We start from the raw sequence: 57671 nt of genomic DNA, 5'->3' as shown, positions 1-57671 counted from the left end.
TTGCGTCCGCGACGACGACTTCGAGGACTGGGCGGCCGCCGTTCCGCAGTCGGCCCGCGACCACCAGGTCGAGGGCACCCCGACGGTGTTCCTCAACGGCGAGCTGCTGCCGAACTCCTCGTGGACGCCGGAAGGGATTCAGGCGGCGGTGGCGACCGTCGCGGCCGGTGGCAGCGTCGCCACCCCGGCTCCGGACGCCAGCGCGACCCCGCCGGCGGCCGAGACGCCGAACCCTTCGGCCACTCAGTGATCTGGAGCACACCGCGATGACGACCCGGTTCGGCCGGTCCGGTACGGTTCGCCTGTGATCGCGACGCCGGCCGTGGTGCCCACCTTCATCCCCAGCCCGAGCAGCAACTCGATCGACGTCCTCGGGTTCGAGCTGAGGGCCTACGCACTGTGCATCATGGCCGGCATCGTCGTGGCGATCTGGCTCACCAACCGGCGCTGGCTGGCCCGCGGCGGCGAGGCCGGCGTCGTCGCCGACATCGCCGTGTGGGCGGTGCCGTTCGGCATCATCGGCGGCCGCATCTACCACGTCATCACCGACAACCAGCTGTACTTCCGCGAGGGCCGCGACCCCTGGCAGGCGCTGCGGATCTGGGAGGGCGGCCTGGGCATCTGGGGCGCCATCGCCATGGGTGCCCTCGGCGTCTGGATCGCCTGCCGCCGCCGCGGCGTCCCGTTCGCGGCCATGGCCGACGCGGCCGCGCCGGGCATCCTGTTCGCCCAGGCACTCGGGCGGATGGGAAACTGGTTCAACCAGGAGCTGTTCGGCAAGCCGACGGACCTGCCGTGGGGGCTGGAGATCGCTCCCGTGCACCGGCCCGACGGCTACGCCGACGTCGCGACCTTCCACCCCACGTTCCTCTACGAGGCGCTGTGGGCGGTCGCGGTGGCGTTCGTGCTGCTGTGGCTCGACAAGCGGTACACCATCGGGTTCGGCCGGCTGTTCGCGCTGTACGTGGCCGGCTACACGCTGGGCCGCGGGTTCTGGGAGTACCTGCGCATCGACCCCGCCAACCACATCTTCGGCGTCCGGGTGAACCTGTGGGTGTCCGGGCTGATCTTCGTGGCGGCGATGGCCTACTTCTTCTGGTCGCTCAAGCGCCACCCCGGCCGCGAGGACCCCGAGGCGTTGCGCGGCTACTACGACCAGCCCGACCCGTTCGACGACAAGGGCAAGGCCGAGGACGAGACGCCGATCACGCTCCCGGACGACGAGCCGGACGACGAGAAGAAGCCCACGGCCGAGGACCCGAAGCCGGCGGAGAAGAAGGAGCCGGCCGAGGAGGCGTCCGCGGAGGAGCCGGCCGAGAAGCCGAAGCCGGCCGACGAGCCGAAGCCGGCCGAGGAGAAGGCCGCTGACGAGAAGCCGGCGTCGGCGGTGAAGAAGACGAGCGCCGCCACCGTTACGGCCCCGGCTACGACGACGGCCACCACCACGAAGAAGGCCGCCACCGCCAAGAAGGCTCCGGCCACGAAGGCGACGCCTGCCAAGAAGGCGCCGGTCAAGAAGGCCCCGGTCAAGAAGACGCCGGTCAAGGACGCCGCGGCCAAGAAGACGGCGGCCAAGTCCACCGCCGCGAAGAAGGCCACGGCCGCCAAGAAGACCGCGGCGAAGAAGGCCCCGACGGAGGCGCCGCCCGCCGACTCGACGAGCACCCCCGCCAGCGGCAGCTGACGCCCGGGCGAGGCCCACCCAAGCTTCGCTTGGTCTCCGACACTCCGACACTCGAACCGGGTGTTGAACGGGCGTCGCGTGGCTGGTCCCGGTTCTACAGGTGTAGACGCGGCGTCTGTCCAGCCGCGTTCGGTGGCTCGGCGCAGCGATCTCACGTCGATCTCGGCCGCGGCGACTGTGCGCCCTGGCGCGTCACTGGGTGGCGTCGCTGTCGTCAGGGGAACAGTGATCCGCCCCACTCGACGCAGCGGATCCACACGGTGGGTTGGGGATCGCGTAACGGTTCGCCGTTGTCCCGCAGTTCGCCGCTTTGCGGCAGTGGGCCGTCCAACATGCGGTCTCCGGCGAACGTGGCAGATCCTGATGAGAACCATGACCATGGCGCTGTCTGTGCTGCCAGAGCACCAACAAGAGCGCCATCGCCAAGGTTTCAGCCGCCAGAGGATCATTCAGGAGCGAGCCCGGCGAACTGTGCACCGCCGTGCGGCACGTTACGAAACGGCCACGAACACCCCGCCACGCCAGGGGATGACGCCGTTCGCCGGTACGTGGACGTCAATGTACTTGTACGGTCCGACAGTCCGCTGACCTGACGATCTGCGGCGACGACCGGGCGTCAGTGGAGAATCCGATGATCAACAGCGGGTTCTCGCCTGTGTGTTTCACCCCGGTCGTCGATATCATGGAGAGACGCGACAACACACGACGGCCGAAGTGTTGTAATGTCCACGAAACTTCACGCACGGGCCAGAGTCGTCCCTGCACCCGCCGCCAGTCTCACGACGACGGGAGTGCCATGCGCCTCACGCCTCACCCCCAGGGCTTTCCCAGCCAAGGTCTCTACGACCCGCGGTTCGAACACGACGCCTGCGGCGTGGCCTTCGTGGCCACGCTCGACGGCGTGGCCAGCCGCGCGATCATCGATCGCGGGCTGACCGCCCTGAGCAATCTCGACCACCGGGGAGCTTCGGGCGCCGAGCCCGACTCCGGCGACGGCGCCGGCATCCTCATCCAGATCCCGGACGCGTTCTGCCGGGCGGTCGCCGGTGTCGAGCTGCCCGCCGCCGGGCACTACGCCACGGGCCTGGCCTTCATCCCCGACGACGACGCGCAGGATGCCGAGATCGTCGCGGCCACCACCCGCATCGCCGCCGACGAGGGCCTGACGGTGCTCGCCTGGCGCGAGGTGCCCACCACGCCGGGCCTGCTGGGCCGCACGGCGCGCTCGACGCTGCCGCGGGTGCGCCAGCTGTTCGTGGCCGACGGCGGCAGCAGCGGCATCGAGCTGGACCGCAAGGCGTTCGCGCTGCGCAAGCGGCTCGAACGCAGCACCGGCGCGTACTTCCCGAGCCTGTCGTCGCGCACCATGGTCTACAAGGGCATGCTGACGACCGGCCAGTTGGAGCCGTTCTTCCCGGACCTCTCCGACGAGCGGCTGGCCTCGGCCATCGCCGTCGTGCACTCGCGGTTCTCCACGAACACGTTCCCGAGTTGGCCGCTGGCGCACCCGTACCGCTTCGTCGCGCACAACGGCGAGATCAACACCGTCCAGGGCAACCGCAACTGGATGCGGGCCCGCGAGTCGCAGCTGGCCAGCGAGGTCATCGGCGGCGACCTGTCGCGGCTGTACCCGGTCATCGCGCCCGACGGCAGCGACTCCGCCAGCTTCGACGAGGTGCTCGAGCTGCTGCACCTGGGCGGGCGGAGCCTGCCGCACGCGGTGCGCATGATGATCCCCGAGGCGTGGGAGAACCAGCAGGGCATCTCGAAGGCGCGGCGCGACTTCTTCGAGTTCCACAGCACCATCATGGAGCCGTGGGACGGGCCGGCCGCGGTCGTCTTCACCGACGGCGACCTCGTCGGCGCCGTGCTCGACCGCAACGGGCTGCGCCCGGGCCGGTACTGGATCACCGACGACGGCCTGGTCGTGCTCGCGTCCGAGGCCGGCGTCCTCGACCTCGACCCGGCGAAGGTCGTGCGCAAGGGCCGGCTGGAGCCGGGCCGCATGTTCCTCGTCGACGTCGCCGGCCACAAGGTCATGGACGACGACGAGGTCATGGACACGCTGGCCGCGCAGGAGCCGTACGGCGAGTGGCTGCACGCCGGCCTGGTCCGCGTCGGCGACCTCCCCGAGCGCGAGCACGTGGTGCACACCCACGCCAGCGTCACCCGGCGCCAGCAGACCTTCGGCTACACCGAGGAGGAGCTGCGGCTGCTGCTCGCGCCCATGGCGAAGGCCGGCGCCGAGCCGATCGGATCGATGGGCACCGATACCCCCATCGCGGCGCTGTCGAACCGGCCGCGGCTGCTGTTCGACTACTTCTCGCAGCTGTTCGCGCAGGTCACGAACCCGCCGCTGGACGCCATCCGGGAAGAGCTGGTCACGTCACTGGCCGGCACCGTCGGCCCCGAGGGCAACCTGCTCGACCCCGGCCCGGCATCGTGCCGCCAGCTGGTGCTGCCGTTCCCGGTCATCGACAACGATCAACTCGCGAAGATCATCCACGTCAACCGCGACGGCAACCTGCCGGGCTACGCCACCCACGTCATCCGCGGCCTGTACGACGTCGCCGGCGGGGGAGCGGAGCTGGGCCGGCGGCTGGCCGAGATCTGCGCCGAGGCGTCGAAGGCCATCGAGTCCGGCGCGCGCATCATCGTGCTGTCCGACCGCAACTCCGACACCACGCTGGCGCCCATTCCGTCGCTGCTGCTCACCGCCGCGGTGCACCACCACCTCATCCGCGAGAAGAGCCGCACCAAGGTCGGCCTGGTCATCGAGGCCGGCGACGTCCGCGAGGTGCACCACGTCGCGCTGCTGATCGGCTACGGCGCCGGCGCGGTCAACCCGTACCTCGCCATGGAGAGCGTCGAGGACCTCGTCCGGCAGGGCACCCTGCTGCCCGGCGTCTCGCCCGAGAAGGCGGTCGCCAACCTCATCAAGGCGCTCGGCAAGGGCGTGCTCAAGGTCATGAGCAAGATGGGCGTGTCGACCGTCGCGTCCTACACCGGCGCGCAGATCTTCGAGGCGGTCGGGCTGGCCCGGGAGGTCGTCGACAAGTACTTCACCGGCACCACCTCCCGGCTCGGCGGCATCGGCCTCGACGTCGTCGCCGAAGAGGTGCGCCGCCGGCACGCCCAGGCCTACCCGCGCGGCGGCAGCGCCACCCGGCACCGCAAGCTGGAGGTCGGCGGCGAGTACCAGTGGCGGCGCGAGGGCGAGCCGCACCTGTTCGACCCCGAGACGGTGTTCCGGCTGCAGCACTCCACCCGGGCCGGGCGCTACGACGTCTTCAAGCAGTACACCGAGCAGGTGAACGAGCAGTCCAAGCGGCTGATGACGCTGCGCGGCCTGTTCCGGCTGAAGACCGGGCAGCTCCCGCCGGTGCCGATCGACGAAGTCGAGAGCATCGAGAGCATCGTCCGGCGGTTCTCCACCGGCGCCATGTCGTACGGCTCCATCAGCCGCGAGGCGCACGAGACCCTCGCCATCGCGATGAACCGCCTCGGCGGCAAGTCCAACACCGGCGAGGGCGGCGAGGACGCCGACCGGCTGTACGACCCCGAGCGGCGCAGCGCCATCAAGCAGGTGGCCAGCGGCCGGTTCGGCGTCACGTCCGACTACCTGAGCAACGCCGACGACATCCAGATCAAGATGGCGCAGGGCGCGAAGCCCGGCGAGGGCGGCCAGCTGCCCGGGCACAAGGTGTACCCGTGGGTGGCGCGCACCCGGCACTCCACGCCGGGCGTCGGCCTCATCTCGCCGCCGCCGCACCACGACATCTACTCCATCGAGGACCTCAAGCAGCTCATCCACGACCTCAAGAACGCCAACCCGGCCGCCCGCATCCACGTGAAGCTGGTCGCCGAGGTCGGCGTCGGCACGGTCGCCGCGGGCGTCTCCAAGGCGCACGCCGACGTCGTGCTGATCTCCGGTCACGACGGCGGCACCGGCGCCGCGCCGCTGACCAGCCTCAAGCACGCCGGCGGCCCGTGGGAGCTCGGGCTGGCCGAGACGCAGCAGACGCTGCTGCTCAACGGCCTGCGCGACCGCATCGTCGTGCAGACCGACGGCCAGCTCAAGACCGGCCGCGACGTCGTCGTCGCCGCGCTGCTGGGCGCCGAGGAGTACGGCTTCGCCACCGCGCCGCTGGTGGTGTCGGGCTGCATCATGATGCGGGTCTGCCACCTCGACACCTGCCCGGTGGGCGTCGCCACGCAGAACCCCGAGCTGCGCAAGAAGTTCACCGGCCGGCCCGAGTTCATCGTCACCTTCTTCGAGTACATCGCGCAGGAGGTGCGCGAGTACCTGGCCGAGCTGGGACTGCGCAGCCTCGACGACGCCATCGGCCGGGCCGACCTCCTCGACACCGTCGCCGCCGTCGGCCACTGGAAGGCCGCCGGGCTCGACCTCTCGCCCGTCCTGCATGTGCCCGAGCTGCCCGACGGCGCCGCCCGGCGCCAAGTGGCCAGCCAGGACCACGGGCTGGAGAAGGCGCTCGACAACCAGCTGATCGCGCTGGCCACCGACGCCCTCGAGCACGGCGAGCCGGTGCGCGTCCAGCTCGAGGTGCGCAACGTCCACCGCACCGTCGGCACCATGCTCGGCCACGAGGTCACCAAACGCACCTCCGGCGCCGGCCTGCCCGCCGACACCATCGACGTCACGTTCACCGGCTCGGCCGGGCAGTCGTTCGGCGCGTTCCTGCCGGCCGGTGTCACGCTGCGGCTCGAGGGCGACGTCAACGACTACCTCGCCAAGGGGCTGTCCGGCGGCCGCGTCATCGTCCGGCCCGACCGCGCCGCGCCGTTCGCCGCCGAGGAGAACATCATCGCCGGTAACGTCGCCGCCTACGGCGCCACCGGCGGCGACCTGTTCGTCCGCGGGCTCGTGGGCGAGCGGTTCTGCGTGCGCAACTCCGGCGTCACCGCCGTCGTCGAGGGCGTCGGCGACCACGCGCTGGAGTACATGACCGGCGGCACCGTCGTCATCCTCGGCCGCACCGGCCGCAACATCGCCGCCGGCATGTCCGGCGGCACGGCGTTCGTGCTCGACCTCGACACCAGCCGGGTCAACCCGGACATGGTCGAGATCGAGACGCCCGACGCCGGTGAGCTGGCCCGGCTGCACGGCATCATCTCGACGTACCACGACGAGACCGGCTCGGCCGTCGCCGAGGCGCTGCTGGCCGACTGGCCGGCGTCGATGACCCGGTTCTCACTCATCATGCCCACGGACTACAAGCGAGTGCTCGCCGCCAAGGCCGCCGCCGAGCGCGATGGACGCGATGTCGACGTCGCGATCATGGAGGCGGCGCATGGCTGACCCACGAGGCTTCCTGAAGACGCAGCGCCAGGGCGCCACGCCGCGCCCGGTCGAGGAGCGGCTGCGCGACTGGAACGAGGTCTATCCCGCACCGGGCATCGGCCGCGCGCTGCTGCCGATCATCGTCGAGCAGGCCGGGCGCTGCATGGACTGCGGCATCCCGTTCTGCCACCACGGCTGCCCGCTGGGCAACCTCATCCCGGAGTGGAACGACCTCGTCTGGCGCGACGACTGGAAGGTGGCGGCCGAGCGGCTGCACGCCACCAACAACTTCCCCGAGTTCACCGGGCGGCTGTGCCCGGCGCCGTGCGAGGCGGCCTGCGTGGTCGCCATCGCCGACGACGCCGTCACCATCAAGAACGTCGAGGTCGCGATCATCGACAAGGCGTTCGACGAGGGCTGGGTGTCGCCGCTGCCGCCGGAGCGGCTGACCGACCGCACGGTCGCCGTCATCGGCTCCGGGCCGGCCGGGCTGGCCGTCGCCCAGCAGCTGACCCGCGCCGGGCACACCGTCGCCGTCTACGAGCGGGCCGACCGCGCCGGTGGGCTGCTGCGTTACGGCATCCCGGAGTTCAAGCTGGAGAAGCGGCACCTGGACCGCCGGCTGGACCAGATGCGCGCCGAGGGCACCATCTTCCGCACCGGCGTCGACGTCGGCGCCGCGATCACCGGCAAGGAGCTGCGGGCCCGCTACGACGCCGTCGTGCTCGCCGTCGGCGCCACCGACTGGCGCGACCTGCCGATCCCGGGCCGCGAGCTGGACGGCGTCCACCAGGCGATGGAGTACCTGCCGCAGGGCAACCGCGCGGCGCTGGGCGAGACCGTCCCCGGGCAGATCACCGCCGAGGGCAAGCACGTCGTGATCATCGGCGGTGGCGACACCGGCGCCGACTGCCTGGGCACCGCCCACCGGCAGGGCGCGGCGTCGGTCACCCAGCTCGAGATCATGCCCGAGCCGCCCGGCACCCGGCACCCGTCGACGCCATGGCCGACCTGGCCGCTGATGCTGCGCACGGCCAGCGCCCACGAGGAGGGCGGCGAGCGCGTCTACGCCGTCTCCACGCTGGAGTTCACCGGCCAGGACGGCCGCGTCACGGCGCTGCGGGTGGTCGAGGTCGAGCGGACTCCGTCGGGCTTCGAGCCGGTGCCCGGCACCGAGCGCGACCTTCCCGCCGACCTCGTCCTGCTGGCCATGGGCTTCACCGGCCCGGAGAAGTCGGCGCTGATCGAGCAGCTCGGCGTCGAGCTGGACGGACGTGGCACCATCGTCCGCGACGAGTCGTTCGAGACGACCATCCCGGGCGTCTTCGTGGCCGGCGACGCCGGGCGCGGCCAGTCGCTGATCGTGTGGGCGATCGCCGAGGGCCGGTCGGTCGCGGCGGCCGTCGACCGCAAATTGACAGGGGTGGATCGGCTGCCTTCGCCGGTCTCGCCCACCGACCGTGCGCTCGCAGTGTGAGCCCCGAGAAGACTAGTGTTGGCGGACGTGCGTAGAGCGAAGATTGTTTGCACCCTTGGTCCAGCGACCGACTCGCCGGAGCGGCTGCGTGAGTTGATCGACGTCGGCATGGACGTCGCGCGGTTCAACCTCAGCCACGGCAGCCACGCGGAGCACGAGGAACGGTACCTGCGGGTGCGCAAGGCGGCCACCGAGGCCGAGCGCAACGTCGGCGTCCTCGTCGACCTCCAGGGCCCGAAGATCCGGCTCGGCGAGTTCGCCGGCGGCTCGGCCGAGCTGGAGGTCGGCCAGACCTTCACGATCACGGTCGAGGACGTCGACGGCACCGCCGAGCGGGCGTCCACGACGTACAAGGGGCTGCCCGGCGACGTCACGGCCGGCGACGCCGTGCTCATCGACGACGGCAAGCTGGCGCTCGAGGTCACCGAGGTCACCGACACCGACGTCGTCACCACCGTGGTCATCGGCGGCAAGGTCTCCAACCACAAGGGCCTGAACCTCCCCGGCACCGCCGTCAGCGTGCCGGCGCTGTCCGAGAAGGACATCGAGGACCTGCGGTGGGGGCTGCGCATCGGCGCCGACATGATCGCGCTGTCGTTCGTCCGGTCCGCGTCCGACGTCGACGACGTCCACCGCATCATGGCCGAAGAGGGCGTCCGGCTGCCGGTCATCGCGAAGGTCGAGAAGCCGCAGGCGGTCGAGAACCTCGCCGAGATCGTCGACGCGTTCGACGGCGTCATGGTGGCCCGCGGCGACCTCGGCGTCGAACTGCCGCTGTGGGACGTCCCGCTGGTGCAGAAGAACGCCGTCGAGCTGTGCCGGCGCCGGGCCAAGCCGGTCATCGTCGCCACCCAGATGCTCGACTCCATGATCACCAACCCGCGGCCCACCCGCGCCGAGACCTCCGACGTCGCCAACGCCGTCCTCGACGGCGCCGACGCCGTCATGCTGTCCGGTGAGACCAGCGTCGGCGCCTATCCCATCGAGACCGTCGCCACCATGGCGAAGATCGTCGAGACGGTCGAGGAACACGGGCTCGAGCGCATCCCGCCGCTGGGCACCAAGCCGCGCACCAAGGGCGGCGCCATCACCAAGGCCGCGGTCGAGACCGGTGTCCTGCTGGGCGCGAAGTACCTGGTCGCGTTCACCCAGAGCGGCGACTCCGCCCGCCGGATGGCCCGGCTGCGGCCCGGCATCCCGCTGCTCGCGTTCAGCCCGCTGAGCGCCACGCGGCACCAGCTGGCGCTGTCGTGGGGCATCGAGGCGTTCACCGCCGAGCACGTCGACCACACCGACGAGATGGTCAAGCAGGTCGACCGCATGCTGCTCGAGCAGGAGCGGTGCCGTCGCGGCGACCTCGTCATCATCGTCGCGGGATCCCCGCCCGGCATCCCCGGCTCCACCAACGCCATGCGGGTGCACCGCATCGGCGACGCCGTGGGCAAGGTCGCGCCGGCCTACCACTGAGTGGAAGCTGTCGCCGGTCGGCGCTCAGGCGTTGGCCGGCTGCAGCACCTCGTCGAGCTGGCCCTCCTTGGCCGACTCGACGATGAGCCGGAACTGGGCGAGGCTCATCTGCACTCGCTGGCCGAAGTCATCGGTGATGACGACGCGGCGCTCGGGCGGAGCGTTCTGGTCGAGGAACAACTCCGGGCAGCCGCAGTCGCAGTTGCCGCAGAACGTCGCGATGTGCTGGAGACGGTCCATGGGCGGCCTCGTTTCTCGCGCTCGGAAAGTACAGCAGCTCCTTTTCGGACGTTAACCGAAACGGCCGATCACGAACAGTCTTGTGTCGCTAATCTGCTGACAGTAAAATCACGCGGGGTTGTCGGCGGCATTCCGACCGAATTCGCCCGCTATTCCGACGGCGTGTAGCGCTGTTCCGGTTCGAAGGCGGGCTGGGCGTCGCGGTCGAGCTCGATGTGGACGGCGTTCCGCGGGTCGGTGAAGACGACGACCCTGCTGCCGTTCTTCGGCACGCGGTCGGGTGAGCTGCGCATGCGGGCCGGCACCTCGTGGCGGCCGGCCGGCGAGTCGTAGGTGACGACGACGTCGAGCTCGGGGTCGTTGTGCAACCAGAAGCGGATGCCGCCGAGCTGGAGCCGGCCCGCGTACCGGCGGCCGTCGCGCCGGAGCCGCTCGATGCGCTGCTGGCGCTCCCGAGCATGGCGCAGGGCGGACGGCAGCCGCGCCGCCACGGTCAGGCCCCAGAGGGCGGCCAGCACCGCGACGACCGCCGAGATGAGGGTGGCCTCGGTGCCCGGCACGCCGTCGAGCGCCTGGCGCATGCCCTCGGCCGGGTCGGAGCCGGCCGCCACGGCAGCCCCGGCGCCCGCACCCACGGTGATGCCGGCCAGCAGCGGGGCCAGGTAGGACAACGAGGCCGCCCGGCGCTGCCCGAGGCGGCCCCGCGCGTGTTCGGCGAGGCCGACCGTGACGTACAGGGCCAGGTAGCCGACGACGAGGGCGCCGCCGATCAGCCAGCCCGCGCCGACGCCCGCGACACAGCCGGCGGACGTCGTGCAGCCCAGCGACACCGAGCCGAGCAGCGTCACGGCGGCCCAGGTCGTGAAGGTCAGCAGCGCCGAGACCAGCAGCCGTGGGGTGAGACCTCCGGGCGCCCGGCCCGGCGCGAGCCCGGTGATCCGCGATCCCTTGTCGGTCGCGGAGAACACCGGACGGTGGTCCCACCAGTCCGCCGAGTCGACGTCGTGGGGCGCCACAGCGTCGGTCATGACCACCTCCCTGATGGTGTGCGGAACCATCTTCGCCGGGTGTCGGTGGACGCCGCTACGGTAGGTCCGGTGAGAGTCGCCACCTGGAACGTCAACTCCGTGAAGCAGCGGCTGCCGCGGCTGCTGCCCTGGCTCGACCAGCGCCGCCCCGACGTCGTCTGCCTGCAGGAGACCAAGCTCGCCGACGACGCGGTCGAGGACCTCCTCGGCGCCGAGCTCGACACACGCGGCTACCAGGCGGCCTACCACGGCGAGCCGCGCTGGAACGGCGTCGCGCTGTTCTCCCGGGTCGGCCTCGACGACGTCGTCAGCGGGCTGCCGGGCGGGCCGGGCTTCCCGCACCAGGAAGCGCGCGCCGTCTCCGCGACCTGCGGGGGAGTGCGGGTGCACTCGGTGTACGTGCCCAACGGCCGCGAACCCGGCTCCGAGCACTACGCGTACAAGCTGGAGTGGCTGAAGGCGCTGCGCGCCCAGGTCGCCGCCGGCCCCGAGGCCGTCATGGTGTGCGGCGACATGAACATCGCGCCCGCCGACGCCGACGTGTTCGACCCCGACGCCTACGCCGGGCAGACGCACGTCACCGGGCCCGAGCGGGCCGCCCTGGCCGACCTCCAGTCGGCCGGCCTGCACGATGTCGTCCGCGACCGCTGGCCGTCCGAGCGGGTGTTCACCTACTGGGACTACCGCGCCGGCATGTTCCACAAGGACCTCGGCATGCGCATCGACCTCGTGCTGGCCGGCGCGCCGGTCGCCGAGCGCGTCGCCGCCGCCTGGGTCGACCGGCACGCCCGCAAGGGCACCGGTCCCAGCGACCACGCCCCGGTCATCGTCGACCTCGACGACGCCCCCGACGGCGACATCGGCCCGGTCGTCCCGCCGCCGTCGGCCGCCGCGCCCCGGCGCGGGTCGGTGCGGTTGCCACAGTCGAAGTGACCACGCCGCCCGCCCCGTCACACCGGCCGGATCGATCTGGTCAGATCGGTTGACATCGGCCGGGAAATGCGAGGTGATGGAATTCTCACAACGGCCGGGGCGTGCCGTCGCCCGGCCCGGGAGCCCGTGGTCAAACAGCGTGCCACCTGCTTCGTCAGCGAAGGGGTGTGCGCATGCCGACTCGAACCTCGTCCGATCCGTCCCTCGGCCACGCGCGGCTGCGTCCCGGCCGGCAAGCCCGGTTGCGAGCGCGACGCGAGCACGACGACCTCACCAACGACCTCCTCCGCCGGGCCGCCCGGTTGTCCGGCCGCGACCGGCAGCGCGCCCTCGACGACGTCGTCGTCCGGAACCTCGGGCTGGCCGAGGCGATCAGCCGCCGGTACGCGGGGCGCGGCATCGACGCCGAGGACCTGCACCAGGTCGCCAGCGCCGGTCTCGTCGCCGCCGCCCAGCGGTTCGACGCCGACCGCGGCGACGACTTCCTCTCGTTCGCCGTCCCCACCATCGTCGGCGAGGTGAAGCGGTACTTCCGCGACCACGGCTGGTCCATCCGGCCGCCGCGCCGCGTCCAGGAGCTCCGCGCGTCGATGGTCGCCGCCGCCGACGAGCTGTCGCAGACCCGCGGCACCCTCCCGACGCCCGCCGAGCTGGCCGCCCACCTCGGCGCCGACCTCCCCGACGTGCTCGAGGCGGGCCGCGCGACCGACTGCTACGCCGCCGTCTCCCTCGACCACCCCACCGCCGATCCCGGCGGCGACGGCGCCACTCTCGGCGATCTCCTCGGCGCGTCCGAAGGCGGTTACGCCCGCACCGAGGCCGTCGCGACCCTCGCCGCCGCCTGCCGCAGCCTCTCCCCGCGCGACGGCCGGGTCCTCTACCTGCGCTACTTCCGCGGCTTCACCCAGCAGGAGATCGGCGACGAGCTCGGCGTCACGCAGATGCAGGTGTCGCGGCTGCTGATCCGGATCCTGCGGCGGCTGCGCGCGAAGATCGGCGAGCTGGAGCCCGAGCCGGTCGGCGCCGGACCCCAGCCCTAGTTCCCGCGCGCCCGTCCCGGCCCGGTCCTGGCGGGTCAGTGCACCGGCATGCTCCTCATCGCCGGCTTGCCGGCCGGGACCAGCAGCCACGCGACCACGCCCGCCACGACGGCGGCACCCGCGCCGGCCGCGAACGCCCCGGTGAACCCGTCGGTGCCGGTCGTCCCGGGGGCGAGGTCCGCCGCGGCGATGCTCGACGCCAGCGCCACGCCCAGGGCGGCGCCGAACTCATGGAACGTGTTCACCAGCCCGGACGTGAGCCCGGCCTCGTGGTGGTCGACGTGGGCGAGGGCGGTCGTGGTGGCGGTGACGAAGCCGCCGCCGAGGCCGGCCGTGGCGATGCTCATGCCGGTCACCAGCAGCGCCGTGTCCACGTCCCCGCCGTCGCGCGCGGTCGCGACGGCGGCCAGCGCGAGCCCGCCGGCGGCGATCGTCAGCGCCACCGCCGCCACCAGCCGCGGCCCCACCCGGCCGACCGCCTGCCCGCCGACGTGCGCCCCCGCGGCGACCGCGACCGCCACCGGGAGGAACAGCAACCCCGTGACCAGCGCGCCGTGCCCGCGCACGTGCTGCAGGTAGAACGAGCCGAGGAAGAAGGACGAGATCAGCAGCCCGGTCGCCACCAGCATGAGCAGCACACCGGTCAGCACCGGCCGCCGGGTCAGCAGCCGCGGGTCGACGAGCGGAGCGCGCAGCCGCAGCTGCAGCAGCACGAAGAGGACGTACAGCACCGCTGCCGCCAGCACCGGCAGCACCGTCGACGACCCCGTCCACCCGTCGTCGCCCGCGTTGACCAGACCGTAGATCAGCGCCGCCGTCGCCGCGGTGACCAGCACCGCTCCCGGCACGTCCAGCCGACGCGGCCGCGGGTCGCCGTGCGCCGGATCGTCGCCCGGGCGCACCGTCGCGAGCAGCCGCGGCAGCAGCACGACCAGCACGATGCCGACCGGCACGTTCACGTAGAAGATCCACGACCAGCCGGGACCGGCGGTCAGCAGTCCGCCGACCAGCACACCGGCCGCCGACCCGGCGCCGCCGAGGGCGGCCCAGACGCCGAGGGCGCGGTTGCGCTCCGTCCCGTGGAACGTCGTCGCGACGATGGACAGCGCGGCCGGCGAGAGCAGGGCGGCGCCGACGCCCTGGACGATGCGGCCGCCGATCAGCGACTCCGCGTTCCACGCCAGCCCGCTGACCAGCGACGCCGCCGTGAACAGCGTCAGGCCGGCGAGGACGGTGCGGCGCGCGCCGAGCAGGTCGGCGAGCCGGCCGCCGAGCAGCAGCAGCCCGCCGAACATCAGCGTGTACGCCGAGACGACCCAGGTCAGCGCGGTGCGCGACAGCGACAGGTCGGCGCCGATGTCGGGCAGCGCGACCGCCACCACCGTCACATCGAGCACCAGCATGAACTGCGCCACGCCGAGCAGCGCCAGCAGCCGCCACCGACCGGCGGCGGACGGATTCGCGGACATCTCCACCCCTAACCTGAACACATCTGTTTGACTTGTGTGCCGTACATTAACTCGAACAGAGGTGTTCGACAAGACGGGAGTGCGGATGCCGGTCACGACGGGGAAGCGCGCCGACGCCCAGCGCAACGTCGCCGCGATCCTGGACGCCGCGGCGGCCTGCCTGATCCGCGATCCGGACGCGAGCGTCTCGGACATCGCGGCGGCCGCCGGCGTGGGTCGGGTGACGCTCTACGGCCACTTCGGGTCGCGCACCGAACTGCTCGACGCGGTGTTCGTCCGCGCGTTGACCCGAGCGCACGAGGCCCTCGACGCCGTCGACCTCACCGGCGACGCGCGGGAGGCGCTGGCCCGGCTGGTCGCGTCCAGCTGGCAGGTGGTCGACGAATCGCGGATGCTGCTGGTCGCGGCGCAGCGGACGTTGCCGGCGGAGCGGATCCGCGACCTGCACGAGAACCCGATGCGACGCGTGCGGTCGCTGCTCGAGCGCGGCCGGGCCGCCGGCGTGTTCCGGTTCGACCTGACGGCGGACTGGCTGGTGGCGGTCTTCTACACCATCCTCCACGGCGCGGCCGACGAGATCGGCGCCGGGCGGCTGGCGCCGGAGGCCGCGGCCGACGCGATCACGGCCACGCTGCTGGCCGCCTTCACCCCGCCCGGCCGCCCGGTCCCCGGCTGACGGTCACCAGAGGTCGGGCACGTAGGCCGACGCGCGGGCGGAGAGGCGGTCGATCGCCTCGGCGGTGGGCAGCGGATCGAGCCGGCGGCCGTCGCGCAGGCGCAGCGCCACCGCGTCCGCGGCCTCCTCCCGTGGCCCGGCCACCACGACGTACGGGACGAGGCGGGCGGCGTGGACGCGGGCGCCGACGCTGCCCTCGTCCGCCCCGGCGACCGACACGCGCAGCCCGGCGTCCAGGCACCGGGCGGCCAGGCCGCGCGCGAAGGCGTCCTGCTCCGGCCCGACCGGCACCAGCACCACCTGCACGGGCGCCAGCCACGGCGGGAACGCGCCGCCGTGCACCTCGATCAGCTGCGCGACCGCCCGCTCCATGCTGCCGACGATGCTCCGGTGCACCATGACCGGCCGGTGCCGGCCGCCGTCGGCGCCGACGTAGCCGAGGTCGAAGCGGGCCGGCTGGTGGAAATCGACCTGGACGGTCGACAGGGTCGCCTCGCGGCCGGCGGCGTCGACGATCTGCACGTCGACCTTGGGGCCGTAGAACGCCGCCTCGCCCTCCTCGGCCTCATACGACAGGCCGGACGCGGACAGCGCCTCGACCAGCAGGGCCGCCGACCGCTCCCAGTCCGGTGGCGCGCCCGCGTACTTCCCGCCCGGCCCCGGCAGTGACAACCGCACCCGGGCGGGCTCGATGCCCATCGCCTGATAGGCGGAGCCGATCAGCGCCAGCGCGGCCGCCGCCTCCTCCGCGGCCGACGAGACCGGGCAGAAGACGTGCGCGTCGTTGAGCTGGATCGCCCGCACCCGGGTCAGCCCGCCGAGCACGCCGGACGGCTCGGAGCGGTACATGCCGCCGAGCTCGGCCAGCCGCAGCGGCAGCTCACGGTACGAGCGCCCGCGCGAGCGGTAGATGAGCGCGTGGTGCGGGCAGAGGCTCGGCCGCAGCACCAGCTCCTCACCCCCGACGGGCATCGGCGGGAACATGTCGTCGCGGTAGTGCGACCAGTGGCCGGAGAGCTCGTACAGCTCGCGCTTGCCGAGCACGGGGGAGTGGACGTGCTGGTAGCCGGCCCGCCGCTCGACGGCATGGACGTACTGCTCGAGCGCGTGGCGGACGGCGGCGCCGGCGGGCAGCCAGTACGGCAGGCCGGCGCCGATCAGCGGGTCGGAGCCGAACAGCTCCAGCTCGCGGCCGAGTTTGCGGTGGTCGGGCATGGGGTCTCCCTGGGAGAGGGGGACGAGTGACCGCGGAAGCACACCCGGGGCACTCGCCCCGGGCGGTCGAACAGGAATCAGCGCGCCGGGACGGTGTCCGGCGTCGTCGTCACGTTGGCGCGCTGCATGCCGCCGACGGTAGCAGCCTGCGGACGGCGTCCGCGCGCGGATTTTCCGCCGCCGACCCGGCCGAGCCGGCCGGCCTCGGCTGTCCCGCTTCCGCACGGCAGCGACGTTCGACGCCGAGCGGTTCCGGCGCGACCTCGACGATGCCGTCGACCAGGATCCGCTGAACCGTGAGTGGTGACCAGACTCGCGGGGCTGATCGACACCAACGTCGTCATCCACCTCACGGCCCTGGACGCCGCGCGGCTCCCGGACGAGCTGGTGATCAGCGCCGTCACGCTGGCCGAGTTGTCAGCCGGTCCGCTGCACACCGACGACCCTGAGGGGCGGGCGCGTCGCCTCAGTGGGTTGCAGCACACCGAGGCGACCTTCGACCCGCTGCCGTTCGACGCGGAGGCGGCGTGGGTCTTCGGCCAGGTGTCCGCCGCGGTGCTGGCGGCCGGGAGCACGCCGCGGCGTCGCGTCGCGGACCTCCTGATCGCGGCCACCGCCGTGGCCAACGACCTGCCGCTGTACACCACCAACCCGGGCGACTTCCTCGGGCTCGGCCGGCTGCTCGCCGTCGTCCCGCTGCCGCGGCCGCGCTGACCGGGAACACCCGCGCCGCCCTGTGCGTTATGGGAATCGTTCTCGGAAGGAAGGGGTCGCGATGAAGGTCCGCAACTCGCTCAGGTCGCTGAAGAACCGGCCCGGCTCGCAGGTCGTAAGGCGGCGCGGCCGGCTGTTCGTCGTCAACCGGCAGAACCCGCGGCTCAAGGCCCGCCAGGGCTGACGCCGTCCACCGAACTTCGGAAAGGATCCCGATGGCCCGCACCGAACTGCGCCCCGTCGTCAAGCTCCGCTCGACGGCCGGCACCGGGTTCACGTACGTGACCCGCAAGAACCGCCGCAACGACCCCGACCGCATGGTGCTGCGCAAGTACGACCCGGTCGCGAAGCGGCACGTGGAGTTCCGCGAGGAACGCTGATCGTCACCCGGCCGCCGAGCCGATGGTCATGCGGGCCCTTGACGCAGGGGGTCAGCCCAGCTCCAGGATGAGGTGCGGCCGGCTCCAGCCGATCCGCCCGTACGGCGCGATGACGCCGGTGTCGCGGAAGCCGCAGCTGCGGTAGAAGCCGGCCGACGGCGGGTGCGACACGACGTGCAGCCGGTGCAGGCCCAGCGCCGCCGCCTCGGCCCGCAGGTCGTCGATGAGCAGCCGGCCGATGCCGCGGCCCTGCGCGTCGTCGGCGACGAACATGAAGTCGACCTCGCCCTCGCCCGGCCCGCCCCGCCCGGGGACCTGCAGCGTGACGAACCCGAGCAGCTCGCCGTCCGGCCCGTGCGCGACCCGGGTCAGGTGCCGCCCGATGTACGCGGCGTCGATGGTCTGGGTCGCGACCATCACCCGGTACTCGCCGGTGTACGCGGCCGAGGTGCGCACCATGGTGGTCAGCGCCTCGGTCTCCGCGACGGTCGCCGGTGCGATCTCCACCTGCAGTGTGCTCGTCATGTTCGCTCCTTCAATACGAATACCCCGTAGGGGTACCTTAGATACAGGGTGGGGGTATCCGCAAGGTGCCGCCGGGACCTGATTATCGTGGGTGTATGAGGACCGGACGGCAGGCACTGCGGCAGCTGGCGCTGCGGCTGCTGCTCGTCGCCGTGCTGGCCCTCGGCCTGGTCGCCATGCACCACCTCGCCGGCACGGGCGACGGACGCGCGGAAGCGCAGGTCACGGCCATGGACTCCGCCGCGGCGGCCGGCCACGGGGCGCCGGCCGGCCACGACGACGGCGCCGCGTCCGGCGACGACACCGCCGGGCACGGGCTGTTCCACCTGTGCCTGGCCGTGCTGACCGCCGCCGTGTTGCTGCTGGCCGGTTGGCTGCTGCTCGGCCCGCGACGGTGGACGTCGCTGCTGCCGCCCGGTGCGCTGCTGACGCCGCCGGCTCCGGCCCGGCCGCCGCCCCGTCGACACGGCTCCGCGCTCCTGGTGTCCCTGTGCGTCATGCGGACGTAGCCGGTCTGGCTCTGCCCGACCTGCACGTTCGCATGCTCACGCACAGTTTGAGAGGACACGATGGTTCGCACGCGCTTCACCCTGCCCGCCGCCGGAATCGCGGTGGCCGGCCTGTTGCTCGCCGGTTGCGGCGGCGACTCCGACGACCCGGGCGCGGACGCCTCGGCGACCGCCCCGGCGTCCGCCGCCAACGCGGCCGACACCGACTTCGCCCGGCAGATGATCGAGCACCATGCCCAGGCCATCGAGATGGCCGCGCTGGTCCCGTCCGACGGCGTCAGCGCCGAGCTGACTGAGCTGGCGGGCGCCGTCGAGGCCGTCCAGCAGCCGGAGATCGACCAGCTCACCGCCATGCTGGAGCGCTGGGGCGAGGACCCCTCGCCGAGCTCCGGCGGCGGCCACGAAAGCCACGGCGGCGGCTCCGCCGACGGCATGATGTCGGCCGAGGACATGGACGCGCTCGGCGCCGCGACCGGCGCGGAGTTCGAGCGGATGTGGCTGGAGATGATGATCGAGCACCACCGCGGCGCCATCGCGATGGCCGAGGCCGAACGGGCCGAGGGCGCCGACGCCGAGGCGCTGGCGCTGGCCCAGGCCGTCGTCGACGCCCAGGAGGCCGAGATCGCGCAGATGGAGGCGATGCTCGGCGGCGGTGCCGGCGCTGCCGGCGCCGCCGCGGCGCCCGCGTTCAGCCACATCCACGGCCTCGGCGCGGCCGACGGGCTGCTCTACGTCGCCACGCACGAGGGCCTGTACGAGATCAGCGCGGCCGGCGAGGCGGTGCCGGCCGGCCCGGACGACCACGACTTCATGGGCTTCACCATGACCGGCGCCGGAGAGTTCCTCGCCAGCGGCCACCCGAACAGCCGCACCGACCTGCCCGGCGATCTCGGCCTGCTGGAGAGCGCCGACGGCGGCGCGAGCTGGGTCAGCCGGTCGCTGTCCGGCGAGGTCGACTTCCACGCGCTCGACGCCAAGGGGTCGATGGTCTACGGCTGGAGCAGCGGCACCGGCGAGCTGCTGTCCAGCACGGACCGGACGACGTGGGAGCGGCTCGGGCAGGTCCCGCTGGCCGACCTCACCGTCCACCCCGACGACGACCAGACGCTGCTCATCACGACCGAGGAAGGCCCGCGGATCAGCGCCGACGGCGGGCGGACGTTCGGCCCGCTGGACGGCGCGCCGGTGCTGTTCCTGGCCGACTGGCCGCGCGCGGCCGAGCTCTATGGCGTCACCCCCGACGGCGCGATGCAGTACAGCGCCGACGGCGGCACGACGTGGGACGAGCGTGGCGCGCTGGGGGAGCGGCCGCAGGCGATCACCGTCGGGGCCGACGGCTCCGTGTACGCGGCGCTCGAGGGCTCGATCGTCGTCTCCGCCGACGGCGGCGACACGTTCGCCGAGCTGTACGCCTGGGCCTGACCGGTCACGGGGTCCCGGAGGGGCGCGTCCCCTCCGGGGCTCAGGCGATCAGCGGGCCGCGTCCACGGCGGGCCGACGACCACCACAGCGCGATCGCCATCACGCCCAGGGCGGCGCTGAGCACGAACGGCGCCTGCAGTCCCTGCCACGACGCCACCGCGCCACCGCCGAGCGCGCCCACCGCACCGGCGCCGAACACCACCGTCCGCCACGCCGCGGTCACCCGTCCGAGCAGCCCCGGCGGCGTCAGCCGCTGCCGCACCGACACGGCCGCGACGTTGATCACGCCGAAGCCGCCGCTGGTCGCGACCACGACGACGACCGCCGCCCACGTCGCGGGCGCCGCCAGCAGCAGCGCCGGCGTCACGGCGGTGACGGCGATGCCGGCCAACAGCACGCCGCGGTGCCGCTGCCCTCCGATGAACCGGTCGGCGAGCAGCGCGCCGGCCAGTCCGCCGGCCGCGCCGATCGCGAGGAACGCGCCGAAGCCGAGCGGGCCCGCGCCCAGCCGCACGTCCACGTACAGCACGAACACCGCGAACCAGGCGGCATCGGCCAGCGCCACCAGGGCGATCGCGCCCATCAGGCCGCGCAGCACCCGCTGCCGGGCCAGCCAGCCGAGCCCGGCCCGCACGCCGCTGGGGACGGCCGGCCCATCCGTCTCGCGGGCGGCGGTCGCGGCGAGCAGCGCCGCGGGCAGCGTCAGGACCAGCAGGACGGCGATCGCCAGCGTCGCGCTGTTGGCCGCGAACGGCAGCGCGACCCCGGCCGCGAACAGCGCGGCCCCGATCAGCGGGCCGGCGAACTCGTTGCCGGCGACCTCGCCCGCGATCAGCCGCCCGTTGGCCCGCTCCAGCAGCTCCGATGGCACCAGCCGCGGCACGACGGTCTGCGCGGCGGTGTCGCGGACGGTCTCGGCGACGCCCAGTGCGAACGCGGCGACGGCGACCAGCGGCAGCGTCGCGGTGTCCGTCAGCAGCGCCGCGACCAGCCCGAGCAGCACGACGATCCGCCCGGTGTCGGCCGCCGCGAGCAGCGTCCGCGCGCTGCGGCGGTCCGCGAGCGACCCGGCGGCCAGCCCGGTGACCAGCCACGGCAGCGCCGCAGCGGCGCCCACCGCCGCCACGGCGAACGCGTCGTCGGTCAGCGACGCGGCCAGCAGCGGGAACGCCGCCAACCGGATGCCGTCGCCGAGATTCGCCAGTGTCGCCGCCGCCCAGAACCGCCAGAACCGGTCACCCAGATGCATCGGCCCAGCCTACGAGCATACCGCCGGGCGTCGTCCTCGACCCATCAGGACGACGCCCGGCCGGTACCCGTCATCCAGCCTGACCGGCCGTGACCGGCTGCCGCGACCGCAGCGTCACCGCCGCGAGCAGCGCGCCCGCGAGCGCGATGCCGGCGGCGCCGAGGAACGCGGCCGAGAACCCGTCGGTCAGCGCGTCCAGGTCGCCCAGCCGGTCCGCGCCGAACGCCGACGCGACCGCCGTCATCGCGGCCAGTCCGAGCGCGGAGCCGATCTGGTAGCTGGTGTTGACGATGCCCGCGGCCAGGCCGCCCTCCTCCGGACGGGCCGACGAGATCGCCGTGCCCAGGGACGGGATGAAGGCCAGCGACATGCCGAGCGCGGCGAGCAGCGACGCGGGCAGCACGTCCACCCAGAACGAGCCGTCCGGGCGGATCAGCGACAGCCACGCCATGCCCGCGGTGAGGATGGCCAGCCCCGTCACGATCATCGCCTTCGGCCCGAACCGGCCGATCGCCCGCGGCGCGAGCGCGATCATCCCGATCATGATCAGCGCGGTCATCGGGATCAGCGCCGCGCCGCTGGGGAACGCGCTGTAGCCGAGCACCTGCTGCAGGTAGAGGTTCAGGAAGAACCACATCGGGATCCACGCGCCGCCGAGCAGCACCTGGGCGAGGTTCGCCGCACCGAGGTTCGGCGTCCGGAAGATCGACAGCCGCATCAGCGGCTCGCGGCGGGCCGCCTGGATCGCGACGAACACCCCGAGCAGGACGACCGCCGTCGCCAGCCCCAGCCACGTCGACGCCGAGGCCCAGCCGGCCTCCGGCGCGCGGACGATCGCGTACACCGCGGCGCCGAGGCCCGCGGTCACCGTCAGCGCCCCCAGCAGGTCGACGCTACCGCGGGCGCCGCCCCGGCCGGACGGCATCAGTGCGGGCGCCGCCAGCAGCGCGACGATCGCGATCGGCACGTTCACGTAGAACACCCACGGCCAGCTGACGTACTCGGTGATGACGCCGCCGAGGAAGACCCCCGCGGTACCGCCTGCCGGGGCGGCCGCGCCGTAGATGGCCAGCGCCTTCGTCAATTCGCGCGGTTCCGCGCCGAACAGCATCATCAGCAGCGTCAACGCGGCCGGTGCGATCAGTGCGGCGCCGGCGCCCTGTACCGCTCGCCCGGTCAGCTCGACGGCGACGGAGTCCGCCGCCCCGGCCACGACCGACCCGGCCAGCAGCACGGCCCAGCCGATCCCGAACAGGCGGCGCGCCCCGAACAGGTCCGACAGGCGGCCGCCCAGCAGCAACAACCCCCCGAACGCGACCACGTACGCGTTGAACACCCAGGACAGATCGCCCTGGCTGAAGCCCAGGTCGGCCTGGATCTCGGGTAGCGCGACGCCGATGATCGACGTGTCCATGATCACCACGAACTGCGCCGTGGCGATCAGCGCGAGAGCGAGCCAGCGACTCGAGGTCGCTGGTGGAGACATGGAAGACATCAGGTACTCCTTACGGGTATGGGGTATGCAAGGAACCGGAGTCTATACCCTAGGGGGGTACCTTACGAATGGGGGTCGCCGACGCGGCCGGTTACCGCTCCTCGACGCCGATGAGCACGCCCGTCGCGTACATGCGCGCCGACGACCCGTACCGCGGCCAGCACGTCGTCAGCGTGATGCGCCGCTCGGCCGGCTCGGTGCCGTCGGGCTCGCCCGGCACGGGGTCGACGACCCAGGTGTCGGAGATCGCGATCTTGTTGCCGTCGGGGTCGCCGTCCGGCGCGTCGTCCAGCTCGTAGAGGTAGACGGCGCCGGCGGTCTCGATCTCGACGATGTCGCCGGCACGCAGCTCCGGGAAGTCGGCGAACGGCTCGCCGTGGCCGGACCGGTGCCCGGCGATGGAGAAGTTGCCCAGTTGGCCGGCGTCCGCGCTGTCGGGGTAGTGGCCCGGCCCGTTCTTCAGGTCCGGGTCCTCGACGCCCTCGACCATGACCCACTCCCAGTCGGCGCCGAAGCGGGGGATGCGCATGATCGCGTACGCGTCGCCCAGGTCCAGCTCGGCGACGGCGGCCGGCTGGTCAGCGGGCCCGTCGACCGCGGGCCCGTCGACCTCCGGCCCGTCCACCGCCGGCGAGCCGCCGCCGCGCGCGTCGAAGCCGAGCTGGTCGCGCAGGTCGTCCTGGGCGGCGGCGGTCTGGATGCCGGTGCCCCAGAGCGTGTAGACGGCGAACAACAGCACCAGCGCGCCGCCGGTCAGCAGCAGTTCGCCGGCCGCGCCCACCGCGGTGGCCACCGGGCCGCGGCGGGCGGGCGTGCGGTCCGGTGTCGCGTCGTCGTGGTGCCGGGAGCCGGCGCGTCGCCTGCGCCGGCCCGCCGAGCTGGCGTTGCTCACGGTCTGTCCTCCGTCTGTCCCGATCGATCTCCTTGTCAACTAAGGAACTTAGGAGATGGTTCCGGACGCGAGCGACGACACCGCCAACGCCGCCACGTTGGCCGCCACCGACTTCGATAGCGCTACGCAGTTTGGGTGGGCTGATCGCCACGGATGCCTTGGCACTGCTGACCATGCTGGGTATCGGGATGAACCGGACGTGCGGGCGGCGGTCAGCCTAGCCAAGGCGACGGCCGGTGCTGCCGACCGGCCCGGGCGACTCGGTCGGGCGGGCTTCGCGTTGGCTGGCCGGCCGTGCGCCTGGGTCTGCCGCGTTCGCCGTGGTCCGCACGTTGGCCGTCCCCCTGGCGCCCATTTTCTTAGCCGCGCACGCGCGCCTCAAGTCCGCGCCCGCTGTGGTCGGCGTTCGCTGTGGCCGGGGGGCTTGGACTTGACCCGCGCGCACGCGGCCAAGAACGGGCAGCTATCAGGGGGACGGGGGGAGTCTGGGCACGCCTCACTTCACGCGCGCCGGGTGCACCTCACTCGCGTCAGCACCGCACAACCGCCGCCGACGAAGTTCATCCGGTGCTGCGGCGGGTGAGGTGCCCACCACGCGAGTGACGTCGATGATCTGGGACGTCTTCGATGGCCAGAATCGTCCAACGGCGCCCGGAACACGACTCTCGCCATCGAAGACGCGTGAACCGCAGGAGGACGGGTGAACGGTGCACCCGGGCGGGCTCTGCCCGCACTTCCCCCGTGCCCCTGATAGCTGCCCGTTCTTGGCCGCGGTGCGCGCGGGTCAAGCGGTGCTTCGCCCGCGCGAAGCGCCGTTGGGCTCCGCTTGAGGCGCGGTGCCGCGGCTGAGAAAATGGGCAGCAGGGGGACGGCCCACTGCCGCACAACGGCCAACGTGTCCAGTGCGGGATCCCCACCTCACCGTGTGGATTCGCTGCGTCGAGTGGGGTGGATCACTGTTGCTCTGGCAACAGCAACGCCACCCGCCACGCACAGCGATCCCACACCGTTGCGCCGGGCCGGTGGGGAGTCGTGCACACCATGTGCCCTGCGGGCGGCGTGGGTATCGACAGCTAGCGCAGTGTTGGTGCTGGTAGCCCGGGCGGGACTCGAACCCGCAAACAACGCATTTTGAGTGCGCCGGCTTTGCCAGTTTGCCTACCGGGCCGCGCTCCGGCGGCGACAGGGGCCCAGCCTACCCTTATCCGTAACATGCGCCGAGTAGGCTTCCCGGGTGACCGAAACGCCTACGCCAGCCGCGCCCGCCCGACGTGTTCTCGTCGCCGAGGACGAGTCGCTCATCCGCCTCGATCTCATCGAGATGCTGGGTGAGGAAGGCTACGAGGTGGTGGGAGAGGCCGCCGACGGCGCGAGCGCCGTGCGGCTGGCCGAGGAGCACCGCCCCGACCTCGTCGTCATGGACGTGAAGATGCCGGTGCTCGACGGCATCTCGGCCGCGGCCCGCATCGTCGAGCAGCGCATCGCCCCCGTGCTCATCCTCACCGCGTTCTCTCAGCGTGACCTCGTCGAACGGGCCCGCGAGGCCGGCGCCATGGCGTACCTCGTGAAGCCGTTCAGCAAGGCCGACCTCGTGCCCGCCATCGAGATGGCGCTGTCGCGGCACGAGGAGATCACCCTGCTCGAGAACGAGGTCGCCGATCTCAACGACCGGCTCGAGACGCGCAAGTTGGTCGACCGCGCGAAGGGGGTCCTGCAGACGAGGTACGGGCTGAGCGAGCCCGACGCGTTCCGCTGGATCCAGAAGGCCGCCATGGACAAGCGCACGTCCATGCGTGAGGTGGCGAAGGTCGTCCTGTCCGATTCCGAGGGCGAGTCGAAGAGCTGACATGTCGTTGCGTCGTGGCGCGGGGTGGGCCGCGCTGACGGCGGCGGCCGCGCTGCTCTCATCCTGCGGCATGCTCGGCGCGCTGGGCGACGACGACGCCGGCGCGCAGACGGCGACCGTCGGCGTGCTGGTGCCGGAGACCGGCTGGCAGCAGGCCGACGGTGAGGCGGTGCTGGCGGCCGTCCGTGCGGCCGTCGAGGAGACGGCGGGCGACATCGGCGGCTGGACGGTCGAGGTCGTCGCCGTCGACGAGGGCGAGAAGGGCGAGGCGGCGGCCGACGCCGTCACGGAGCTGGCCGACGGCGACGCGGTCGCGGTGGTCGGCGGGCTGAACACGGCGGCGGTGCGCGCGGCGCAGCCGATTCTCGACGGCGCCGACGTGCTGTTCGTGTCGCCCGCGGACGTCGTGCCGGCGCACACGCTGGGCGCGGATCCGAGCGCGCCGCTGCGCCCGTACCGCTCCTACTTCCGGACGGCCGTGGGCGCGGAGGCGCCGGCCGCGGCGCTGGCCCGGTACGCCGTCAGCGGGCTGGGCGCGCGGAACGTCGCCGTCGTCGACGGGGGAGACGCGGCCGAGGCGCAGGCGTTCGCCGCGGCGGTCGACGACCTCGGCGGCAAGGTCGTGGCCAGCGGCGAGGACGTCGCCGCCGTCGTCGCCAAGGCGAAGGCCGAGGGTGCGGCCGCGGTGTTCGTGGCCGGCGACCCGGAGATCGCGGTGCAGACGGACCGTCAGGTCCGCAGCTCCGGGCTGGAGGCGACGCTGCTGGGCGCGACGGCGTTCGGCGGCGACTTCGCCGACGACGGGGCCGACGGCGCCGTCCGGGCCCGGCCCGGGGACCTGGACGCGACGGCGGGGGTGCGGTCGGGCCGGCTGTCCGAGGACGTCGGCGTGCCGCTGGGTGAGTTCGGCGCGGCCGCCCATGACGCCGGGACGGCCGTCGGCACGGTCCTGGCGCGCTGCCTGCCGCCCGCCAGCTCGGCGTCGTCGGCCCGCCGCGGCTGCCTCGGTGAGATGCGTCAGCTGGACTTCGCCGGGGCCACCGGCGAGGTCTCGTTCGACGAGTACGGCGACCGCGTGGGTGGCGCCATCAAGTTCGGCGTCCTACGGGAAGAAGCCTGGGAAGTCGTGGGCATTGACGGATGATGTCCAAGGTCACAGTGTTCTAACAAGATGATCCTGGTTGGCCACCACTACTACGTTTGGGCCGCCGCACGGCATAGGTTTCGGAAATCATCGCAGACCCAACCGGCGGCTGGTGACGGCGGCCGGCTCGGCGAAGGAGACATCTCATGACCCGCACATCGCGACTGTGGCGGTCTCTTGCCGTCGCCGGAGCAGCCTCGCTCGTGCTGGCTGCTTGTGGTGGCGACGACGACGACAGCGGTTCCGGCGGCGAGTCGCCCGGCGGCGGCAACGCCGAGGCGACCAGCGACGAGCCCCTGACGCTCGGCACGCTGCTCCCTGAGACCGGGAACCTCGCCTTCCTCGGCCCGCCGGAGTTCGCCGGCGTCGATCTCGCGATCAAGGAGATCAACGAGGCCGGCGGCGTGCTCGGCCACGACGTCGAGGTCACGCACACCGACTCCAGCGACGCCAGCAACTCGGCCGTCACCCAGCAGTCGACGGAGACACTGCTCTCGGGCGGGGTCGCGGCCATCATCGGCGCCGCGTCGTCCGGTGTGTCGTTCACGGTGCTCGACCGCATCGTGCAGGACGAGACCATCATGTTCTCGCCGGCCAACACCTCGCCCGACTTCACCACCTACGAGGACGACGGCCTGTACTTCCGCACGGCGCCGTCCGACGTGCTGCAGGGCCAGGTGCTCGGCGACACCATCCTCAACGACGGCCACGCCAACGTCGCGATCATGAACCTCGACGACGCGTACGGCAACGGCCTCGCGCAGTACCTCACCGAGACCATCGAGAGCGGCGGCGGCACGGTCGTCGACCAGATCGTCTACGACCCGCAGGCGTCGAACTACACGTCCGAGATCACGCAGCTCGCGGCGGCGGCGCCCGACGCTATCGCGCTGATCGGCTTCGAGGAGACCGTCACGATCATCCCCGAGCTGGTCACGCAGGGCATCGGCCCGCAGCAGATCCCGCTGTACTTCGTCGACGGCAACATCTCGAACTGGGGCGACCAGCTGCCGGCGGGGCTGCTCGACGGCAACAAGGGCACCCAGCCGGGCGCGGAGATCGGTGACGAGTTCCGGAACCGGCTGCTCGAGGTCGACCCCGAGCTGGTCGATTTCAACTACGGCCCCGAGTCGTACGACGCGGCCATGTTGCTGGCGCTGGCCTCGGTCCAGGCCGGTTCGGTCGAGAGCCGCGACATCGCCGACAACCTCGTCGAGGCCTCGCGCGGTGGCACCAAGTGCACCGCGTTCCAGGAGTGCGCCGACCTGCTCGCCGACGGTGAGGACATCGACTACGACGGTGTCTCCGGCCCGATCGAGTTCACCGACGCCGGTGACCCCGAGACGGCGACGATCGGCGTGTACCAGTACGACGCCACGAACAACACGGCGCCTATCGACTTCGTCGAGCGGACGATGTCGCAGTGACCTGACGCAGCACCGCGAAGGCCCCGCCGGGCGTGCCCGGCGGGGCCTTTTCGCGCGCCCGCACCGGGGCGTGATACGACCGTTGACATTTTATACAGTGCTCTTGTAGCTTCCGTTCAAGGCGCCGAAATCAGCTCCAGCCGACCCATTTCGACATCCGTCATGCCTATGCGCGACCACTCTGGTCGCGCCCGGCCCAGCGGTTCCGGCGACGGCGCCACGCCGCTCATCTACGCAGCTCAGCCGCCTGTCCGGCCCATCGTGGCCGCAGTGAGGAGCGATTGCGATGTGCGACACCGACCACAACGAACCCGTCAGCAGCCGGCAGTTCAGCCGACGTCACGCGATCGGCCTGGGCGCCGCCGCGGCCGCCGCCGCGACCGTCGTCCCGGGCCTCACCGGGCGGCAGGCCGCGTACGCCGCGGCCGAGGTCAGCCCGGACAACTACGAGGCGCCCACCGGCCTCGCGCTGGACAGCAACGCCAAGGACACCGCGCTCGGCGTCATCGATCGGAGCGCGGACGCGATCACCGGTCTCAACGACACCATCTGGGAGTACGCCGAGCCGTCGCTGGCCGAATGGAACTCGGCGCTCGCGGAGGCGGACTTCCTGCGCCGGGCCGGATTCCGCATCCAGTGGGCGGTCGGTGGCCTGCCGACGACGTTCGTCGCGACGTTCAGCAACGGCACCGGCAGCCCCGTCATCGGGTTCAGTGGCGAGTACGACGCGCTGCCCGGCGTCTCGCAGCAGAAGGGGTCCACTGAGCACGACCCGCTGGTGTACGAGGACGACCCGTACTCGCCGAACTACGGGTACGGGCACGGCTGCGGCCACTCGGCGCTGGGCGCGGCGGCGGCCGGCGCGGCCGTGGCCACGGCGAGCGCCCTGCGCCGGCACCGCCTCGACGGCACCGTCAAGTTCTACGGGTCGACGGCGGAGGAACAGCTGGTCGGCAAGTCCTACGACGTCATGAAGGGCGTCTACGACGGCTGTGACGTGTTCGTCGACTGGCATCCCGGCCGCAACACCAGCACCGGGTTCGGCTCGAACAACGCGCTGCAGGCGATCGCGTTCAACTTCAGCGGCACGCACGGCCACGGCGGCAGCCCGCTGGGCAACAAGAACGCGCAGAACGCCGTCCGGGCCCTGACGATGCTCACCGACCTGATCCGCGAGCACCACGTGGCGCCGTCGGGCCGCATCCACCACGCGATCCGGCACTCGGCCGAGGCGCCCAACGTGCACGCGGCCCTGGCCGGCGCCTGGTACTTCGTCCGCGAGGCGACCCCGGAACGGGTGGCGATCCTGGCGCAGAAGGTCCGCGACTGCGCCCAGGCCGCGGGCCTGGCCATGCAGATGGAGGTGCACGAGCGCACCGTCGCCAACATCTGGAACATGCTCCCGAACAAGCGCGGCGCCGAACTCGTCCACGACAACATGGTGCAGATCGGCGCGCCGGAGTTCACCGACGAGGACCAGGCGTACGGGAAGGGCCTGCAGGCCGCGGCCGGCATCGCCCAGAACGGCTTCAGCACCGGCGTCGCCGACCTGCGCCCGCCGGCCGACACCTTCCTCGGCGGCGGCTCCACCGACGTCTCCGACATCAGCTGGATCGTCCCGACGCTGAGCCTCGGCACCCCGGTCAGCCCGTCGGGGACGGCCAACCACAGCTGGCTGACCACCGGCTCGACGGTGTCGCATGCGGGCCATGTGGCCCTGATCGCCGCCGCCCGCTACCTCGCCGCCGTCGCCGTCGACCTGTTCACCCAGCCGGCGCTGGTGGCCGAGATCAAGGCCGAGCACGCCGCGCGCACCGCGAACGTGGAGTGGGCCAGCCTCCTCCCGGCCGACTTCCAGCCGCCGGCCATCGCGCCGCCGGACTGGTTCCTGAAGCGGACCGGGCAGAAGTGGCCCAACGGGCAGGTCGCCTGGCCGCCCGAGCGGATCGTCGGGCACACCAAGTGGGACAGCCTCGGCCCGCCCATCCCGCCGGGCAACGTCCAGCCCTACGAGTGAGACGTGGGCGGGGGCCAGGGGGTGGCTGACGGATCTTCGGCGGCGCGGATCGACGCCCAGGAACCGACCAGCTGCGTTGTCGTCGTCGGTCGATGGCACCGCATCGACCTTCTCCTCCGCCTTGCTGGACCGGTCCCTGGACGCCGCCCGCATCCACCAATATCCGTCAGACACCCCCTACGCACCGGCGAGCCCCCGCCCGCCACGTCAGGCGCGGGCCAGCGACCCGAGGTAGAGCTCGATCACCTTGGGGTCGTTGATCAGCTCGCGGCCGGTGCCGGTGTAGGCGTTGCGGCCCTGGTCGAGCACGTAGCCGCGGTGGCAGATCTGCAGGCAGCGCCGCGCGTTCTGCTCGACGATGACGACGGAGACGCCGGCCTTGTTGATCTCGCGGGTGCGGATGAACACCTCGTCCTGGAGGACGGGGGAGAGGCCGGCGGACGGCTCGTCGAGGAGGATGACGCTGGGGTCGGCCATGAGGGCGCGGCCCATCGCCACCATCTGCCGCTCACCGCCGGACAGCGACCCGGCCCGCTGCTTGCGGCGGTCGCCGAGGGCGGGGAAGAGGTCGGTGACGAACGCGAACCGCGCGGCGAACGTCTTCGGCGCCTGGTAGACGCCCATCTCGAGGTTCTCCTCGACGGTCAGGCCGGGGAACACGTTGTTCGACTGCGGCACGAAGCTGACGCCGCGCGACACCAGCTGGTTGGCCGGCAGGTTGGTGATGTCCTCGCCCTTGAGCTGCACCGTGCCCTCGCGCACGCGCACCAGCCCGAACAGCGCCTTGAGCAGCGTCGACTTGCCGGCGCCGTTGGGGCCGATGATGCCGACGATCTCGCCCTCTTTGCAGTAGAGGTCGCAGCCGGTGAGGATGTTGACGCCCTCGACGTACGAGGCGACGATCTCGTCGGCGCGCAGGACGGCGCCCTCGGCGCCGGCCAGGTGGGCCGAGCGGTCGGCGACGGTGCTGCTCTCGGTCTCCTTCTTGCTCATCGTCCGTCCCCCGTCTCGGCGGCGCGCTCGGGCACCACGGTCTCGGCCGGCTCCTGACCGAGCTCGGCGGCCACCTGCTCGGCCAGCGTGCCGCTCTCGAGTTGCTCCTCCAGCTCGGCCAGCGACTGGTCGTGGTGCGCGCCGAGGTAGGCGTCGATGACCTTGTGGTCGGACATGACGGCGTCGGGCGGGCCCTCGGCGAGGATCTTGCCCTGGCCCATGACGACCACCCAGTCGGCGATGTCGCGGACCATGTCCATGTCGTGCTCGACGAACAGGACGGTCATGCCCTGCTCGCGCAGGTTGGAGACGTGCTCGAGCAGCGACTGGGTGAGCGCCGGGTTGACCCCGGCCATCGGCTCGTCGAGCATGACGAGCTCCGGCCCGACCATGAGCGCGCGGGCCATCTCGAGCAGCTTGCGCTGGCCGCCGGAGAGCGAGCCGGCGAAGTCGTCGCGCTTGGTGTCGAGCTTGAACCGGGCCAGCAGGTCCTCGGCGCGTCCGGTGATCTCCCGCTCCTGGGCGCGCCAGGTGAACGGCAGCAGCGCCCGCCAGAACGTCTCGCCGCGCTGCCCGGTGGCGCCCAGCCGCATGTTCTCGATGACCGTCAGCTTCGACAGCGCCTTGGTCAGCTGGAACGTGCGCACCATGCCGGCGCGCGCCACCTTGAACGGCGGCGTGCCATGCAGCGACCGGCCGTTGAACGACCACGACCCGGAATTGGGGCGGTCGAACCCGGTGAGCAGGTTGAAGAACGTCGTCTTGCCGGCGCCGTTGGGGCCGATCAGCGCGGTGATGGAGCCGCGCTGCACCTCGACGTGGTCGACGTCGACGGCGAGCAGGCCGCCGAAGTGCCGCTTGACGTCGTCGGCGATGAGGATGGGATCGGGCTTCTTGGCACCGGGCTCGCGGGGCACGCCGGCGAGGGCGGCGACCGCCGCCTCGCGCTTGGCCGTCAGGGACGTCGGGGTCCTCTGGTCATCGTCAGCGGGCATCGAGCGCGATCTCCCTCCGGTCGCCGAGAATGCCTTGCGGGCGGAACACCAGCAGGAGCACCAGGACGACGCCGGTCAACATGAATCGTACGGCGCCGGTGTCGTTGGAATCCATCAGCCAGTCAGGGATGTACCCCTGCTGGATGGCTCCGCGCAGCGCGAGGTCGATGAACTGGAACGCGAACCAGACGATCGCGGCGCCCAGAACCGGGCCGAACACCGTCGCCGCGCCGCCCAGGATGAGGATGGCGTAGGCGAAGAAGGTGAAGTTGGTGGCGTACACGTCCGGCTGCATCGCGCCCTGGAACAGCGAGTAGACGACGCCGGCCAGCGCCCCCATGACGCCACCGATGACCAGCGACTGCATCTTGTAGGCGTAGACGTTCTTGCCGAGGCTGCGCACGGCGTCCTCGTCCTCGCGGATGCCCTTGAGCACGCGGCCCCACGGGCTGCGCATGAGCAGCCAGACGGTCAGCGTGCAGAGGGCCACCAGCACCCAGCCGACGGCGAGCACCCACAGCACCCGCTCGCGGAACTCGAACGGGCCGAACGAGACCGGCTCGGTGAACGGGTTGAAGTCGTAGAACGTGTTGCTGAAGCCGGTGATGCCGTCGGAGCCGCCGAAGACCTCGCGGCCCGACGCCGAGCGTCCGACCAGGCGGACGATCTCGGAGGCGGCGATGGTGACGATGGCGAGGTAGTCGGCCCGCAGCCGCAGCGTCGGGATGCCCAGCAGCAGCGCCAGGACGATCGCGCCGGCGATGGCGACCACCAGGCCGAGCCAGAACGACATGTCATAGGTGGTGACGATGACGGCGATGCCGTAGCCGCCGACGGCGGCGAACGCGGCCTGGCCGAAGTTGAGCAGGCCGGTGTAGCCGAACTGCACGTTGATGCCGATGGCGGCGAGGGCGAACACGATCGCCTGGACGCCGATCAGCTCGCGCATCGACAACTCGAGGATGTTTCCCCAGTCCATGGTCGTTGCTCCTTCCGCCTCAGCCGACCCGCTCGCGGCGGCCGAGGATGCCCTGCGGCCGGACCAGGAGGATCAGGATGAGCACGACCAGCACACCGGCCGTCTTGAGTTCCGATGGGACCACGTACGCCGAGACCTCGATGAAGATGCCCACGATGAGCGCGCCGACCATGGCGCCCCACGCGGTACCCAGCCCGCCGAGGACGGTCGCGGCGAACACCAGCAGCAGGATGCGCATGCCCATGAGGTAGTCGACGCCCTGGATCATGCCGAAGAAGACGCCCGACAGGCCGGCCAGCGCCGTGCCGACCGTCCACACCAGGGTGATGACGCGGTCGACGTTGATGCCGGACGCGGCGGCCAGCGCCGGGTTGTCGGCGACCGCGCGGGTGGCCTTGCCCATGCGGGTGCGGGTCAGCGCCAGCGCGACTGCGGCCAGCAGCACCACGCAGATGCCCATGATGATGAGGTCGCGCGGCGTGATGCTGATCGGCCCGATGGAGATCGGGTCCTGGTAGGTGTACTCGTCGTAGGTCTCGCGGCCGCCGCCGATGATGAACTGCGTCAGGTAGCGCAGGATCAGCGACACCCCGATCGAGATGATCATCAGCGCGATCAGCCCGGTGGGTTTCTTCCGCAGCGGTCTCCAGAACCCGCGGTCCTGGCCCCACCCGAAGACGGCGCTGATCAGGGTGGCCAGCAGCGCCGCCATCAGCACGGGGATGCCGGCCTGGTTGAGCAGCAGCGCCGTGACCGCGCCGAAGACGATCAGCTCGCCGTGCGCGAAGTTGGTGAGGCCGGTGGTGCCGAAGACCAGCGACAGCCCCAGGCCGGCGAGGCCGAGGATGAGACCGAAGCGCAGGCCGCTGACGAACAGCTGCAGCAGCTGGTTGTTGCCGCCGGTGGCGGTGACGTCCCCGCCGGCCTCGGACTCCGCGCTGCCGCTACCGGGTGTCTCGTCCTCGCCGCCCTCGGACGGTTCGCCCTCCGGTGCGGGTTGCTCGCCGCCGTCGTCCTCGGGCGTGCCGACGCGGAACAGCACGACCTTGCGCTGCTGCGGGTTGACGGTGGTCTCGATGGTGTCGCGGGCGACGCCGGGCGCCGTCGACGGCAGGGTGGCCGCGTCGAGCGTGACGGCGTAGTCGCCAGGTCCGGGGACCGGCACCTCCCAGGTGCCGTCGGCGGCGGTCTGAACGGTACCGACGTCCGCGCCGTCGGCGGTGGTGACGGTGATGGTGACGCCTGCGACGGGTGCGTCCTGGTACGTGAGCGTGCCGTGGATCGTCTCGCCGCTGCCCTGGGCCACCGCCGGGGTGGCGAGCAGGACGGCGGCCAGGACAGCGAGCAGCGCTCCCAGACATCTGGCCAGCTTCTGCACGTGTGGTGTACCTCCCGCTCCCAGGACCGGCCGCACGTGTGGCAGGCACACGTCAGATCGGTCGTCCGATCGTCAGACGTTCGTGCCGGAGCATAACTCGCTTCTGGGACGTCACCGTGGCTGCGGTGCGCCCGAGTCCGGACCGATACCAGTTGGTGACGTTCCGACATTCCTGCACGTCAGGAGCGAATGGCGGCGACAATACTGACAAGTAGTGGTGCCACCAGTAGAGCGGGCAACAGGTCACCGACGGGTAGCGGCTTCATCCGCAGCAGCCGCAGCGCGACGCCGACGAGCAGCAGGCCGCCGGTCGCCGTGATCGCCGCGACGTAGGCGTCACCGAGCAATCCGCCGGCGATGACGCCGACCACCGTCAGCAGGCCCTGCACCACGGCGACGGCGATGGCGGAGGCCATGACGCCCCACCCGAGCGACGCCGCGAACGCGACCGCCGCGAACCCGTCCATCGTCGCCTTGAGCGCCAGTTGGTCGTAGCCCAGCCCCATGCCGTCGGAGAGCGACCCGAGGATCGTCAGCGGACCGACGCAGAACAGCAGCGACGTGCTGACGAACCCCTCGACGAAGCGCCGCCGGGCCTCGCCGTCCCCGTCCCGCGACAGCCGCCGCTGCAGCCCGGACCCGACGTCCTCCAGCCGGGCCTCGATCCGCAGCAGCGAACCGGCGATGCCGCCGATCAGCAGCGCGCCCAGCACGACGAGCACCGTCGCGGAGTCGCCGACCTCGGCGGCGAACCCCTCGTCCAGGACGGCGGCCGCCGAGATCGCCGCGATGAGCAGCGTGACCAGCCCCAGCGCGTCGGTGACCACGTCGCGGGTGCGCTGCGGCAGCCGGTGGCCGACGAGCAGCCCGGCGGCGGAGCCGGCGACGACGGTGACGACGTTGAGGACGGTGCCGAACCCCGGGAACATCCGGCGTCAGTCGCCGGATTCGATCGGGATCAGGAAACAGGTGAGCCGCGCGGTGCAGACCCGCCGGCCGTCGTCGTCGCTGATGACGATCTCGAAGCTGGCCGAGCTGCGGCCCAGGTGCGCCGGCGTGGCGACCGCGGTGACGTGCCCGGACCGGACGCCGCGGTGGTGGGTGGCGTTGATGTCGACGCCGACGGCGTACTTGTCCGGCGCGCCGTACAGGTTGGCCGCGACCGACCCGGCGCTCTCGGCCAGCACGCACGACGCGCCGCCGTGCAGCAGCCCGAACGGCTGGGTGTTGCCCTCGACCGGCATCCGCGCGACCACTCGCTCGGCGCTGGCCTCGACGTACTCGATGCCCATGCGGTCGTCGAGCGGGGCGGGCGGGATGCCGGGCTGGCGGTTGTACGCGGCGACGGAGTCGGTCATGGCCGGACGATATCTCCCCGGACCCTGCGACATTGTCGGAGGCGGCTACTAGGGTTGCCGCGTGGTTGCCGCATCCGATTCTCCCCGCCTCCTGCTCCTCGACGGTCACTCGCTGGCCTACCGGGCGTTCTACGCGCTCAAGGACGCCAACCTCGTCACGACGACCGGCCAGCACACCGAGGGCGTGTACGGCTTCACGTCCATGCTCATCAACGTGCTGCGCGACGAGGCGCCCACGCACGTCGCAGTGGCCTTCGACGTGTCCCGCAAGACGTTCCGCAGCGAGAGGTTCCCGGAGTACAAGGCCAACCGCAGCAAGTCGCCCGAGGAGTTCGGCGGCCAGGTCGACCTCGTCAAAGAGGTGCTCACGGTCCTGAACATCCCGTACGTCGAGAAGGACGGCTTCGAGGCCGACGACGTCATCGCCACGCTGGCCACCATGGCCGAGAAGGACGGCCTCGACGTCTCCATCTGCACCGGCGACCGCGACGCCTTCCAACTGGTCACCGACCACGTGACGGTGCTCTACCCGCGCCGCGGCGTGTCCGACCTCTCCCGCATGACGCCCGAGTCGGTGCACGCGAAGTACGGCCTCACACCGGCGCAGTACCCCGACTTCGCGGCGCTGCGCGGCGACCCGTCCGACAACCTGCCGAACATCCCGAGCGTGGGGGAGAAGACGGCGGTGAAGTGGGTGGTCGAGTTCGGCGACCTCGACCAGCTCGTGGCCCGGGCCGACGAGGTCAAGGGCAAGGCCGGCGACGCCCTGCGCGCCCACCTCGGCCAGGTCATGACCAACCGCCAGCTCACCGAGCTGGTCCGCGACGTCCCGCTCGACGTCCGCATCGACGACCTCGCCCGGCAGACCTGGGACCGCGAGGCTGTGCACCAGCTGTTCGACACCCTGCAGTTCCGGGTGCTGCGCGAGCGCCTGTACGAGTACCTCGAGCCCGACACCGCGCCCGAGGCCGAAGAGGGCTTCGACATCGACGCCGAGCACCTGCAGCCCGGCGAGGTGGCCGGCTGGCTGGCCGAGCACCTCGGCGCGGGCCGCGCCGGGCTGTCGGTGCGCGGCCACTGGGCCCGCGGCACCGGCGAGATCACCGAGCTGGCGGTGGCCACGTCCGACGGCGCCGGCGCATGGTTCGAGCCGGCCGGGCTGACCCCCGACGACGACGCCGCGGTCGCCGCCTGGCTGGCCGACCCCGCCCGCGGCAAGGTCATGCACGACGCCAAGGGCCCCATGCACGCGCTGGCCGCCCGCGGCTGGCCGCTGCAGGGCCTGGCCGCCGACACCGAGCTCACGGCGTTCCTCGCGCTGCCCGGCCAGCGTTCCTACAACCTCGCCGACCTCGTGCTGCGCTTCCTCAGCCGCGAGCTGCGCGCCGAGGACGCCGGCGGCGCCGTCCAGCTGTCCCTCGACGGCGGCGACGAAGCGCAGCTGGGCGCCGACGAGACCGTCCGCGCCCGCGCCGTCCTCGACCTCGCCGAGGCGCTCGAGGCCGAACTCGACAAGAAGGGCGGCCACACCCTGCTCGAGCAGGTCGAGCTGCCGCTGGTCGGCGTGCTGGCCGGCATGGAGCGGGCCGGCATCGCCGTCGACCTCGACCACCTGCACGCGCTGGAGTCCGAGTTCGCCGGCAAGGTCGCGAAGGCCACCGACGACGCCTACGACGCCATCGGCCGCCGCGACGTCAACCTCGGCTCGCCGAAACAACTGCAGGCCATCCTCTTCGACGACCTCGGCATGCCGAAGACGAAGCGCACCAAGACCGGCTACACCACCGACGCCGACTCCCTGGCCGAGCTGTACGCGAAGACCGAGCACCCGTTCCTCGCGGCGCTGCTGCGCCACCGCGACGCGTCCAAGCTGCGGGTCACCGTCGAAGGGCTGCTCGGCTCGGTCTCCGACGACGGCCGCATCCACACCACGTTCGTGCAGACCATCGCGGCCACCGGGCGGCTGTCGTCCACCGACCCCAACCTGCAGAACATCCCCATCCGCACCGACGAGGGGCGGCGCATCCGCGAGGCGTTCGTCGTCGGCGCCGGCTGCGAGGCGCTGCTCAGCGCCGACTACAGCCAGATCGAGATGCGCATCATGGCGCACCTCTCCGACGACCAAGCGCTGATCGAGGCGTTCACGTCGGGCATGGACTTCCACTCCGTCACCGCGTCGCGGGTGTTCGACGTCCCCGCCGCCGACGTCAGCCCGGCGCAGCGGGCCAAGATCAAGGCGATGAACTACGGCCTCGCCTACGGCCTGTCGTCGTACGGGCTGTCGCGGCAGCTGAACATCCCGAACGCCGAGGCGCAGGGCCTCATGGACGAGTACTTCGAGACCTTCGGCGGCGTCCGCGACTACCTCAGCGAAGTGGTCGAGCGGGCCCGCATGGTCGGCTGGACCGAGACCATGCTCGGCCGCCGCCGCTACCTGCCCGACCTCACCAGCGAGAACCGGCAGCGCCGCGAGATGGCCGAGCGCATGGCCCTCAACGCGCCCATCCAGGGGTCGGCGGCCGACATCGTCAAGGTGGCCATGCTGAAGGTCGACCAGGCGCTGGCCACCGAGAAGCTGGCCTCGCGCATGCTGCTGCAGGTGCACGACGAGTTGGTGCTCGAGGTGGCCGAGGGCGAGCGCGACCAGATCGAGGAGCTGGTCCGGCGCGAGATGGGCGCGGCCTACCCGCTGCGGGTTCCGCTCGACGTCTCCATCGGAATCGGCCGTACCTGGCACGAAGCGGGACACTGACTCCTCCGTGTAAACCACACGTTGGTCGGCTGTTTGCATTGTGGGGTAGACCGAACGGACGATCACATGCGAGGCTCGTGGGGACGTCGTGAGAACGGGAGTCCGCATTGCGACCTGTGTTCCGAGCCGCTGGGGCCGTCGTGGCGACCTCGGGGGTTCTCTGCCTAGGCGGAGCGGCAGGTCTCCCTGGACCTACCGCTCTGGTCTCCTCGTCCGACCAGCCCGGCTCCGACGGCATCTTCCAGGGCCGCGGCGACGCCATCATCTCCAGCGATCCGACTGACGGTCAGGCCTCGGTCACGGTGGTCGCCGACAACGCGGCAGCCATCGCGGCCGGCTTCATCGTCGGCCCCACACCGTCACCCGGTGTCGTCACGCAGACCCTCGCCAGCGGCCTGGGCATCCCCGGCGTGGTGCTCGAGGCGTACCAGAACGCCGCGGCGAAGATGACGCTGGAGAACCCCGGCTGCGGCATGCGCTGGGAGATCCTCGCCGGCATCGGCAAGATCGAGTCCGGGCACGCCAACGGCGGCCAGGTCGCGGCCGACGGCTCCGTCGTGCCGCGCATCGTCGGCCCCGCACTCGACGGCAACGGCTTCGCGTCCATCGGCGACAGCGACGGCGGCCGCTGGGACGGCGACGCCGTCTGGGACCGCGCCGTCGGCCCGATGCAGTTCATCCCCGGCACCTGGAAGGCGTACGGCGCCGACGGCAACGGCGACAGCGTCGTCGACCCGCACAACGTCTTCGACGCCACCCTCGCGGCCGCGAAGTACCTGTGCGCCAGCGGCGGCAACCTCGCCGACGAGGCGCAGTTGCGGTCGGCGCTGTTCCGCTACAACCCGTCCACGGCGTACGTCGACAACGTGATGGCCTGGATCCGGGCCTACGACAACGGCAGCGGCTACGTCACCGAGACCCCTGGCCCCGGCCCGGCCGGTCCGCCGCTGCCGCCGTCGTCGAACGACGCGCCGAACCCGTCCGGCTCGCCCAGCCCGACGCCCACGACGCCGCCCGACCCGCAGCCGACGACGCCGCCGAACACTCCGCCTCCCACCACCCCGCCGACCATCCCGCCGACGACGCCTCCCACGACTCCGCCGACCACGCCGCCCGGCGACGAGGACGGCGGTGGGGACGTGTCGGGCGGTGACGTCTCGGGCGGCGATGTGAGCGGTGGTGACGTGTCCGGTGGCGACACCGGTACCGACACGGGTACCGACACGGGGACGGACACCGGTACCGACACCGGGACGGACACCGGTACCGACACCGGGACGGACACCGGTACCGATACGGGGACCGAGACGGGCACGGAGACCGGGACCGAGACGGGGACCGAGACCGGGACCGAGACGGGCACGGAGACCGGGACCGAGACCGGGACCGAGACGGGCACGGAAACCGGGACCGAGACCGGGACCGAGACGGGCACGGAAACCGGGACCGAGACGGGCACGGAAACCGGGACCGAGGGCGGCACGGAGACGGGGACGGAGTCCGGCACCGAGACGCCCGACGGCGTGTGCCCCGACGACGGCACGGGCGTCGATCCGGCGACGGGCGAGATCATCGACCCCGACTGCGAGACGGAGGACCCGTCCACCGAGCCGCCGGACATGACCGGCTCGCCGTCGCCGTCCGAGGAGTCGCCCGAGCCGACCGCGGCCGAGACGCCGAACACCGCGACGCCCACTGCACGGACCACGAGCCGGCGCCGCTGGCTCCGCCGCGTACGCCCATGATCATGTTCCCTCGCGGTCGCTGACGCGCCGCGAGGGGACATGATCAAGCTGTCCGTTCGCGGGCGAGCCCCCACAGCACGATCAGCCCGGCCGCGACCAGCCCCGGCGCCAGCACGCCGGCCAGCGTCGTCGCCCACACCTCGACGGCGACCACGTAGCCGGCCAGCACCACCCACAGCACGCCGGTGGTCCAGCGGTCGCGCTGCGCCAGGTGCGCGTACACGAGCAGGTGCGCCAGCGCGTACAGCGCGCCGAGCGCGGCGAACCCGGGCACCCACGGCACGACATCGTCGTAGGACGGCCCCGCCATGAGGTCGACCGCGGGACCGGCGAACAGCCAGCACAGCACCGTCAGCCCGGCGCCGCAGACCGCGACCGCCGCCAGGCCGAGCGTGACCGCCGTCCGCCGGCGAGCCGGGTCGGAGAGGGCGGGGAAGGCCAGCATCGGCACGAACTGCGGCAGCCAGAAGGCGATCTTGGTGAAGATCGAGCCGGCCGCGTACAGGCCGCTGGCCTCGGGGGACAGCACGTGCCGGGCGAGGATCACGTCGATGTTGGTGAGCACGACGAAGCCCAGCAGCATCGCACCCGACGACAGCGTCGACCGGACGGCGAACCCGCCGCGCAGCGACGCCGGCCGCGCCACCAGCCAGGCGACGACACCCGCGGCGGCGAAGCCGAGCGCGATGCCGATCAGCGCGCTCGTCGCCGTCGGCTCCAACGCCATGCCGACCAGCCCGCCGCCGACCCGCAGCGTCGCCTGGACCGCCACCAGCGCGGCCAGCAGGCCGAACCGTTCGCGGCCCTGGATGATCCCCAGCGGCGGCGCCGTCGCCGTCAGCGCCGCGATGGCCACCGCCGCGGCCACCGCCGGCACCGGCGACGGCAGCTGCAGCACCGACTCGGCGAGCGGGCTCAGCGCCGTCAGCCCCACACCGATCACCACGGCGAGAACCAGCCCGGACCGGACGGCGGGCGCCACCGGCCGCCCGGTCGCCGCCGCCCGCGCCGTCGTCGCCTGAACCGCCAGCGCCGCCACGTTGCCGACGATGATCAGCGCCAGCAGCGCGCTGAACGCACCGAACTCGTGCGGCCCCAGCCGCCGCGCCCCCGCCACCGTCAGCGCATACCCGAGCAGGTTGGCGGCGCTGGTGCCGAGGGCGAGCAGCCCCGCGGAGCCGCGCCCGGCACCGAGCAGGCGTCTCGCGAGCTGCAGCACGGGCCTATCGTGCCAGGCCGGTGGTCGCGGTCGGCCTGGAACGGGTGGTTGGTTGGTCAGCCGGCGGGGCGCTGGCTGCCCGAGCGTGCCGGAGAGCGCCGCCGTCGGCCGTCTGCTGCCGGGTGCCGGGGGTGTCCCAAGTGCCCGGTTGTTCTTGCATGACCAAGTTTCTTGCCCAAAGTACTGGCGCAACTTGTTACTGGCTGGTAAGAAGTCACCTCATCGATATCGGTGGCCGCGGACGTCCGCCGGAGAGGAAGCGATGAGGGGCTATTTCCTGCCAGGAGTGTTCCTGGCTGTGGCGACCGGCGTGCTGGTCTTCGGGGGCGACTGGCTCGGGTTGGAGCTGGAACACGTCGCCCTCTTGGGGGCGGCCCTCGGTGGCGCGACCGGCGTCGTGCCGGACCGGCAGCCGTGGGAGCGGGCGAGCGGCCTGCTGGCCGGGGCGCTGCTGGCGTGGCTGGGCTACGCGCTGCGGGCCGCCTGGCTGCCGGACACGTCCGCCGGGCGCGGCGTCGCTGCCATGATCGTCGTGCTGGCGTGCCTGCTCATCGCGTTCCTGACGTCCGGCCGGCTGCCGCTGTGGTCCTTCCTGATCGGGGCGGCCGCGGTGGTCGGCTCGTACGAGGTCGCCTACACGGCCGCTCCGCCGGAGTTCGTCGAGACGTCGCCGACGGCGCTGACGACGGTGCTGCTGGCGGCCGCGTTCGGGTTCCTCGCGACCGTGTTCCTCGGCAACACCATCGAGGAGGAGCGGGCCCGCGAGCGCGGCCGGTACGCCTCCGACGACGAGCCGGACGCGGTCCCACCGGAACGCGAGCCCGAACCGGCCGACGAGACCGCGCGCGGCCCGTTCTGGGAAAGGGCGCTGCGATGAGCCGCCGGATCGCCGCGGCGGCCGCCGGCGCCGTCACCCTCGTCCTCGTGGCCGCGCCCACCGCGGCCGCGGACGTCGACGTCACCAACACCGAGACGGTGCAGGTGTACCTGAACGCCGACGGCGGCGTCGACCGCGCCCGCGTCTACGACCAGCTCGACCTCACCGGCACCGGCAGCGTCGACCTGCGCAACCCCGTCACGACCGACGGCCTGCGCAACCTCGACGGCTTCGGCGGCACCGACACCGAGGACGGCGAGGCGGTGCTGCAGACCGACGTCGACGGGGAGCAGCGGCGGCGCACCGTGTCCGACTTCGAGGGTGACCTGCCGCTGTCGGTGTCGGTCGAGTACCGGCTCGACGGCGAGGTCGTCGACGCCGGGGACGTGGTGGGGGAGTCGGGCGAGCTGGAGGTCCGGTACAAGGTCGTCAACGAGACCGGTGAGCCGCGCGAGATCGAGTACGACGACGGCACCGGCACCATGGTGACCGCCGAGGAGGAGGTCTACGTCCCGATGGTGGGGACGATGACCACGACGCTGCCGTCGTCGTTCACCAGCGTCCGCTCCGGTGAGGCGAACATGGGCGGCGACGGCCGCGGCGGCACCCGGCTCACGTACGCGCTGACGCTGTTCCCGCCGATCGGCTCGGCCGAGCAGGAGTTCGGCTACACCGCGATCATCGAGGACGGCACCATCCCGCGGGCGACGCTGTCGGCGCTGCCGGTGTCGCCCCTGGACAGCCCGACGTACGCGACCGGCGTCTCCGGGTACGAGGGCGGCATCGACTCCGGTATCGCGCTCACCGAGGGCGCGCAGACCATCGACCAGAACCTGCTGCGGCTGCGTGACGGCGCCGCCGACCTGCTCGGCGGGCTGATCCAGCTGCGCAACGGCGCGCAGGAGCTGAGCACCGGGCTGTCCGACCAGGCCGCGCCGGGCGCCCGCGAGCTGGCCGACGGGCTCGGCGACCAGCTGGCGCCGGGCGCCCGCGAGCTGCGGGCCGGCGCGGACGAGTTCTACCAAGGGGTCAACGGCGAGCTGGCGCCGGGCGCGCAGCGGCTGGCCGACGGCGCCGGCGTGCTGGCGGACGGGCTGTCGGACCAGCTGGTGCCGGGCGCCGGTCAGCTGGCCGACGGCGGCGAGGAACTGGCCGCCGGGCTGCAGGGGCGGCTCGCGCCGGGCGCGTCGCAGCTGGAGGACGGCGCCGCCGCGGCCGCCGACGGTGCGGGCCAGCTGGCCGAAGGGCTGGAGACGGCCGGCGACCGCGCGCCCGAGCTGATCGGCGGGCTGGAGCAGGTCGGGTCCGGCCTGGACCGCGTCGACAACGGGCTCACCCAGTTGTACGACGGCATCGGCGGGCTGCCCGAGCAGGCGCGGCCGCTGGTCGACGGCATCGACCGGCTGCGGGCCGGAATCGGCGACGTCGACGAGGACGGCACCCTGCTCGGCGGGCTGGAGACGATCCGTCACGGTCTGGAGACGCAGGCCGTGCCGGCGCTGGAGCAGATGGCTGAGGGCGTCTACAACGAGTCCGCCTCGGCGCCCGGCGCCTACCAGCGCCTGGGCTGCGCCGTCGTCGTGCTCAAGGACATCGCGGACCGGAAGACCAGCGGATTCGGGCCGCCCTGCTACGACACGCAGTCGGCGCTGCTGCTGAACTCGGCCCGTCCGACCCTGGGTTACCAGGTCGACCCGATCACGGACCAGGTGCTGAGCACGCTGCGCAGCGAGTTGGCCGACGGCCGCTCGTCGCTGGCCAACCCGGACGACCCGATGGACCGCGACACCCTGTACGGCGGGCTCAACACGCTGGAAGCCGCCCTGACCAGCGGCGACGGCGTTCTGCGCGGCCTGGTGCGGCTGCAGTGCGGCCTGTCCAACGAGCTGGACCCGTGCTCCGACGACCCCGGTCTGCTGCAAGGGCTGAACCTGCTCGACGAGGGCGTGGGACAGCTGGTCAGCGGCGTGGTCGGGTCGGTGCAGGGCGGCGTCGGCGAGCCGGATGACACCCCGGCCGACGAGACGCTGCGCGGCGGCGTGAACGGTCTCAGCGACGGCGTCGACCAGATCATCGCCGGCGGCGACGCGCTCATCTCCGGGCTGATGCAGCTCACCGACGGCGCGCACGACCTGCACGACGGCAACCTGCGGATCTCCGACGGGGCCGGCGAGCTGGCCGCGGGCGCCGAGGCGGCCGCCGACGGCGCGGGCCGGCTGGCCGATGGCGCGGGCCAACTGGAGGAAGGCGCGTCCACGGCAGCGGACGGCGCCGGGCAGGTCGCGGACGGCGCGGGCGAGCTGGCCGACGGCGCGTCCGCGGCGGCCGACGGCGCCGGGCAGATCGCCGACGGGGCCGGCCGGCTGGCCGACGGCGCCGACGAGGCCGCCGTCGGGGCCGGGGTGCTGGCCGGTGGCCTGGAGACCGCCGCCGACGGATCGGTCCAGATCTACGACGGCCTGCTGCAGGCCGCCCAGGGCGCACCACAGCTCGTCGACGGCGCCCAGCGGCTGTCCACCGAGGGCGCGTCGCAACTGGCCGGCGCCGGGCAGGAGACCGCCGCCGACTTCGGCACCCGGTACGCCATGCTCGAGGCCGGCGCAGACCGCGCGACGAACGAGGCGCTGGTCAACGGTGCGCCGGCGGGTGCGACGCTGAAGACGGCGTTCACGTATGAGATCCCGGAGGTGAGCGGCGAAGGCGGCCGCAACGTCACCCGCGGCGTGGTGGCGCTGGGCGTGTTCGCGGCCGCTGCCGCCGCGGCGACGCTGCTGCGCAAGCGCCGCAGCTGAGTCCCGGGGCGGCCGTCACGCCCCCCGGGGCGGCCGCCCCGTCTCCCCGCCCGAGTTGATCTTGGAGTAACGGCAGAGTTGCCGGGCGAAATGCCCGGTTGGTGCCGCGGTTACTCCAAGATCAACGGGGCGCAGGGGTGGGCCTGGGTGAATCGGTCATGCGCGGCGGCCGTGACCGTTATGCTCCCCGCAAGGTCGATCGTGCGGGGAGGGACAGGTGTGAGCGCCCCGCATACCGTCGCCGGCGCCGTCGCGCCGCCCGACAGCGGCGCGAAGCACCGCCGGGCCCACCGCGGCGACTGGATCCTGCTGACGTGGTGCGCCCTGCTCACCGCGGCCATGCTGGGGCCGCTGGCCTGGCCCGGCTACGTGCTCTCCTACGACATGGTGGCGGTGCCCGACCAGGCGCTGCTGCCGTCGTCGGTCGGGCTGAGCAGCGCGGTGCCGCGGGCGGTGCCGCTGGACGCGGCCGTCGCGATCCTCGACTCCGTCCTCACCGGGCAGCTGCTGCAGAAGCTGGCGCTGGGCGGCATCGTGCTCGGCGCGGCGCTGGGCGCCGGGCTGGCGCTGCCGACGGTCCGGACGGGGACGCGGCTGGTCGCGGCGTCGGCCTACGCGTGGAACGCCTACGTGTTCGAGCGGCTGGTCATCGGGCACTGGCCGACGCTGATCGCGTACGCCGCGCTGCCGTGGCTGCTGATCCTGGGCCGCCGGGTCCGCCGCGGCCGCACGTCCGCCCTCGCGCCGGCCGTGCTCCTCGTCGGGGTGTCCGCGCTGACGCCGACCGGCGGGCTGCTCGCGGCGGCGCTGTTCGGGCTGCTCGTGCTCGCCCCCGGCGGACGGCACTCGCGGCGGGTCCGGGTCGTGAGCACCGTCGCCGTCCTCGCGCTGCAGGCGCCGTGGATCGTCCCGTCCGTCCTGCGCCCGGACCCCGCGGTGTCCGACCCGGCCGGCGTCGCCGCGTTCGCCGCCGCGTCCGACTCGCCGCTCGGGCTGCTCGGCAGCCTGCTCACGCTCGGCGGCATCTGGAACGAGGGCGCGGTGCCGGACAGCCGGGCGCTGCCGTCGGCGCTGGCGCTGACGGTGGTGCTGCTGGCGCTCGCGGTGTTCGGCGCGACGGAACTACGCCGCCATCTCGGCCGGGCCGAACTCGTCGTCCTCACCGCGCTGGCCGCCGCCGGCCTCGTCGTCGCGCTCAGCAGCGCGCTGCCCGGCGGCGACGCCGTCCTGGAGTGGCTGGTGGCGGAGGTCCCCGGCGGCGGGCTGATCCGCGACGGCCAGAAGTTCCTCGCCTGGTACGCGCTGCTGGTCGCGCTCGCCGCGGCCGCCGGCGCCGCCCGGCTGGCCCGGGCCGCCGTGAACCGGAACACCGCCGTCGCCGTCGCGCTGGCCGCGGCGCTGGTCCCGGTCGCGGCGCTGCCCGACCTCGCGTGGGGCGCGGCCGGCCGGCTGGAGCCGTCGCACTACCCGGCCGCCTGGGCCGGCGTCCGGGCGGCGATCGACGGCGGGCGCGGCGACGTGGTGGTGCTGCCGTACCAGCCGTTCCGCCGGTTCCCGTGGGCCGGCGACCGGACGGTGCTCGACCCCGCCCCGCGCTATCTCGACGCCGAGGTGGTCGTGCCCGACGCGCTGCCCGTCGGCGACACCGTGGTGCCGGGGGAGGACCGCCGGGCCGCCGAGGTCGCCGCGGCCCTCGACGGCGACGACGCGGCCCGCGAACTGGCCGCCCTCGGCGTCGGCTGGGTCGCCGTCGAGCGGGACACTCCGGGGACCGTTCCGGACGGACTCCTCGAATCGCTCGAATCGGTCGACATCAACGGGACGTTCGACCTCTATCGCGTTCCCGGCGACATCGGCACATGGACCCGTATTCCGCCCGCTCCGCCAGTCATCGTCGCCGATATCATCTTTTCGGTCATTCTCGCCGTCGCATCGGCTGATGTTGCCCGAAACGCCTTCTCCCGCAGACGGCGGTCGTTACGCTCCCAAGAGTCGTGATTTCCGCACCGCTCGAGGAGTACCAGAGTTCATGGGCAATTTCGGAGGCGTTGTCGCCGCCATTGTGGGAGTGGTGCTCGCCGGGCTGACCGTCGTCACCGCCGTGAACGTGAGCCAGCCGAGCGACGCGGACGACGTCAGTCACGAAGAACTGATCAACTACGACGACAACTGACGTCACCCATACCACCGTGCATTCTCCAGAGACCCTGGTCGAGTCGCGCCCATTGCGCGTCGTGCTGCTGAATTGGCGCGACACCACCCACCCGGAGGGTGGCGGCTCGGAACGCTACGTGGAGAACGTCGCCGCGGGCCTGGCCGCCGCCGGGCACGACGTGACGTTCTTCTGTGCGGCCCATCCGGGCGCGCCGAAGGTGGAGCGGCGCGACGGCTACCGGATCGTCCGGCGCGGCGGGAAGTTCACCGTCTACGCGCATGCGGTCCGGATGCTGGCCAGCGGGGCACTCGGACGGCCCGACGTGATCGTCGATGTGCAGAACGGCATTCCGTTCTGGAGCCGCCTGGCCGTCCGGTGCCCCGTGGTCGTCCTCGTCCACCACGTCCACCGCGAGCAGTGGGGCGTCGTCTACGGCCCCGCCACCGCCCGCCTGGGCTGGTGGCTGGAGTCCCGGCTCGCGCCTCGCGTCTACCGGAATTCCCGTTACGTCACCGTCTCGGAGATCACCCGGACGGAACTCGCCGCGCTCGGGGTCGGTCCCGGGCGAGTGGACGTCGTCCACAACGGCACCGCGCCGGCACCGGCCACGACGACGCAGCGCTCTGACCAGCCGCGTATCTGCGTCCTCGGCCGCCTGGTGCCGCACAAGCGGGTCGAACACGCGCTGCAGGTCGCGGCCCGGCTCCGCGCGAGCCGGCCCGGCCTGCGGGTCAGCGTCATCGGCGACGGCTGGTGGTCGGACCGGCTGACGGCCGAGGCGAAACGGCTGGGCGTCGACGACATCACCGACTTCCTCGGCTTCGTCGACGAGCGGGCCAAGCACGCCGAGCTGGCCCGCAGCTGGCTCATGCTGGCGCCGTCGGTCAAGGAGGGCTGGGGGCTCACCGTCGTCGAGGCGGCGCAGCACCAGGTGCCAACCATCGGCTACCGCAGCGCCGGCGGGCTGGCCGAGTCGATCGTCGACGGCGGCACCGGCCTGCTCGCCGACGACCTCGACGGCCTCACCGCGGCCACCGACGAGCTGCTCGCCGACGGCGTCCGCCGCACCGCGCTGGGCCGCGCGGCCGCCGCCCGCGCCGCCACGTTCACCTGGGACCAGACGGTCCGCTCGTGGGACGCGCTGCTGCGCCGCACCGTCGCCGCGGAGGCCGCCGAGCGGTCCGCCCGCCGGGTCGCCGCGGTCACGTCCGGCGTCGCGCTGGACCCGCACCGGGTGCCCGTCACGGCCGACGTGAGTCCGTTCTTCCGCCAGTCGTGACGATTCGCCACGACCGGCCGGGTAATTGTCGTAATGTGCGGTCGTGCTCCTCACCGAATCCCGCGACAGAACGACGTTGACCCGTTCGGTCCGGCTATTTCGGGCATTCCTCTCCGAGCAGCGTGACCCCGACCATTTCTATGGCGTGCTGGCCGCCGATTCGGTTGCGCAATTGTCCGTTTATGCCGATTTGCGGGAAACGCTGGTGCTCGACGTCGGCGGCGGGCCGGGCTATTTCCGCGACGCGTTCCGCCGCGCCGGCGCCCGCTATCTGTCCGTCGACAGCGACCTCGGCGAACTGTCCGCCCGCGGCGAGCCGGAGCCCGGCTCCGTCATGGGCAGCGGCATGGCCCTGCCGATCCGCGACGGGGCCGCCGACGTCTGCTACTCGTCGAACGTCCTCGAGCACGTCCCGGACCCGTGGACGATGGCCGAGGAGATGCTGCGCGTGACCCGTCCCGGCGGCATCGTCTACCTCTCGTTCACCGTCTGGCTGTCGCCGTGGGGCGGGCACGAGACCGCGCCGTGGCACTACCTCGGCGGCGAGTCGGCCGCCCGCCGGTACCGGCGCCGGCACGGGCACGAGCCGAAGAACCGCTTCGGCGCCAGCCTGTTCCCGGTGTCCGTCGCCGACGCGCTGCTGTGGGCCCGGCACACCCCGCACGGCGAACTGCTCGACGCGTTCCCGCGCTACCACCCGTGGTGGGCGCGCGGCGTCGTCCGGGTGCCCGGGCTGCGCGAGCTGGCCACGTGGAACCTCGCGGTGGTGCTGCGCCGCCGATGACCCTCCACCGCGCCGCGCCGCGCCGCCGATTTCAGGCGTGGCGCCTACAATCTGCCCGTGGCGCTTCGCGCCGCTACCTGCCGGCATGGCGGCTGCAGCTTGTCGCCTGCTGCCTCGGCCTGGTCGCCCTGGCGTTCCGGCAGGCGCCCGGGCAGATCGTCCCGGACACCAAGCTCGACCTCACCGCCGACCCGGGCGGGTTCCTGGAGCGTGCGCTGCACCTGTGGGAGCCGGCCGCCGCGTTCGGGCAGCTGCAGAACCAGGCCTACGGGTACCTGTGGCCGATGGGCCCGCTGCACCTCGCCGGTGACGTCGCCGGGCTGCCCGCGTGGATGGTGCAGCGGCTGTGGTGGTCGCTGATCCTGGTCGCGGCGTTCCTCGGCGTCGTGAAGCTGGCCGGCGAGCTGGGCGTCGGCCGCTCCTGGACCCGGCTGCTCGGCGGCCTCGTGTACGCGCTGGCGCCGCGGATCCTGGTGTCGCTCGGCGCGGTGTCGGTCGAGGCGTGGCCGACGGCGCTGGCGCCGTGGGCGCTGATCCCGCTGGTACGGGCCTGGCGTGGCGGCCCGGTCGTGCGCAACGCGGCGCTGTCCGCCCTGGCCGTCCTCTGCATGGGCGGCGTCAACGCGGCCGCGACCGCCGCCGCCGTCGTACCCGCCGGGCTGTGGCTGCTGCTGGCGCCGCACTGGCCCGGCCGGTGGCGGTTCGCGGCCTGGTGGGCCGGCTGCTGCGCGGCGGTGACGGTGTGGTGGTGGGTGCCGCTGCTGCTGCTCGGGTCGCACAGCCCGCCGTTCCTCGACTGGATCGAGACCGCCGGCAACACCACCCAGCACACGTCGCTGATCGAGGTGCTGCGCGGCAACGACCACTGGCTGTCCTATCTCTCCGTCGCCGGTGGGCCGCAGTGGCCGGCCGGCTGGCTGCTGGCCAGCGAACCGGTGCTGATCCTGCACACGGTGCTGATCGCGGCGATCGGGCTCGGCGGGCTGGCACGGCGCGACATGCCCGGGCGGCGGGTGCTGCTGACCAGCGCGGTCGTGGGGCTCGCGCTGGTGTCGGCGGGGTACCTGGGCGCGGCGGCCGGCCCGCTCGCGGGGACGGTGCGCGAGCTGCTGGACGGGCCGCTCGCGCCGTTCCGCAACGTGCACAAGTTCGACGTCGTGCTGCGGCTGCCGCTCGCGCTCGGGCTGGCGCACGCGCTGGCGATGCTGCGGGTGCCGGCCATCTCGGTGCGCCGGTTCCGAGTGCTCGTCGTCGGGCTCGCCGTGGTGGTGATCGCCGGCGTCGCGACGCCCGCGCTGGCCGGACGGCTGCCGCAGGCGGGCTCGTACGACGCGATCCCGGGCTACTGGCACGAGGCGTCGGACTGGCTGGACGAGAACGCCGGCACCGGGCGGGCGCTGCTGGTGCCGGGCACGTCGTTCGCCCAGTACACCTGGGGCGCGCCGCGCGACGAGCCGCTGCAGGCGCTGGGCGACACCCCGTGGGCGGTGCGCGACTCCGTCCCTTTGTCGTCGGCCGGCAACATCAGGCTGCTGGACGCCGTCGAGGCGCGGCTCGCGGCCGGCGAGGGCGGCGCCGGTGTCGTCGACGCGCTGCGCCGGGCCGGCGTCAGCCACCTCGTCGTCCGCAACGACCTCGACCGGTCCCGCACCGACGCGCCGCGCGCCGCGCTCGTCCACCAGGCCATCGCGGACCTGCCGGGCGCGGAGCGGGTCGCGACGTTCGGCCCGAAGACCGGCGCCGCCGACGACCCCGGCACCGCCTCGGACTCCCGGCTGGACGTGCGGTACCCGGCGGTGGAGGTCTACGCGATCACCGATCCCGAGGCCGAGGAGCACCGCGTCGCCGCGTACCCCCTGGACGGCACGCTGCGGATCTCCGGCGGCCCGGAGTCGCTGCTGACGGCGGGCGACGCCGGGCTGCTGGACGGCCGCGCGGCGTTCGTCGCCGGCGACGGCGCCGGGATCGCCGACCCGCACCCGGTGCCCGTCGTCACCGACGGGCTGCGCCGCCGGGCCGTCTGGTTCGGCGCCAGCCGCGACAACGTCACCGAGGTGCTGCGGGCGGGGGAGGGCGGCGGGCTGGGCCGGGTGGTGCGCGACTTCCTGCCGGTGGACGACCCCGCGCGCGAGACCGTCGCGGTCGTCTCCGGAGTCGCGGACGTGACGGCGTCGTCGTCCGGCGCCGACCCGCGGGCCACCATGGCGCGCGGCGCCGAGAACTCGCCGTGGGCCGCCGTCGACGGCGACCTCGGCACCAGCTGGGTGTCGGGGGAGTACGGCAGCGCCGCCGGGCAGTGGCTGGAGCTCAGCTTCGACGAGCCGCGGCGGGTGACGTCGGTCGAGCTGACCCCGCTGATCGGCGGGCCGGTCAGCGCGCCGCCGCAGCGCGTCGCCGTCCAGACCGACACCGGTGTCCTGGAGAGCGACCTGAGCCCCGGTGACGGCGCGCAGGTGCTCGCCGTCCCGTCCGGCCGGACCACCACCTTGCGGGTGACCGTCGTCGCCGTCGGCGAGGGCACCGTCAGCGGCGCCGGCATCCGCGAGCTGGCCGTCCCGGACCTCAAGGTGACCCGGACGCTGGCCGCACCGGCCGTCACGGCGGCCGACCTCGGCGGCGCGGCGTCCGGGGACCCCGCGCCGGCCACGCTCGTGTTCGCCGTCGCCGACGGCCGCCGCGGCGAGTGCGTCGCCACGACCTCCGGCGACACCGGCGTCGCCCGGTGCGCCGGGCAGCTGGCCCGGCCCGGCGAGGAGAACCGCGACCTGCGCCGTAGCACCGAGCTGGCCGCCGCAGCGGAGTACGAGGCGGAGCTGACGGCGCGGCCGCGGCCCGGCCGGTCGCTGGAGGAACTGCTCGCGCCCGACCCGGACGCGATGGTCGCGACGGCCAGCTCGCGCGCCGTCACCGACCCGCTCGGCCGCCCGCAGGCCGCCGTCGACCGCGACCCCGGCACCGGCTGGGTCGCCGCGCCCGGCGACGAGTCGCCGGCGCTGACCCTCGCCTGGGGGCCGCGGCGCACCGTCGAAGGGCTGCGGCTGGAGGTCGAGCCGTGGCTGGCGGCGTCGCGGCCCAGCCTGGTCGAGGTGCGGGCCGGCGACACGCGGTTCCAGGCCGGCGTCGACGGCGACGGCGCGGTCGTGTTCCCCGAGCCGGTGCGCACCGACGAGCTGACCGTCACGATCGTCGAGGTGTCCGAGGTCGAGGACCGCGACGCGGCGTTCGGGCTGCGCTCCGTGCTGCCGGCCGGGGTGTCCGAGGTCGAGGTGCTCGGCGCCGACGACCTGCGGCTGCCGGTCGACGAGTCGCGTCCGGTCGTCATCGCCTGCGGGGACGGGCCGTCCCTGGCCGTCGGCCGATCGACCGTGACGACGCGGGTCGAGACGACCGCCGGCGACCTGCTGCACGGGCGGCGCCTGGACGTGCTGCCCTGCGGCGACGGGTCCGGGCCGGTGGCCCTGGACGCCGGGGCGGTGGACGTCGTCGTCCGCGCGACCGGGGCGCTGCGGCCCGAGACGGCGACGCTGCGTCCGGTGGACGGGCCGCCGGCGCCGCCGCCGTCGCTCGACGTCACGGTGCAGACGTGGGAGGCGGCCGCACGCGAGGTCGTCGTGCCGGCCCGCGACCAGCCCGCCGTCCTCGCCGTCACCGAGAACCTCAACACCGGCTGGCAGGCCACCCTGAACGGCGAGACGCTGGACCCGGTGCGACTGGACGGCTGGTCACAGGGGTTCGTGCTGCCGGTCGGCGCGGCCGGCGTCGTCGAGCTGACCTACGCGCCGGACCGGCCCTACCGGTGGGCGCTGCTGGCCGGGCTCGGCGCCGTGCTGCTGGTCGGCGTCCTGGCCTGGCGGGGCACCCGGGTGCCGCCGGCGCCGTCGTCCGTGCCGCCGCAGCGCGTGCCCAGCGAGGCCGTCGGCGCGTATACCGGACGGCGGGCACGGCGGACCGTGCCGCTCGCGCGGCCGCTCACCCAGCCGCTCGCGCGGCCGCTCGCCCGGCACCGCAGGCAGCGGGCCGCGCCCGTCATCGTCCTCGGCGCCGCCGTCCTCGTCCTGCTCGGCGGGGCGGCCGGGCTGGCAGCGGCCGCAGTCGGCGCCGTCGTGCTGCTCGCCGGTCCGGGCCGGCCCTGGCTGACCCGGCTCGCGCCCGCGCTGTCCGCCGGCGCCGTCCTGCTCGCCGGCGTCGTCGTCGCGCTGCAACCCTGGCCGGGCCCGTCGCCCGGCGCCCACTCGGCGCTCGCGCAGGGGCTGGTGCTGATCGCGATCTCCCTCGCCGTCATCGGATCGGTCGCCTGGCAGCGCCCCGGCACCGTCCCGGAGGACGACGAGTACGTCCGCATCGACGCCATGCTCGACCCCGAGACCGGGCCGGCCGCGTACCGGCCCAGGGTGGTGACACCCGACGCCGGGCCTCGCCGTCGCCGCTCGATGTCCGCGGATCCGGCGGATACCTGAATTTCCGGCGGTTGACCGGCGATTCGATCCCTGACGCGCCCGAAATTCGGGTATCCGCCGGTTCGGCGGGTGTCAGCGGTCCCAGCCGGCGGGCAGAACGATGCCGCTCGGCGCGGGCGAGGGCCAGTCCGCCGGCTCGGGCTGGACCGCGCCGACCCCGGAACGTGTCTCCACCAGCGCACCGTCGCCTCGCGCCGGGCGCTGTCGCGCAGCACGGCGGCGAATCGGGCGGCCAGCTCGGCCCGATGACGCCAGGCGAGGTCCCAGCCGAACCGGACGACGTCCAGCCCCAGACGGCGCAGCCGCCACTCGCGTTCGCCTTGCCGCGCCACGATGCGCGACGCTCGGGACGGTTGTCGTACTTCAGCGCGCCGTCGGCCTCGAAGACCGCGCCGTGGAATGGCCAGAGCCCGTCGACCCGGTACTCCGGCTCGATCTCGCCGACCCACGCGTTGCACACCGGCAGCGGCAGGTCGAACTCCAGGCAGGTGAACCGCCCGAGCGTCTCCAGCGGTGACTCGGCCCGTGGGTCGGCGTGCTCGGACACCCACCGCGCCCGCCCGACTCCCGGCCACCCGGCCATGGCGAGGACCGCAGCCTGCAGATCATGGCCCGCCGCCGTCGCGGCATCAGCGGCGACGAGGGCGGGCAGCACCGGTCCCGACCTGGCCGAGTCGGCAACGGCCCAGCCGGGACTCATGAGGCCGATGCCCTGGGTGTGCCGCGCCTGGCCAGCCGGGATCGTCGCGATCCTGATGTCACCGTACCGACCGTGCTGGACGCTCTGACCAGTGCCGCTCAGCCGGATCGCCGTCACTCGCCCCGGCGCCGGACCAACGGTCGGCAGCTCCCACGTCGCTGTCGCCGACCAGCTCGTCAGGATGGTGGAATCGCCGCTGAAAAGGGCGAAGGCACGCGATCTGAGTCGATACCCCGCCCACGAGGACGCCGCGGCCAGCACGGCGGCGGACGCGTAGCAGCCGGGCGCCAACCGGACCAGCAGCCCGGCGGCGGCCAGCCGGCGAAGCCTGCTCTCCTCGAGACCGGCCCGCCGCGCGGTCGCGAGGTCGACCACGCCGTGGCAGCGGACGAGCAGCTCCGCCACATCGGGCGGGAGGATGCGCAACCGAGTTGTCATGCGACCACTTTCGGCGGCCGAGCGGCTGTCGGCAGGCCCGCTCACACATCTGTGGACAGCTGGCGCACAGCCGGCGGGTTGTGGACAACGCGGCTCTGATCGGGGGCGATGTTTGCCGAGTGGCATGCACGCGCCCGGCGCGGAGGGTAGTTTCACGCAGGAGCCCCCGTGCCGCCCCGGGGCCGCGCCCGGCGGTGGTTGCGCGCGGGCGGACGCGGAGACCCCGATCCGGAAGGCTTGTCCATGCGGCGCAGTATCGGCCTGGTCCTGGTGGGACTGGGCGTGTTGATGTTGGTGCTCGCGCCGCTGTCCCGCTGGTACGCCTACCCGCGGCTGGCGGTCGTCTCCAACGACGTCGCCGAGCGGGTGTCGGCCGGCAACGCCGTCACCGTGCTCGACCTCGGCGCCGTCGTGCGTCAGGACGCGGAGATCGAGCGCGTCACCGACGTCCGCTCCGTCCGCCGGATCATCCCCGACCAGGGCGACAGCACCGGCGACACCGCCGTCTGGGACACCAGCGTCACGACGTTCGACGAGGCCGGCGCCGGCGCCACCCCCGAAGAGAACGTGCTCTCGTACTACGAGGAGCGGGTCGCGTTCGACCGCCACGGCGCCGACTCCGTCGACGGCCACGACCAGTACTACACGCCCACCGGCGAGTCCGCCGACCGCGTCGACGTCGACCACGAGGGCTACTACTTCAAGCTGCCGTTCGGCACCGAGCAGCGGTCGTACCCGTTCTGGGACTCCACCATCCAGGACACCCGGCCCATGGAGTTCCAGAACGAGACCACCCTCGAAGGCCTCCCCGTCTACGTCTTCGAGCAGGTCGTCGAGCCGACGCCGGTGTCGGCGCTGGAGGTCCCCGGCGCCCTCTTCGGCCAGGCCGGCTCGATCGTCGCCGACCGCGTCTACAGCAACACCCGCACCATCTGGGTCGAGCCGCGCACCGGCGCCATCATCAAGGGCGAGGAGGAGCAGGACTCCTACCTCGACTTCGAGGGCACCCGCGGCCCGACGATCGTCCAGGGCACGATCGCCTACACCGACGCCCAGGTCACCGCCAACGTCGACGAGTACTCGTCCAGCGCCGACCGCCTCGGCCTGGTCCGCGACACCGTGCCGGTCGCCGCGGCCGCCGGCGGCCTCGTCCTCGTGGTGACCGGGCTGCTGCTCGCCCGCCGCGGCTCCTACCACGGCAAGCGGCGGTCGCCCGGTGCCGACGACGGTCCCGACGGTGTCGGCGGGTCGTCTGACCCGTCCGGCTCGGCCGGCGTCGTGACGCGGCCGGCGGGGGAGCGGACGGCGCTGCAGCAGCGGCCGCGCGTCCAGGAGCCGACGCGGTCCCTGTTCGAGCGGCCGCGATACGAGCCGCCGCAGCTCTCCGCGTACGACGCGACGCCGCACCAGGCAGCGGCCGAGCCCATGCCACCGGAGGAGACGCCGGCGACGTACGCCGAGGAGCCGCGGCTGCACTTCGAGACCGCTCCCGGCGCCGGGACCGCGGTGGCCGCCGACCGCTCGGCGCACTCGATCCACGACGACCCGCAGTACGCCGACCCGCAGTACGCCGCTCCGGTCGACGACGCCGGTCAGTTCGTCCACGCCGATCAGGACTCACGCCAGGCCCCGGAGCAGTCGTCGCTCCCGCGCCGCCGCCCGCAGTCCGGTTCCGTCCGGCCGCCGGTGGGCCGGGCGCAGGCGCAGGGACAGTCGGCGCAGTCGTTGCTCGGCCAGTCGCCGACCGGCCCGCTCACCCCCGCCCAGCCGCACGACGACCACGCCGAGCCCGCCGTTCCGGCCGACGCCGGCACGACGGCCGGGCGGGCCGCGCCGGCCGATGCCGGGTCGGCCGAGTTGGAGCGGGCCCGCGCCGACCTGGTCCGCCTCGAGCAGGCCCGCGCCGAGCTGGCCCGGTTCGCTCAGGAGCACCCCGACCTCGCCGCCAGCGGCGGCGCCGCCGAGCCGGCCGGCTCCGGCCCGGTCCCGGCCGAGGCCGACGCGGTAGCCGAGGCCGCGACCGGTGCCGACGCCGAGGCCGCGAACGACGCCGCGACCCAGCCCTCGGCCGGCCACCCGGCCGCCGCCGCGGACCTCGTCCAGCCGGCCGCCGCCACCCCGGAGCCGACCCCCGCCACCCCGGCGCAGGGCCGCCGCCGCGCCCGCGACGACGACGCACTGTTCGACGAATTCGACGAGGACGGCCGGTCCGCGGGCAGCATGCACCGCTACTGACCGTGCCCGGGAGCACCCCAGAACACGGTCCTGCCTGCACCGATACCACCCGCCGCCGAGCCGGCCGGAGGGGAGTACGCTGGTGCGAATCGAGGAACGGGGCATGGTGCCAGGTCATCCCATAGCTGAATCCGCCGCCGTGATCAACTCGCGACCTACCGTCGATTGACCCTGGTCGTCGCGGACAGGTAACCTATGTGTGCGCTGTGGGCCTGCGCGAACCTCGGACGGAGCAGGCTCGCGCTCGTTATTGTCGGTTGGCGGCTCAGGGGAACTAGGACCTGGTCGGTGATGGCACAGCGATCCAATGGTCCTGGCGCATGAAGCTACCACCGAACCTTGTCCGGAGTCCCCTTCCACATGACGAGCAGCATCGAGGCC

General features: G+C 73.0%; 43 protein-coding genes, 1 tRNA gene and 1 pseudogene (2 of these 45 cut by a window edge). 28 read left to right on the top strand and 17 right to left on the bottom strand.

What is annotated here, in order from left to right:
* The 5 genes from ACW62_RS05395 to pyk all read left to right on the top strand — a co-directional run.
* Positions 1 to 250, top strand: the 3' end of a protein-coding gene (locus ACW62_RS05395; RefSeq protein WP_053203030.1) for a DsbA family protein. 566 nt of this gene lie to the left of the window's left edge; only the last 250 of its 816 coding nucleotides appear in the window; its start codon lies off the left edge, out of view; the stop codon is at positions 248 to 250.
* A 54-nt stretch (positions 251 to 304) separates the two neighbouring features.
* Positions 305 to 1684, top strand: a complete 1380-nt coding sequence (gene lgt, locus ACW62_RS05390) for a prolipoprotein diacylglyceryl transferase (RefSeq protein ID WP_240477237.1) — start codon at positions 305 to 307, stop codon at positions 1682 to 1684.
* A gap of 796 nt (positions 1685 to 2480) precedes the next feature.
* Positions 2481 to 7007 carry a glutamate synthase large subunit gene (gene gltB, locus ACW62_RS05385; protein WP_053203029.1) on the top strand — a complete coding sequence of 1509 codons (4527 nt, stop codon included), beginning with the start codon at positions 2481 to 2483 and terminating at the stop codon, positions 7005 to 7007.
* Complete coding sequence (locus tag ACW62_RS05380; protein ID WP_053203028.1) at positions 7000 to 8466, top strand: glutamate synthase subunit beta; 1467 nt, start codon at positions 7000 to 7002, stop codon at positions 8464 to 8466. Before gltB ends, ACW62_RS05380 begins: the two co-directional genes overlap by 8 nt.
* A 27-nt stretch (positions 8467 to 8493) precedes the next feature.
* Entirely contained in the window at positions 8494 to 9933 is a 1440-nt protein-coding gene (gene pyk / locus ACW62_RS05375) for a pyruvate kinase (protein ID WP_053203142.1), read from the top strand.
* A gap of 24 nt (positions 9934 to 9957) precedes the next feature.
* On the opposite strand, the gene ACW62_RS05370 is transcribed toward pyk, so the two are convergent.
* Complete coding sequence (locus ACW62_RS05370; RefSeq protein ID WP_053203027.1) at positions 9958 to 10173, bottom strand: hypothetical protein; 216 nt, start codon at positions 10171 to 10173, stop codon at positions 9958 to 9960.
* A 149-nt stretch (positions 10174 to 10322) separates the two neighbouring features.
* Positions 10323 to 11201: a hypothetical protein gene (locus ACW62_RS05365; protein WP_157574413.1), complete on the bottom strand. Its 879-nt coding sequence runs from the start codon at positions 11199 to 11201 to the stop codon at positions 10323 to 10325.
* Positions 11202 to 11270: 69 nt separating this feature from the next.
* Between ACW62_RS05365 and ACW62_RS05360 the strand changes: the two genes are divergently transcribed.
* Both ACW62_RS05360 and ACW62_RS05355 read left to right on the top strand, forming a co-directional pair.
* A complete protein-coding gene (locus ACW62_RS05360) occupies positions 11271 to 12134 on the top strand; it encodes an exodeoxyribonuclease III (RefSeq protein WP_053203025.1) in 864 nt (287 codons plus the stop codon).
* A gap of 173 nt (positions 12135 to 12307) precedes the next feature.
* Complete coding sequence (locus ACW62_RS05355) at positions 12308 to 13174, top strand: sigma-70 family RNA polymerase sigma factor (RefSeq protein WP_083459306.1); 867 nt, start codon at positions 12308 to 12310, stop codon at positions 13172 to 13174.
* A 35-nt stretch (positions 13175 to 13209) separates the two neighbouring features.
* On the opposite strand, the gene ACW62_RS05350 is transcribed toward ACW62_RS05355, so the two are convergent.
* Positions 13210 to 14643, bottom strand: coding sequence for an MFS transporter (locus ACW62_RS05350; RefSeq protein ID WP_053203141.1), 1434 nt, complete (start codon positions 14641 to 14643; stop codon positions 13210 to 13212).
* 85 nt (positions 14644 to 14728) lie between these two features.
* Here ACW62_RS05350 and ACW62_RS05345 point away from each other — a divergent pair, with 85 nt between their 5' ends.
* Complete coding sequence (locus ACW62_RS05345) at positions 14729 to 15319, top strand: TetR/AcrR family transcriptional regulator (RefSeq protein ID WP_053203140.1); 591 nt, start codon at positions 14729 to 14731, stop codon at positions 15317 to 15319.
* A gap of 3 nt (positions 15320 to 15322) precedes the next feature.
* Here the strand turns inward: ACW62_RS05345 and thrS are convergent, their stop codons facing one another.
* Positions 15323 to 16534 carry a threonine--tRNA ligase gene (gene thrS, locus ACW62_RS05340; protein ID WP_053203023.1) on the bottom strand — a complete coding sequence of 404 codons (1212 nt, stop codon included), beginning with the start codon at positions 16532 to 16534 and terminating at the stop codon, positions 15323 to 15325.
* Positions 16535 to 16834: 300 nt separating this feature from the next.
* Between thrS and ACW62_RS05335 the strand changes: the two genes are divergently transcribed.
* The 3 genes from ACW62_RS05335 to rpmG all read left to right on the top strand — a co-directional run bounded on the left by ACW62_RS05335 (position 16835) and on the right by rpmG (position 17628).
* Positions 16835 to 17248 carry a type II toxin-antitoxin system VapC family toxin gene (locus ACW62_RS05335; protein WP_053203022.1) on the top strand — a complete coding sequence of 138 codons (414 nt, stop codon included), beginning with the start codon at positions 16835 to 16837 and terminating at the stop codon, positions 17246 to 17248.
* A gap of 61 nt (positions 17249 to 17309) precedes the next feature.
* Entirely contained in the window at positions 17310 to 17432 is a 123-nt protein-coding gene (ykgO, locus tag ACW62_RS05330; RefSeq protein ID WP_053203021.1) for a type B 50S ribosomal protein L36, read from the top strand.
* A 31-nt stretch (positions 17433 to 17463) separates the two neighbouring features.
* Entirely contained in the window at positions 17464 to 17628 is a 165-nt protein-coding gene (gene rpmG / locus ACW62_RS05325) for a 50S ribosomal protein L33 (protein WP_053203020.1), read from the top strand.
* A 51-nt stretch (positions 17629 to 17679) separates the two neighbouring features.
* Here rpmG and ACW62_RS05320 read toward each other — a convergent pair whose 3' ends face one another.
* Complete coding sequence (locus ACW62_RS05320) at positions 17680 to 18153, bottom strand: GNAT family N-acetyltransferase (RefSeq protein WP_053203019.1); 474 nt, start codon at positions 18151 to 18153, stop codon at positions 17680 to 17682.
* Between the two features lie 95 nt (positions 18154 to 18248).
* Between ACW62_RS05320 and ACW62_RS05315 the strand changes: the two genes are divergently transcribed.
* Together ACW62_RS05315 and ACW62_RS35075 are read left to right on the top strand one after the other, a co-directional pair.
* Positions 18249 to 18662, top strand: coding sequence for a DUF6153 family protein (locus tag ACW62_RS05315; protein WP_053203018.1), 414 nt, complete (start codon positions 18249 to 18251; stop codon positions 18660 to 18662).
* Positions 18663 to 18722: 60 nt separating this feature from the next.
* Positions 18723 to 20084 carry a F510_1955 family glycosylhydrolase gene (locus ACW62_RS35075; protein ID WP_053203017.1) on the top strand — a complete coding sequence of 454 codons (1362 nt, stop codon included), beginning with the start codon at positions 18723 to 18725 and terminating at the stop codon, positions 20082 to 20084.
* Between the two features lie 40 nt (positions 20085 to 20124).
* Here the strand turns inward: ACW62_RS35075 and ACW62_RS05305 are convergent, their stop codons facing one another.
* The 4 genes from ACW62_RS05305 to ACW62_RS05290 form a co-directional block, all read right to left on the bottom strand.
* On the bottom strand, positions 20125 to 21333 hold the full coding sequence (locus ACW62_RS05305) for an MFS transporter (RefSeq protein ID WP_053203016.1): 1209 nt from the start codon (positions 21331 to 21333) through the stop codon (positions 20125 to 20127).
* Positions 21334 to 21403: 70 nt separating this feature from the next.
* Positions 21404 to 22828, bottom strand: a complete 1425-nt coding sequence (locus ACW62_RS05300) for an MFS transporter (RefSeq protein WP_053203015.1) — start codon at positions 22826 to 22828, stop codon at positions 21404 to 21406.
* A 91-nt stretch (positions 22829 to 22919) separates the two neighbouring features.
* The gene (locus tag ACW62_RS05295; RefSeq protein ID WP_053203014.1) at positions 22920 to 23720 is read right to left on the bottom strand and encodes a class E sortase; all 801 of its coding nucleotides are present in this window, start codon (positions 23718 to 23720) and stop codon (positions 22920 to 22922) included.
* 1091 nt (positions 23721 to 24811) lie between these two features.
* A tRNA-Leu gene (locus ACW62_RS05290) sits at positions 24812 to 24888 on the bottom strand.
* Between the two features lie 66 nt (positions 24889 to 24954).
* Between ACW62_RS05290 and ACW62_RS05285 the strand changes: the two genes are divergently transcribed.
* The 4 genes from ACW62_RS05285 (at position 24955) to ACW62_RS05270 (ending at position 30154) form a co-directional block, all read left to right on the top strand.
* Positions 24955 to 25566, top strand: a complete 612-nt coding sequence (locus tag ACW62_RS05285) for an ANTAR domain-containing response regulator (RefSeq protein WP_053203013.1) — start codon at positions 24955 to 24957, stop codon at positions 25564 to 25566.
* Position 25567: 1 nt separating this feature from the next.
* The gene (locus ACW62_RS05280) at positions 25568 to 26710 is read left to right on the top strand and encodes an ABC transporter substrate-binding protein (RefSeq protein ID WP_053203012.1); all 1143 of its coding nucleotides are present in this window, start codon (positions 25568 to 25570) and stop codon (positions 26708 to 26710) included.
* A 146-nt stretch (positions 26711 to 26856) separates the two neighbouring features.
* A complete protein-coding gene (locus tag ACW62_RS05275) occupies positions 26857 to 28137 on the top strand; it encodes an ABC transporter substrate-binding protein (RefSeq protein WP_053203011.1) in 1281 nt (426 codons plus the stop codon).
* A gap of 286 nt (positions 28138 to 28423) precedes the next feature.
* Positions 28424 to 30154 carry an amidohydrolase gene (locus ACW62_RS05270; RefSeq protein WP_053203010.1) on the top strand — a complete coding sequence of 577 codons (1731 nt, stop codon included), beginning with the start codon at positions 28424 to 28426 and terminating at the stop codon, positions 30152 to 30154.
* Positions 30155 to 30361: 207 nt separating this feature from the next.
* Here ACW62_RS05270 and ACW62_RS05265 read toward each other — a convergent pair whose 3' ends face one another.
* The 6 genes from ACW62_RS05265 to ACW62_RS05240 form a co-directional block, all read right to left on the bottom strand.
* A complete protein-coding gene (locus ACW62_RS05265) occupies positions 30362 to 31147 on the bottom strand; it encodes an ABC transporter ATP-binding protein (RefSeq protein ID WP_053203009.1) in 786 nt (261 codons plus the stop codon).
* Entirely contained in the window at positions 31144 to 32142 is a 999-nt protein-coding gene (locus ACW62_RS05260; protein ID WP_053203008.1) for an ABC transporter ATP-binding protein, read from the bottom strand. The genes ACW62_RS05265 and ACW62_RS05260 overlap by 4 nt, the downstream gene beginning before the upstream one ends.
* Positions 32132 to 33121 (bottom strand): branched-chain amino acid ABC transporter permease, encoded by a 990-nt coding sequence (locus tag ACW62_RS05255; protein WP_053203007.1) that lies wholly within the window; start codon positions 33119 to 33121, stop codon positions 32132 to 32134. The genes ACW62_RS05260 and ACW62_RS05255 overlap by 11 nt, the downstream gene beginning before the upstream one ends.
* Before the next feature lie 19 nt (positions 33122 to 33140).
* The gene (locus ACW62_RS05250; protein ID WP_053203006.1) at positions 33141 to 34499 is read right to left on the bottom strand and encodes a branched-chain amino acid ABC transporter permease; all 1359 of its coding nucleotides are present in this window, start codon (positions 34497 to 34499) and stop codon (positions 33141 to 33143) included.
* A gap of 179 nt (positions 34500 to 34678) precedes the next feature.
* Positions 34679 to 35428, bottom strand: a complete 750-nt coding sequence (locus ACW62_RS05245) for a DUF554 domain-containing protein (RefSeq protein WP_053203005.1) — start codon at positions 35426 to 35428, stop codon at positions 34679 to 34681.
* A 6-nt stretch (positions 35429 to 35434) separates the two neighbouring features.
* Positions 35435 to 35857 (bottom strand): PaaI family thioesterase, encoded by a 423-nt coding sequence (locus ACW62_RS05240; RefSeq protein WP_053203004.1) that lies wholly within the window; start codon positions 35855 to 35857, stop codon positions 35435 to 35437.
* 61 nt (positions 35858 to 35918) lie between these two features.
* Here ACW62_RS05240 and polA point away from each other — a divergent pair, with 61 nt between their 5' ends.
* On the top strand, positions 35919 to 38609 hold the full coding sequence (gene polA, locus ACW62_RS05235) for a DNA polymerase I (protein WP_053203003.1): 2691 nt from the start codon (positions 35919 to 35921) through the stop codon (positions 38607 to 38609).
* 140 nt (positions 38610 to 38749) lie between these two features.
* Entirely contained in the window at positions 38750 to 40354 is a 1605-nt protein-coding gene (locus ACW62_RS33800; RefSeq protein ID WP_157574409.1) for a lytic transglycosylase domain-containing protein, read from the top strand.
* Positions 40355 to 40397: 43 nt separating this feature from the next.
* On the opposite strand, the gene ACW62_RS05225 is transcribed toward ACW62_RS33800, so the two are convergent.
* Positions 40398 to 41573: a lipopolysaccharide biosynthesis protein gene (locus ACW62_RS05225; RefSeq protein WP_053203001.1), complete on the bottom strand. Its 1176-nt coding sequence runs from the start codon at positions 41571 to 41573 to the stop codon at positions 40398 to 40400.
* 262 nt (positions 41574 to 41835) lie between these two features.
* Between ACW62_RS05225 and ACW62_RS05220 the strand changes: the two genes are divergently transcribed.
* The 7 genes from ACW62_RS05220 (at position 41836) to ACW62_RS05195 (ending at position 53917) form a co-directional block, all read left to right on the top strand.
* Positions 41836 to 42450 carry a hypothetical protein gene (locus tag ACW62_RS05220; RefSeq protein ID WP_157574407.1) on the top strand — a complete coding sequence of 205 codons (615 nt, stop codon included), beginning with the start codon at positions 41836 to 41838 and terminating at the stop codon, positions 42448 to 42450.
* A complete protein-coding gene (locus ACW62_RS05215; protein ID WP_053202999.1) occupies positions 42447 to 45242 on the top strand; it encodes a hypothetical protein in 2796 nt (931 codons plus the stop codon). Before ACW62_RS05220 ends, ACW62_RS05215 begins: the two co-directional genes overlap by 4 nt.
* A gap of 219 nt (positions 45243 to 45461) precedes the next feature.
* A complete protein-coding gene (locus ACW62_RS05210) occupies positions 45462 to 47240 on the top strand; it encodes an MmpA family trehalose lipid delivery protein (protein WP_053202998.1) in 1779 nt (592 codons plus the stop codon).
* 31 nt (positions 47241 to 47271) lie between these two features.
* Positions 47272 to 47415 (top strand): hypothetical protein, encoded by a 144-nt coding sequence (locus tag ACW62_RS33795; RefSeq protein ID WP_157524295.1) that lies wholly within the window; start codon positions 47272 to 47274, stop codon positions 47413 to 47415.
* Between the two features lie 16 nt (positions 47416 to 47431).
* Entirely contained in the window at positions 47432 to 48676 is a 1245-nt protein-coding gene (locus ACW62_RS05205) for a glycosyltransferase family 4 protein (RefSeq protein WP_205629145.1), read from the top strand.
* A 43-nt stretch (positions 48677 to 48719) separates the two neighbouring features.
* Positions 48720 to 49460, top strand: coding sequence for a methyltransferase domain-containing protein (locus ACW62_RS05200; RefSeq protein WP_053202997.1), 741 nt, complete (start codon positions 48720 to 48722; stop codon positions 49458 to 49460).
* Positions 49457 to 53917, top strand: coding sequence for an alpha-(1->3)-arabinofuranosyltransferase (locus tag ACW62_RS05195; RefSeq protein ID WP_053202996.1), 4461 nt, complete (start codon positions 49457 to 49459; stop codon positions 53915 to 53917). The genes ACW62_RS05200 and ACW62_RS05195 overlap by 4 nt, the downstream gene beginning before the upstream one ends.
* Positions 53918 to 54896: 979 nt before the next feature.
* Here the strand turns inward: ACW62_RS05195 and ACW62_RS36460 are convergent.
* Positions 54897 to 55055 (bottom strand): annotated as a pseudogene (locus tag ACW62_RS36460) (type IV toxin-antitoxin system AbiEi family antitoxin domain-containing protein); the annotation flags it as partial.
* A gap of 243 nt (positions 55056 to 55298) precedes the next feature.
* Between ACW62_RS36460 and pgfA the strand changes: the two are divergent.
* Together pgfA and rpsA are read left to right on the top strand one after the other, a co-directional pair.
* Positions 55299 to 57290, top strand: coding sequence for a cell envelope lipid trafficking protein PgfA (pgfA, locus tag ACW62_RS05185; RefSeq protein ID WP_053202994.1), 1992 nt, complete (start codon positions 55299 to 55301; stop codon positions 57288 to 57290).
* 360 nt (positions 57291 to 57650) lie between these two features.
* Positions 57651 to 57671, top strand: the 5' end (the start) of a protein-coding gene (gene rpsA / locus ACW62_RS05180; protein ID WP_053202993.1) for a 30S ribosomal protein S1. Its footprint extends 1467 nt past the window's final position; the window shows 21 of its 1488 coding nt (coding positions 1–21); the start codon lies at positions 57651 to 57653; the stop codon falls past the right edge of the window.

This window comes from Jiangella muralis (assembly GCF_001270745.1).
Lineage (GTDB): Bacteria > Actinomycetota > Actinomycetes > Jiangellales > Jiangellaceae > Jiangella > Jiangella muralis.
The sequence above is the reverse complement of the archived record's forward strand: the minus strand, read 5'-3'. Positions and strand labels throughout refer to the sequence as shown.

Excerpts from the sequence above, each read along its gene's own strand:
- ACW62_RS05255 (WP_053203007.1), bottom strand. The coding sequence starts at position 33,121 with ATGGACTGGGGAAACATCCTCGAGTTGTCGATGCGCGAGCTGATCGGC.
- ACW62_RS05270 (WP_053203010.1), top strand. The coding sequence starts at position 28,424 with ATGTGCGACACCGACCACAACGAACCCGTCAGCAGCCGGCAGTTCAGC.
- ACW62_RS05220 (WP_157574407.1), top strand. The coding sequence starts at position 41,836 with ATGAGGGGCTATTTCCTGCCAGGAGTGTTCCTGGCTGTGGCGACCGGC.
- ACW62_RS05345 (WP_053203140.1), top strand. The coding sequence starts at position 14,729 with ATGCCGGTCACGACGGGGAAGCGCGCCGACGCCCAGCGCAACGTCGCC.
- ACW62_RS05350 (WP_053203141.1), bottom strand. The coding sequence starts at position 14,643 with ATGTCCGCGAATCCGTCCGCCGCCGGTCGGTGGCGGCTGCTGGCGCTG.
- ykgO (WP_053203021.1), top strand. The coding sequence starts at position 17,310 with ATGAAGGTCCGCAACTCGCTCAGGTCGCTGAAGAACCGGCCCGGCTCG.
- ACW62_RS05380 (WP_053203028.1), top strand. The coding sequence starts at position 7,000 with ATGGCTGACCCACGAGGCTTCCTGAAGACGCAGCGCCAGGGCGCCACG.
- ACW62_RS05215 (WP_053202999.1), top strand. The coding sequence starts at position 42,447 with ATGAGCCGCCGGATCGCCGCGGCGGCCGCCGGCGCCGTCACCCTCGTC.
- ACW62_RS05305 (WP_053203016.1), bottom strand. The coding sequence starts at position 21,333 with ATGCATCTGGGTGACCGGTTCTGGCGGTTCTGGGCGGCGGCGACACTG.
- ACW62_RS05315 (WP_053203018.1), top strand. The coding sequence starts at position 18,249 with ATGAGGACCGGACGGCAGGCACTGCGGCAGCTGGCGCTGCGGCTGCTG.
- thrS (WP_053203023.1), bottom strand. The coding sequence starts at position 16,534 with ATGCCCGACCACCGCAAACTCGGCCGCGAGCTGGAGCTGTTCGGCTCC.
- ACW62_RS05245 (WP_053203005.1), bottom strand. The coding sequence starts at position 35,428 with ATGTTCCCGGGGTTCGGCACCGTCCTCAACGTCGTCACCGTCGTCGCC.
- ACW62_RS05275 (WP_053203011.1), top strand. The coding sequence starts at position 26,857 with ATGACCCGCACATCGCGACTGTGGCGGTCTCTTGCCGTCGCCGGAGCA.
- ACW62_RS35075 (WP_053203017.1), top strand. The coding sequence starts at position 18,723 with ATGGTTCGCACGCGCTTCACCCTGCCCGCCGCCGGAATCGCGGTGGCC.
- ACW62_RS33795 (WP_157524295.1), top strand. The coding sequence starts at position 47,272 with ATGGGCAATTTCGGAGGCGTTGTCGCCGCCATTGTGGGAGTGGTGCTC.
- ACW62_RS05365 (WP_157574413.1), bottom strand. The coding sequence starts at position 11,201 with ATGACCGACGCTGTGGCGCCCCACGACGTCGACTCGGCGGACTGGTGG.
- ACW62_RS05300 (WP_053203015.1), bottom strand. The coding sequence starts at position 22,828 with ATGTCTTCCATGTCTCCACCAGCGACCTCGAGTCGCTGGCTCGCTCTC.
- ACW62_RS05240 (WP_053203004.1), bottom strand. The coding sequence starts at position 35,857 with ATGACCGACTCCGTCGCCGCGTACAACCGCCAGCCCGGCATCCCGCCC.
- ACW62_RS05370 (WP_053203027.1), bottom strand. The coding sequence starts at position 10,173 with ATGGACCGTCTCCAGCACATCGCGACGTTCTGCGGCAACTGCGACTGC.
- ACW62_RS05195 (WP_053202996.1), top strand. The coding sequence starts at position 49,457 with ATGACCCTCCACCGCGCCGCGCCGCGCCGCCGATTTCAGGCGTGGCGC.
- ACW62_RS05320 (WP_053203019.1), bottom strand. The coding sequence starts at position 18,153 with ATGACGAGCACACTGCAGGTGGAGATCGCACCGGCGACCGTCGCGGAG.
- ACW62_RS05265 (WP_053203009.1), bottom strand. The coding sequence starts at position 31,147 with ATGAGCAAGAAGGAGACCGAGAGCAGCACCGTCGCCGACCGCTCGGCC.
- ACW62_RS05260 (WP_053203008.1), bottom strand. The coding sequence starts at position 32,142 with ATGCCCGCTGACGATGACCAGAGGACCCCGACGTCCCTGACGGCCAAG.
- ACW62_RS05280 (WP_053203012.1), top strand. The coding sequence starts at position 25,568 with ATGTCGTTGCGTCGTGGCGCGGGGTGGGCCGCGCTGACGGCGGCGGCC.
- pgfA (WP_053202994.1), top strand. The coding sequence starts at position 55,299 with ATGCGGCGCAGTATCGGCCTGGTCCTGGTGGGACTGGGCGTGTTGATG.
- gltB (WP_053203029.1), top strand. The coding sequence starts at position 2,481 with ATGCGCCTCACGCCTCACCCCCAGGGCTTTCCCAGCCAAGGTCTCTAC.
- rpmG (WP_053203020.1), top strand. The coding sequence starts at position 17,464 with ATGGCCCGCACCGAACTGCGCCCCGTCGTCAAGCTCCGCTCGACGGCC.
- ACW62_RS05355 (WP_083459306.1), top strand. The coding sequence starts at position 12,308 with ATGCCGACTCGAACCTCGTCCGATCCGTCCCTCGGCCACGCGCGGCTG.